We start from the raw sequence: 57,671 nt of genomic DNA on the forward strand, positions 1-57,671 counted from the left end.
GCTTCTCTATCTTGCGTGCTACATCGTGATACTGCAAGGTCGCTCCCTTGTAGTCGGTCAAGGCATCCATATCCCAATGGTCTATGATGCTCTGCTGGATAAGTGCGTTAAAGCTAGGAATTTCCATATTCTTATTATTTAACGATTTTTCTAAGTTCATATTTTTCTCGTACTTGAAGTCTCTATCTCTGGATTACGCTTTGTTTCGCGTATTATATCACGTCCTGGTAGAGGTAACGTTTGTTATATTACGTCCTGGTAGAGGTAACGCTTGATAGACTTCTTGGCTGTCTTTTCAAATTCGGTGTCGTGCAGCTGGATGCGTGATATCTTTGCAAAGCTAGGCATCTGCATATTCAGTTCCTTTCGGTTCTGCTCCATGATGTTGGCGAGGTCTTCGTCTGAGAATCCCAGTTCCTTGCTCTCTTCCATTTCAGGATGAACGAGTGCCACGAGCTTGTCGTCCTTCTGCAGTACGATGCTCTCGTTGACCATTGCCATGGAGTTGAGCTTATCCTCAATCTCTTCCGGATAGATGTTCTGTCCATTAGGACCGAGCAGCATGTTCTTGCTTCTACCTCTTACGAAGAAGTGACCGTCGGCATCCATCGTTGCCAGGTCGCCGGTATGGAACCATCCATCCTCGTCAATCACGGCATCGGTAGCCTCCTGGTTCTTGTAGTAGCCCTTCATCACATTGATGCCACGGCAAACCAGTTCGCCTGCCACGTTTTCAGGGTCATCGCTCAGTACCTTCACCTCCATATGCTTCACGGCAACACCGCAGCTACCTGCCACATAATTGTCCTGATGAGCAAAGGTGATGAGCGGAGCGGTTTCCGTAGTACCGTAACCCATGGCGATAGGGAAGCCGATGCTGATGAAGAAGTTCTCTATCTCCTTGTTGAGTGGAGCACCACCCACAACCACCTCGTATGGACGCTCGCCAAACTTGCGCAATACAAACTCGCGAACCTTCTCCTTGATGCGCTTGTTGATGACAGGCATGTTCATCAGCAGTCGGGCACGGTTGGTCTGGATATGTGGGAATACTTCTTTTCTCACGATCTTATCTACCACGAGTGGTACGGCAAAGATGATGTCTGGCTTGATTTCTGCCAGCGCCTCTGAGATGAGCGTAGGGCTCGGAAGGCGGGTGAGGAAGAAGATATGGTTACCCATCGCCATATTGTAGATGAACTCGGTCATGAGTCCATACATGTGAGCCATCGGAAGGGTAGAGAGGATGTTGCAGTTCTTGCCGATCTTGGGACTTACCGTATCCATCAGATAATCGAGATTACCCCAGAGGGCTCTGTATGGCAACATCACACCCTTGGAGAAACCTGTAGTTCCGCTGGTGTAGTTGATCATCGCCAGTTCTTCCGGATCATCCACGTGATATTTCACATGCTCAGGGCGGAAGTACTTGGGATATTTATGACCAAACATAGCATTGAGATGCTCGCGGGCGTAAGTCAGTTTCTCTGAACGGGAAATGACGAGTGAATTATCCGGCAGATAGATGATGCCTTCCAGTGTAGGCATTTCATCGGGAGTAATCTCCGTAGCCACCACATCACCCACAAACAGGAGCTTGCTCTCGCTATGGTTCACGATGTTGTGAATCTGCTCTGGTTTGAATTCGTTCTGTATAGGCACGACGATTGCACCATAGGTGATAATAGCCAGGAAAGCTACTGCCCACTGGCTACTATTTCTACCGCAGACGGCAATTTTGTCGCCCTTCTTCACATCGCTGTTTTCAAACAGGATGTGCAGTTTCTCTATCTTTCTGGCAACATCGTGGTACTGGAGTGTAGCGCCCTTGTAATCGGTGAGCGCATCCAAGTGCCAATTCTTGATGATGCTTCTCTCAATATACGAGTTAAAGCTTGGTATTGAATTCATTGCACAATTTACAAAATTTTGTGCAAAGGTACAGAAAATACTGCACATCGCAAAATAAAATGTGCATTATTTTATTGATTAGCGTAAAATATTTTAGGAACTAGGTAAAAATATATAGTTTTATCCCATTATTGCCATTTTCTAGTGGCAATAATGGGATAATTTTACACTTATTCATCTATCGTGAATCATTTATTCATCAGCCGTGAATCTTATTCGTATCTCATCGATTTGGCTGGATGAATATGAGAGATGAGGTAACTTGGCGCTACCAGCATGAAGATGCTGATGAGGAGGGTGGCTACGTTTAGTGCCACGATGAAGAGCCAGTTGAACTCCACCGGTACCGTACTTACGTAGTAAGTCTGGGCATCGAGCTTCACCATTCCCGTGAAATGCTGCAGGGCAAGAAGTCCCAGTCCGATGACATTGCCCAGTAACATTCCCTTGCCGATGATGAATACGGCAAACCAGAGGAAGGTGTGGCGGATGGTCTTGTTGCGGGCACCTAGGGCTTTCATCACTCCAATCATCGAAGTGCGCTCCAGGATGATGATGAGCAATCCGCTGATCATCGTTACGCCTGCCACGATGAGCATCAGTCCCAGGATAATCCATACATTCAGGTCCATCAGGCTGAGCCATTGGAAGATGTTCGGATTCAGTTCCTTGATGGTGGCGCTGCTGTAGGTTTCTCCGTAATGATCTACGGTACGGTTCACCTTATTGATAACATAGTCTTCCGTCTCGTTGAGCTTGTCGAAGTCCTTTACGGTCAGTTCGGCACCGCTTGCCTGGTCATCCTCCCATCCATTCAGCTTCACGGCTGTATAGAGGTCGGTATAGACCATCAGTTCATCATATTTCTTGAGATTGGTCTCGTAGATGCCCGCGATGGTGAACCGGCGCATTCTCACGCCCTGGTTGTCGATGAAGTAGGCGAAGATGCGCTCGCCGTTCTTCAGCTTCAACTTGTTTGCCATCAGCTTGGAAATCAGAATCTGGTTATGGCTGGCTTTGTCATTAAACTTCGGTATGCTTCCTTCCACCATGTTCTGATGGATGAAGGTAGAATCGAAATCCGGTCCCACACCCTTGAGCACTACGCCCAGGAAATCGTTGTCGGTCTTGAGGATTCCTTCTTTCATGGCAAAGCGCTGCACATGTTTCACGCCCGGAATCTTCTGGAGTACCTTCACCATCGAGTCGTTCATCACCACCGGATACTGGTTCTGCTGCTGCAGGGTCATGAAGTCGGCCACCTGGATATGGCTTCCGAAGCCAATCACTTTGTCGCGGATGGTGTGCTTGAATCCCAGCACCACGCATACCGACATAACCATGATGGCGAGTCCGATGGCAACACCGGCTGTGGCAATATGAATAGCAGGGCGAGAAACCTTACGTTTGTCGCCCTGATCACGATATAATCTCTTTGCTATAAACAGAGGAAAATTCATATTTACATTGAACATTGAACTTTGAACATTGAACTTTATGATTAGCTTAGACTATTGAATTCTTCACTCTTCATTCTTCGTTCTTCCTTATAGTCCTTCATCCTCCACTCTTCCCGGATAAGCCTCGAGTGCCTTGGCAAGAACAATCAATGCGCGGTTCAGATCGTCCTTCTTCAAGACGTAAGCCATACGCACCTGGTTTCTTCCTGCACCAGGAGTGGTGTAGAAACCGGAGGCTGGAGCCATCATCACGGTCTCGCCCTCATATTCAAACTCTTCCAGACACCAGCGGCAGAACTTGTCAGAGTCGTCGATAGGCAACTTGGCTACGGTATAGAAGGCACCCATTGGGATAGGAGAGTAAACGCCCGGAATACGGTTGAGACCGTCGATCAGACACTTGCGTCGTTCTACGTACTCATCATATACATCGCGATAGTACTCCTCGGGTGCATCGAGTGAAGCCTCGGCAACAATCTGACCAATCAGTGGAGGAGAGAGGCGAGCCTGACAGAACTTCATCACCGCCTTGCGGATCTCGGCATTCTTGGTAATCAGGGCACCCACACGGATACCACACTCGCTGTATCGCTTGGATACAGAGTCGATGAGCACGGTATTCTGCTCGATACCCTCCAGGTGCATCGCACTGATGTAAGGGCTGCCGGTATAGATATACTCGCGGTAAACCTCATCAGAGAAGAGGTAGAGATCGTACTTCTTCACCAGGTCGCGAATCTGGTTCATCTCTCTGCGGGTATAGAGATAGCCGGTAGGGTTGTTCGGGTTACAGATCAGGATGGCACGGGTGCGCTCATTGATGAGTTCCTCAAACTTCTCCACCTTAGGCAGGGAGAAACCTTCCTCGATGGTAGTGGCGATGGTACGGATCTTGGCACCCGCCGAGATGGCGAACGCCATATAGTTGGCATAGGCAGGTTCTGGCACGATGATCTCGTCTCCTGGGTTCAAGCAACTCATGAACGAGAAGAGCACAGCCTCAGAACCTCCCGATGTGATGATGATATCATCGGCAGTTACGTTGATATTGAATTTCTTGTAATAATCTACTAGCTTCTCACGATAACTGAGATAGCCCTGACTTGGAGAATACTCCAAGATGGTGCGGTCGATGTGTTTCAGCGCATCGAGACCACACTGTGGAGTAGGCAGGTCAGGCTGACCAATATTGAGGTGATATACCTTTACTCCACGTTTCTTTGCTGCGGCAGCCAGTGGAGCCAACTTTCTGATAGGTGACTCTGGCATTTCAAGACCGCGTACAGATATTTCTGGCATCTTTTCTAAATAATTCTTTCTGTTATTAACCCTAGCAAGCAGTTTCCTCTTCCAGGCACGGTACTTACCCAGCCTTATCAGATGAAACAATATCTCGCAAATCGACTGCAAAGATACGTAATTTCATTGAAAATACGTAATAGATTGGGTTAAAATTTGATTTTTTAGTAAAAAACTCTTTATTCTGTTGTTCTTCTCCATTCTTTTTTATAACTTTGCATCATCTTTCGGCGCTTTCACCCTGCCTATCATATAATAGGTGGAAAGGGAAGAGAGGGGCTGGAAAAGGATAATAAAACAAAGATTTTAAACATTAGTAAAAGGAAAAGAAATTATGAGAAGTAGAACAAGCACTTGGTTTGAGACAAAGGTTAAATATCAGAAGACAATGGAGGATGGTTCGGAAAAGGTGGTTTCTGAAGCATACGTGGTTGATGCCCTGAGTTTCACCGAGGCAGAGAGCGCTATTATCGACGAGATGTCTGTCTATGTAAGCGGCGAGTTGAAGGTCAGCGGTATCGGTAAGGCTTGCTATGGAGAGATCTTCTTCAGCGATATTGATGATGATGACAAGTGGTACAAGGCTAAGCTCCAGTTCATCACCATCGATGAAAAGTCTGAAAAGGAGAAGCGCTCTAATGTTACATATCTCGTACAGGCTAAGTCTCTGGCTCGTGCACTCCGCTATATCGACGAGGTAATGGGCAAGACTATGATCGACTATGATGTAGTAGGCTTGAACGAGACCAAGCTGATGGATGTTTTCGAGCACCACGCTCCTGGCGACAAGAAGGAGGAGAAGAACGACGTGCCTGAGTACGAGCAGCAGAATCAATAAAGAAAGGGAGGACGAACTATGTATGATGTAAAAGGAAATCTTCATGAAGTGTTGGGCAGCTTGCCTGCAGGGGTTAGCCTTGTAGCCATCAGCAAGTTTCATCCCAACGAGTTTATTGAGGCGGCGTATGCCGAGGGGCAGCGCATCTTTGGCGAGAGCCATGAGCAGGAACTCGCCAAGAAGGTGGCTTCCCTGCCTAAGGATATCCAGTGGCATTTCATCGGTCATCTGCAAAGTAATAAGGTGAAGTACATTGCTCCTTATATCTCCATGATTGAGTCGGTGGATAGCCTGAAGCTCCTGAAGGAGATTAACAGGCAGGCAGCCAAGCACGACCGCGTGGTGAAGGTGTTGCTGGAACTGCATATTGCCGAGGAAGATACCAAATCGGGGCTTTCGCTCAATGCCTGCCGTGAACTCCTGGAGGCTGGCGAGTGGCGAGAGATGCCTCATGTGCAGATATGCGGCTTGATGATGATGGCATCGAATACCGATGATGAACAGCAGATTGCCTCTGAATTTGATGAGGCTGCCAAGTTCTTCGATGAGGTAAAGGCAAAGTATTTTGCCGATGATGATGCCTTCTGCGAGCGCAGCTGGGGTATGAGTCACGACTATCATATCGCTGTCAAGCACGGCAGTACGATGGTGCGTGTGGGTACTACCATCTTCGGTCCTAGAATCTATTAAAAGGATATGAAAAATCCCTAGACGATAGCAGATATCGCCTAGGGATTTTTGTTTTGTTCCTAATGGGATTTGTTCTTGTCGTTAATGGGATTTGTTCTTATCCTTAATGATAATCTATGTTCAATAGTGTTGAACCTATGTTCAGCACTGCTGAACTTAAGTTCAACACTGCTGAACATACATTCAACGACGCTGAACATAACTTTCTATTCATAGTATAACCTTTTTCCTCCTAGTATATTACCTTCTTTCCCTTATTGGTGATGTAAAGATGTCCCTTGAGAGGGGTGGCAATCTTCCTGCCTTCCAGGTCGAAGTATTCGGTTGGGGTGGAGGTTGCATCCTTGTCAAGAAGGGTGTTCTCGATACCCGTAGCCTTGAAGTCCTTGAGGTAGTCGAAGCTGACGATGCCGGTAGCCTCATCCTTTGCGATGTTGTAGAGTGGGCGGGTAGTCATCGTGCTCCAGTTGAACTTCACTTCTGTCAGACTGTTGATGTCGCTTCCATCCTTTCCGATTCCATAGGCAGGGAATGGGTCGTTTGCGCAGTTCTCCCAGTATTCGTCTATAGTATATTTTTTGTTACCAACATTTGCCTGGTTGATGATCAGACCATCAGCTGGAACGATGGTTACTCTAGGAATACCGATGGTGTTGTTAGGGGTGTCCATGAGGTGTACCTGGTCGATATCGCTGTAATCGATGCGCCATACCAGCAGGCCATAGCCTAGAAGATGCTTGTACCAACCTTCGTTTCTGATGTTCTGGAGGAGAAGGAATTCACCCTTGGCCCTTTCCTTTAATTCCTTCTTTTTCTTATCACTAAGTTCGGTTGAAGAGTAATTCTCGTTGATGCGGAAATTATCTTTGTTCACATCAGCCTCTATCTTGTAAGCTTTTGATGCTAAGTCGTATGGTTCCAGGGTATATTGTCCTGCCTGTGTTCCATCGAGCGTGATAGGGGTAGCCCATCCCATCAGCATCTTTTGCCATGGTGTATAAGGGGTAGGACAGTAACCATCGTATGTATATTCGCCTGCATCCATCAGATCCCAGAACTCTGGCGACTGGTTGTCGGCATTCTTATACTCGGTATCATAATGATCAGGCAAGCCCATGGTATGAGAGAACTCGTGACAGAAGAGTCCGATGCCATTGATGGAAGGGGTTTTTGAATCAGGCGAACCGTTCAACTCGTTGTTGAGACCAAAGCGACAGACTCTGCATCCGTTGAAAATCAGGTACTTCAGTGGTGAAATCTCTTTGCCGTTCTCATCATATTTATAGAAATTATCGGTACCCGACTTAGGCCAGAGATAGTCGTCGGAATTGCCGCTGATACTCTGCGAATAGCCGGCATAGATGATGTAAACCAAATCTACAAACTTGTCGCCATCAGAATCATATTTAGAGAAATCAATCTTGTCGGCAACCTTGTTGCAGGCCTCACAGATCATCTGCTTGAAATTCTTATCTGTACCATTTTGAACATTTTTATCATCTGCTCCATAGTATGCAGATTTCTGACTGACAGTAACTGGACCTACGATGTCGAACTGTGGGGTGAATTGTCCCATGCTGCATTCCTTGAAATACTCCTTTACCGAACCGTAGTTGACATCTTCCTGGTTGAATACCGAAGCATCCTGGCTGGGTACTGGTGTGCCGAAATCAGCATTGAGGTAATGGTTGAAGGTGGCAACGGGGTCGCTGCTCTTGAACTTTACATCCTTGAAATCTACCAGGATAACCAGCGCCTTGGGCGATCCTGTATGAGGAAAATAGGCTGGGCGTATTGAGCCAATGCCACTTGCTCTTGTCTTGAGAGTATTGATAACTGTAGCTTTTCGGGCATTGAGCGTCTCGGTAGAGATGATTTCGTATTTTCCGTTATCACTCTTCTTTAGCGGAGTGCCGTCGAGAAGCGAGTAATACGAAAAATGCTCATCTCCATTGAGAGTTGCTGATACGATGGTACCATCCACCAGTTGTAATTGGGTGATACCTGGTTTCGCCTTGACTGCAAACATGGTAGTGGCAGACATCAAAGCGAGTGTTAGGCATAGGATAATCTTTTTCATCATTATTATGGATTAGTTACTGAATCATTATTATGGATAAGTTACAGAATCATTATTATGGATTGGTTCTGGATCCCGCTTCAGAAGGGGCAATTATCTGAAATAGTATTGTCCCTTCTTCTGAGTCTGGTTTCCAAACTCGATGGCGTGATGCGGACAATGGTGATAGCAGGTAAAGCAGGTGAGGCAATCCTTATGGTGCAGCCAGACTGGATATTCGCCATATCCGCCCTTGATATCACCTACCGGACATACGTTGGCACAGATGCCGCACTTCACGCAACGGTCTTTCTCTACGTGGAAACGCTTGTCGGTGATGAGCACATTCTCGAAGAAACCACCTACCACCTTGGTGAAGAACCATGGAATAGGGCCTTTGACCAATCGGCTGATGCCTTCCTTGCGGTCGAAGATTTCTTCACATACTACGGCAAGTTCCTGTGCCGCCGTTTCCTTCTTTCGGATTTCACGCTCCTTCGGATCTACATCCATGAACGGCAGACCGATGTACGATTCCGGCATGATGAGAGAGTAGGAGGATGAAACCTCCGTAATGCCCAGAGCCTGAAGCGAAGGATTCTGGGAAATCACCTCGTTGAGATTCTCGATGGTTAGTCCGATGCTGTCGCCTGCCGTGCAGACGCAATAGGTGAAGGGGCGATTCTTCAGACAGTCATCGGCTTTCGCCTTGTTTTCGGCAGAGGCATCAGATGGTTCTCTCTGAATCTTCATCTTGCAGATAAATTCCCTTACCAGTTTCGGCACACGCCATCCATGTACGGGGAAAACGAATCCGAGCCGTTCATTCTCTTTCAGAATAAACGGCTCGGCTAAGTTATGGCTTGAATCATCTGCCCTCATGTAAGGAGCGATGGATATCAAGTCTTCACGAGTAGCCGCCGCCAGTTTCGACGCCGCCCACTTGGTATTTCCTGTTCCAGAAAAATAAAATATCATATCAAGCTTACTTCTTCTCGTTCATCACGCCCTCTATATAGATGCGAGACATCTCTACATTGCCATTGGTACGAACGGTGATGCTCTTCTTGAAATGACCAGGGAACATACCCTTGCCATTGTAGGTAACACTAATCTGACCCTTCTGACCTGGAGCGATTGGCTGCTTGGTATAAGATGGCACGGTGCAACCGCAGCTAGCGATAGCCTGGTTGATGACGAGAGGCTTGTTACCCACATTGGTGAAGGTGAATACTGCCTTCTGCACAGGAGCAGTCTCTTCGAAAGTACCAAAGTTGTGCACTACCTTTTCAAACTTGATTTCTGCCTGAGCTGAGGCTGTTGCTACCATAGCTACGAGCATCGTCAAAGCCAATATGATTCTTTTCATCTTTATATCCTTTCTTTATTAAATTTACTTATTGATGTACCTTATTATATATAAATTATATGATAATTATATGCTAATTGGATGCAAAAGTACATATAAAGTTTATTATAGCGCTACTTTTTTACATTATTTTATATAATTCTTAAGAAATTTACCAGTTAAGCTCGTTTTGCATGCGACAACTTCCTCTGGAGTACCGGCTATCACGAGGTTACCGCCCTTGTCGCCACCCTCAGGTCCGAGGTCGATGATATGGTCGGCACACTTGATGACATCCAGGTTATGTTCGATAACTACCAAGGAATGACCACGTTCTATCAGCGCCTGAAAAGCATGGAGCAGTCGCTTGATATCATGGAAGTGCAGACCGGTGGTTGGCTCATCGAAGATGAAGAGCGTAGGCGACTGGTCTTCCTTGCCGATAAAGTAGGCGAGTTTCACACGCTGGTTCTCACCGCCGGAGAGGGTGCTGGAGTTCTGACCGAGCTTGATATAGCCCAATCCAACCTCCTGCAGAGGTTTGAGTTTGCTGACGATGATGCGGCAGGCATCGAAATCGCCTACATGGTGCTGGAGCTTTTCATCGCTGAAGAACTCTATCGCCTCGTTCACGGTCATGTTCAGCACATCATTGATATTCTTTCCTCCGTAGTGTACTTCCAGGATATCGTGCTTGAACCGCTTGCCCTTGCATGCCTCGCAGGTAAGGGTGAGGTCAGCCATAAACTGCATCTCGATGGTTACGTATCCTGCTCCCTTGCATTCCTCGCATCTTCCGCCCTCGGTATTGAAGGAGAAGAATTGTGGGGTGAATCCCATCTGCTTGGCGAGTGGCTGGTTGGCAAAGAGGGTGCGGATGGCATCGTATGCCTTCAGATAGGTGGCAGGGTTGCTGCGGGTACTCTTGCCGATAGGGTTCTGATCTACAAACTCCACGTGCTTGATGGCATCCACATCGCCTTCCAGCGAACTGTATTCGCCAGGTGCATCTGCCACCAGGTCTAGATGGCGGCGGAGGGCAGGGTAGAGGATTCCCTTGATGAGGGAACTCTTGCCCGAACCGGATACGCCGGTGATGACGGTGAAGATGTTGAGCGGAATCCTAACATCGATGCCGCGGAGATTGTTCATTCGGGCTCCCTTGATCTCGATGGCCCTGTTCCATGCACGATGACTGGTAGGAACGGCAATCTCCTCCTTGTGGGTGAGATACTGGATGGTATGGCTCTCCGGGAATTTCTCCAGAAGGGCTTTCTGCTGCTCTGGGTCGGTGGATGAGTATTCGGATGACGGACCGGCATATACCAGTCTTCCACCCAGTCTTCCTGCATCCGGACCGATATCGATGAGATAATCGGCAGCACGCATAATCTCTTCGTCATGCTCTACCACAACCACGGTGTTGCCCAGTTGCTGCAGCTCTCTCAGTACCTTGATGAGTCGGTCGGTATCTCGGCTATGGAGTCCGATACTTGGCTCATCGAGGATATACACGCTGCCTACCAGCGAAGAACCGAGGCTGGTGGTCAGGTTGATGCGCTGGCTCTCTCCTCCGGAAAGGGAGTTGGAGAGACGGTTGAGGGTGAGGTAGCCAAGTCCCACATCCAGAAGGAATTGCAGGCGGTTGGTAACCTCGGTCAAGAGTCGCTTGCCCACTTCTCGCTCATGCTCTGTCAGCTCCAGCTTCTGGAACCATGCGCTGAGATTGGTAATCGACATATCTACCAGCTCGGTGATGCTCTTTCCGCCAATCTTCACATAGTTGGCTTCCTTCTTGAGTCGGGTGCCATGGCAATCCGGACAGATGGTCTTGCCTCGGAATCGGCTCAGCATCACACGGTATTGTATCTTGTACTGGTTCTCCTTCACCATTCTGAAGAATTCGTCGATGCTCACCCGGTCGTGCGGGTCGCGCTTCTTGTCCGAAGGCAATCCATGCCAGAGCCAGTCTTTCTCCTTCTGGGTGAGTTCGTAGTAAGGCTTGAAGATCGGGAAGTTGTATGGCTCCGCACGTCGGATGAATTCCTTGAGCCACATGCCCATCTTCTCTCCACGCCAGCATACCACGCATCCATCGTAGAGGCTCATGGAAGTGTTTGGGATGACGAGTTTCTCGTCGATGCCGATCACGCTTCCGAATCCCTCGCAGGTAGGGCAGGCACCCAATGGGGAATTGAAGGCAAACATGTTGTCGGTTGGTTCCTCGAAGGTGATGCCGTCGGCTTCGAACCGGGTAGAGAAATCGTAGCTGATATTGCTCGGCAGGAAGAGGAGACGGCAGGCACCGTCGCCCTCATAGAAAGCAGTCTCGGCAGAATCGATGAGGCGGCTGATGTCGTCCTTCTCATCGCTTACCGAAGCACGGTCGATGACGAGGAAGATATCCTCCGGCTTGGCATCGCCCTGGAAATCGTCGATGCGGATGAATTCACCTTTCACCAGAATGCGTGCGTATCCCTCCTGAAGATACATCTCCAGTTGCTTTTCCAGGCTTCTGCCTTCTACGATATGTAGAGGGGCAAGGATTACAAACTTGGTGCCCTTGGAAAACTGTCGGGTGCAGGCAAGCACATCCTCGGTAGTATGGCGCTTCACTTCCTGTCCGCTGATAGGCGAATAGGTCTTGCCGATACGGGCGAAGAGCAGGCGCAGGTATTCGTAGATTTCCGTGCTGGTGCCCACGGTGGAACGTGGGTTTCGGGAAATCACCTTCTGCTCGATGGCGATGGCAGGAGGTAATCCCTTGATGAAATCACATTCCGGTTTGCTCATTCTGCCCAGAAACTGGCGGGCATACGAAGACAGCGACTCCACATACCGGCGCTGTCCCTCGGCATATAAGGTATCGAAAGCCAATGAAGACTTGCCCGACCCGGAGACTCCCGTAATGGCAACAAACTTGCCTTGCGGTATCTTCACGTCGATGTTCTTCAGGTTGTTGGCTCTCGCCCCCTTGATCTCTATATATTTCTCTTTTGACATTGAACTTTGAACTTTGAGCTTTGAACTTTATGATTAGTGATCCTCTTTTACTCGTGATGATAAGGCTCACCTTTTATAATAGTACATGCGCGATAGAGTGCCTCGGTAAAGATGAGGCGTACCATCTGATGCGAGAAGGTCATCTTGGAAAGGGAGATCTTCTCGTTGGCGCGGTCATATACAGCCTGCGAGAATCCGTAAGGACCCCCGATGATAAATACGAGTCTCCTGGCTGTAGCCTGCTTGCGCTCTATCCATTTGGCAAACTCTATGCTTCGGAACTCCTGTCCGTGCTCATCCATCAGCACCACGGTATCAGAAGGCTGAATCAGTTTCAGAATCAGATCACCCTCCCGTTCCTTCTGCTGCTGTTCGCTGAGACTCTTGGTGTTCTTGAGTTCTGGAATCGTTGTTATATTGAAGGGCATATAGTGGGTGATGCGCTCGGCATAATCCTTGATGCCCGCAATAAAATGCTTGTTTACGGTCTTGCCGACCAATATCAGTTCAGTTTTCATCTTCTAAATGGTAAGCTATAAACTATTAACTGTAAACGATTAACTTTTATAGTATCCTTTCTTTTCCAGCTTCGGGTTCTTAGGGAACCATCCCTTCTCGCAGCGTTCTTTCTGTTCGAAGAGTTCCCCGATGCTCCAGAGACAGGAAGCACCCAGCACACCGAGAAGGGCAGAGTAGAGAACATTCGCAACCAGGAAGGCTGCACCCACGCTGATAATACCCGCAACCAGGAACACCCACCAGTAGCGGGTGCCCGTATAATACTCAACCTTGATGACAATAGGGTGGAAGAGTCCTATTATTAAAAAGGTGGAAACGGCGATGATAACGCCCGTATAATATATTTCCATAAGCTTTTTTTTAATTACTTTTTTGTTTCAATGTGCAAAAATACAAAAAAAACTCCAATCTTGTTTGGTTTCTCGAATATTTTATATATCTTTGTACGCAAAAAGAGAAATATTGTGCTGTTTTCGGGCACAACCCTCTGATAGAATAATATTAATAACAAAATAGAATCAAACTATGGCTAATAACGCAGAATTGATTAAGCAGTGTGAAGAAAGAGCACAGCAGTGGCTCACACCTGCTTTTGACGAAGAAACTCGTAACGAAGTAAAGGCAATGCTCGAGGCTGAGGATAAGTCAGCACTCGTAGATGCTTTCTATCAGAACCTGGAGTTCGGTACTGGTGGTTTGCGCGGTATTATGGGCGCAGGTACCAACCGAATGAACAAATATATCGTTGGTATGGCTACACAGGGCTTTGCTAACTACATCCTCAAGGCTTTCCCAGGTGAGGAGAACCTTTCTGTTGTTGTAGGCCATGACTGCCGTAACAACTCTCGTCTCTTCGCAGAGACTGTTGCTGCCATCTTCTCAGCTAATGGTATCAAGGCTTATCTCTTCGAGAGCCTCCGCCCAACACCAGAGATTTCATTCGCTATCCGCGAGCTCGGTGCCAAGGCTGGTGTCAACGTTACTGCTTCTCACAACCCTAAGGAGTACAACGGTTACAAGGCTTACTGGAGTGATGGTGCTCAGGTTCTGGCTCCACACGATACCGGTATCATCGAGGAGGTGAACAAGGTTACTATCGACCAGGTGAAGTTCGAGGCTAACTGGGATAAGATTCAGATCATCGGTGGTGAGATGGATTACGACTACATGACAGCCGTTCATTCTGCTATGATTGACCAGGATGTCATCAACCGTCAGAAAGACCTCAATATCGTTTACTCTGCTATGCATGGTACAGGTCGTGTCATCGTACCTCTCTGCTTGCGTTCTTGGGGCTTCCAGAACATCAATGTAGTTCCTGAGCAGATGGTTGTAGATGGCAACTTCCCTACAGTGGTTTCTCCTAACCCAGAGAATGCTGAGGCTATGACTCTCGGTATGAAGCTCGGTACAAAGTTGAACGCTGACCTCGTAGTTGCTACCGACCCTGATGCTGACCGCCTCGCTATCGTTTGCCGCGATGACAAGGGCGAGTGGATGATCATCAACGGTAACCAGACAGCCATGATGTTCTGCTACTATATCATCGAGAACAAGAAGAAGTTGGGTAAGTTGAAGCCAACAGACTTCCTAGTAAAGACCATCGTTACAACAGAGGTGATTGCTGAGATTGCCAAGAAGAACAACGTAGAGTTGCGCGACTGCTACACAGGTTTCAAGTGGATTGCACGCGAGATTGCTATCTCTGAGGGCAAGCAGCAGTACATCGGTGGTGGTGAGGAAAGCTTCGGCTTCCTGCCATACGATAAGGTACGCGATAAGGATGCTCCAGCATCTATCTGCTTGATTTGCGAGATTGCTGCCTGGGCTAAGGATCAGGGCAAGACTCTCTACGATCTCCTGATGCAGATCTATGCAGAGTACGGCTTCAGCAAGGAGTTTACTGTAAACGTGGTTCGCCCAGGTAAGACAGGTGCTGACGAGATCAAGCAGATGATGGCAGACTTCCGTGCTAACCCTCCAAAGGAGTTGGGTGGCAGCAAGATTGTTACCTGGAAGGACTACCAGAGCTTGGAGGCTAAGCATGCTGACGGCAGTGTAGAGAAGCTCGATATGCCTACTACAAGCAATGTACTCCAGTGGTTCTGCGACGACAATACCAAGGTGAGCGTTCGCCCATCAGGTACAGAGCCTAAGATCAAGTTCTATATTGAGGTAAAGGATCCTTCATTCAAGTGCGCTGGCTGCTACAACCGTTGTACAGCTGCTGCCATGGATAAGATTGAGGCTATCAAGAAGAGCTTGAACCTGGATTAATAAAAGCAATTGAACTTTATAAGAATGTGTGGGGAGGAGAAATCTTCGCCTGCACATTCCTCTGAAAGATATTTTTTTTGATGCATTATTTAGCTCCAACTTTGAATAATGCAATTTCCCGGCGAGAAGTCATCCTGACTTCTCGCCATTTTGAATTTGATAGGTATATGGATAATAAGAGAAAGATCATAGCCCTTTTGATGGGACTTTCGCTAGGAGGTCAGTCTGTCTATGCCCAAGGGTATAGTTCTGGCAACGTGTCTCTGTTTTGCTCGCCCGATACACTCAGGGGTGCCCAGATAGGTGTCTTTTCCAGTGTGGTTCGCCAGCAGATGCGTGGTGTGAGCCTGGCTGGTATCATCAATTCGGTGGGCGATGATATGCGCGGTGTACAGATTTCGGGTGTTTCCAATGTGGTGAAGGGTGGCAATGGCGTGCAGTTGTCTTTATTTAATAATGTATCCAGTTCTCCGTTCCGCGGCGTGCAGCTGAGTGGCCTTTCCAATATTTCCATGGGTATGAAGAGAGGCTTGCAGATTGCAGCAGCCAATGTCAGCTCTTCCTATATGCGTGGCATGCAGTTGGGCGGCTACAATTATGCTGATACCCTGAATGGTTCTCAGATTGGTTTGTTTAATGTGTGCCTTAACCATCCTCGTGGTGTGCAGATTGGTGTCATCAACTATAGCCGGGATACTGTAGCCCATAAGATAGGACTGGTGAATGTGAACCCAAAGACGCGTATCGACTATATGTTTTATGGCGGTTCTGCTACCAAAGCCAATCTTGCCGTAAGATTCCGCAACCGGAGTACGTATAATATCCTCGGTATCGGAACCCATTATTTCGGATTGGATGAGAAGTTTTCGGGTGCCTTGTTCTATCGCATCGGTCAGTATTTCCAGTTATCACCTAAGTTCTCCCTGAGTGGTGATTTGGGTTTCTATCACGTAGAATCATTCCAGGAACATTCGCAGGATAAGCCGGAACGACTCTATTCGCTGCAGGCTCGCATCAATGCCGACTATCAGTTGGGCAGATACACCAGTGCCTTTGCCTCTGTGGGCTATGGGGATACCCATTATTATCATGGTGGCAGGTATCGCCGTCGTGCCATTGTGGAAGCAGGTTTGGCTGTGCGCCTCCAGCGCACTTCATCTTTTGGGAATGTGTCTGCCAGAAAGGAGAATGAATATGATATGGAGGCATGGAAGGAAGGAACCATTTTTGCCTTCGATGATCCGGAGCGACAGAAGAAGCATCCATGGAAGGCTGCCTTGGAAGCTTTTGCCATCAATGTGGGTGTGCAATGCTTCGACCAGTTTGTGATGAACGAGGAGTTTGCCAAGATTTCCTTCCATAGCATCAAGCACAATATAGAAACGGGTTTTGTTTGGGATAACGACCAGTTCTCTACCAATCTGTTTGCCCATCCATACCATGGCGGACTCTATTTCAATGCTGCAAGAAGTCATGGCATGAATTTCTGGGAATCGGTGCCATACTCTTTCTGTGGAAGCTTGATGTGGGAGACTACCTGCGAGATAGAACCGCCTGCCATCAACGACCTGATGGCTACTACTTTTGGTGGTATTGCCATCGGAGAGGTGACGCATCGTGTGAGCAATCTGGTATTTGATGACCGCCTGTCTGGTTTCCCTCGTTTCATGCGTGAGTTTCTGGGAACCCTCATCTGTCCGATCAAGGGGTTGAATCGAATCTTGAGTGGCGATGCCTGGCGGGTGAGAGGCAAATATTATAAATATCACGATTACCAACGCAGTCCTGTCAGTTTCTCTCTGTCGGCAGGTTACAGATACCTCGCAGACAACAATACACTGTTCCGTGGTGAGGGCAATCCATACGTCCGTTTCAACCTGGTTTATGGCAATCCGTTTGATGGTGAGACCACCAAGCCATACGACTATTTCACATTGGATGCCACTTTCGGCCTGAGCAGCAACCAGCCTCTGATTACCGGTCTGCATCTTCTGGGAAGATTGTGGAGCGTACCGGTGGAGGTGAGCAAGGGCACGGAGATGGAGTTCGGTATCTTCCAGCACTTCAACTATTACGATTCGCAGCCGGTGAAGGATGGTACCAGTCTGGTGCCATACCGCATATCCGAGGCAGCCTCTTTCGGTCCTGGCATCATCTACCGCTTCCCTCAGGTGGGCAATCTCACCAGGTTTGAGCAGCGTGTCTTCCTGGATGGTATCCTGCTGGGTGGAAGTCTGACCGATTATTATAATGTGATAGACCGCGACTACAACATGGGTAGCGGTTATAGCGTGAAGGCTATCAGTTTCATGGAGTTCGGCAAGGTAGCTACCTTCCAGATAGGTGCCGACTATTATCGCATCTTCACCTGGAAGGGATATGAGGGAAAGGATCTGGCAACGACCGATCCGCTCTATCTCAATGCCCAGGGCGACAAGGGAAATGCATCTCTGCTGGTGCTGAATGCCCGCTTCAGTCTGGCATTGTCCAATCGGCTGAACCTGGACTTCAATGTGTCCAACTATTGGCGTGATACCCATTACTCATATCATGACGATGTAACGTCTAAAACCTTTGATATGAGTCTGGGATTGCAATACAAGTTCTAGGAAGCAGTCATCTTATTAGTAGATATTTAGCCGATTTTTAGCAGAAATTAGGGGTGCAAAGGGAAACGATATACATAAAATTGTAGAAAAAACGCAAAAAGGTTTGCATATTTTCTGGATTTATATTACCTTTGCACCCATATTTCAAACATAAAACATAGAATTATACTCTTATGGGAGGCATTTTCGGAACTATTTCCAAGAAAAGCTGTGTCGCAGACCTTTTCTACGGCACCGACTACAACTCACATCTCGGTACACGCCGAGGCGGTTTGGCAACCTACAGTAGTGAGAAGGGCTTCGTGCGCTCTATCCACAACTTAGAAAGTTCTTATTTTAGAACGAAGTTTGAACCTACACTCGACAAATTCGAGGGTGCGACATCGGGTATCGGTGTGATTAGCGATACAGATGCGCAGCCATTGATCATGAATTCTCATCTTGGTCGCTTTGCCATTTGCACAGTAGCCAAGATATTAAATAAGGATGAACTTACTCAGCACCTGTTGGACAAGAACATGCACTTTGCAGAGATGTCTTCAGGAAGTACCAACCCAACCGAATTGGTGGCTCTTCTCATCATCCAGGGCAAGAATTTCCGCGAGGGTATCGAGAACGTGTTCCATCATATCAAGGGTTCCTGCACCATGATGATCCTTACAGAGGATGGTATCATCTGTGCCCGCGACAGTTGGGGACGTACACCTATTATTATAGGCAAGAAGGAGGGTGCTTATGCAGCTTCCAGTGAGACCACTTCATTTCCTAACCTTGACTTCGAGACAGCACACGAGGTAGGTCCTGGCGAAATCGTGAAGATTACTGCTGAGGGTATGGAGCAGATCCGTCCTGCCAACAAGAAGATGCAGGTTTGTTCTTTCCTCTGGGTATATTATGGATTCCCAACTTCTACCTACGAGGGCAAGAATGTAGAGGAAGCTCGCTTTACCAATGGCTTCAATCTTGCCAAGACAGATGATGTAGAGGTAGATTGCTGCAGTGGTATTCCTGATTCTGGTACAGGTATGGCGATGGGATATGCTGCAGGCAAGGGCGTGCCTTATCAGCGTTGTATTGCCAAATATACTCCTACCTGGCCTCGAAGCTTTACACCTAGCAACCAGAGCATGCGCTCTCTGGTAGCCAAGATGAAGCTGATTCCTAACAAGGCTATGTTGAAGGGTAAGCGTGTGTTGTTCTGCGATGACAGTATCGTGCGCGGTACCCAGCTTCGCGACAATGTGAAGGTGCTTTTCGATCAGGCTGGTCTGAAGGAATGCCACATGCGTATCGCTTGTCCTCCATTGGTCTATGGCTGTCCTTTCATCAACTTTACTTCTTCCAAGAGTGACATGGAGTTGATTACCCGCAGAATCATCGAGAAGTTTGAGGGCGATGCCAACAAGAATCTGGAGAAGTATGCTACCACAGGTTCTCCTGAATATCAGAGAATGGTGGATGAGATTGCCAACCAGCTTGGATTGACTACACTGAAGTTCAATACCATCGAGCAGCTCGTGGAAGCTATCGGTTTGCCTAAGTGCCAGGTATGTACTCACTGCTTCGATGGCAGTAGTGCTTATACCTTGAATGAATTTGCAGACGAAGATTAAAATATAAAATCCCGATTTCCTGAACTTTGCATCTAGTGAGCAAAGTCCCGGAAATCGGGATTCTTGTTTCTTATTCTTTAACTTCTGAACTTGTGAAACCTGACTGATTATTTCTTCTTCAGCAAGGGTGCCAGGAATTTGTAGGTATAGCCTATCTTGCTCTTTGCCATCTCTTCCGGTGTGCCGGCAAAGAGAAGCTGACCTCCACCTCGTCCACCTTCGGGACCCATATCAATGAGCCAGTCGGCGAGCTTGATGACATCCAGGTTGTGCTCGATGATAATCACCGTATTGCCTCTATCTACCAGTTTCTGAAGCACATCCATCAGAATGCGGATGTCTTCGAAATGAAGACCGGTGGTAGGCTCATCCAGGATATAGAGTGTCTTGCCGGTATCACGTTTGGATAGTTCGGTAGCAAGTTTCACTCGCTGGCTTTCTCCGCCCGAGAGGGTAGTGGAGCTCTGTCCCAACTTGATGTAACCCAATCCTACGCTCTGTAATGCCTTGATCTTGTTGAGAATCTGAGGCACGTTCTCGAAGAACTCTACTGCCTGGTTGATGGTCATGTCCAGTACATCGGCGATGCTCTTTCCCTTGTATCTTACCTCCAGCGTTTCACGGTTGTAGCGCTTGCCGTGGCATACCTCACAAGGTACATAGACATCTGGCAGGAAGTTCATCTCGATGGTCTTGTATCCATTTCCGCCACACGCTTCGCATCTGCCACCCTTCACGTTGAAGGAGAATCTACCTGGTTTGTAACCACGGATCTTGGCTTCTGGAAGACCCACAAACAGCGAGCGGATGTCGCTGAACACACCTGTGTAGGTGGCAGGATTACTGCGAGGGGTTCTGCCTATCGGACTTTGATCTACATTCACTACCTTGTCGATATTCTCAATGCCTTCGATGCTGTCGTATGGCATCGGCTTCTTCAGGGAACGGTAGAAGTGCTGGGAGAGGATAGGTTGCAGGGTTTCATTGATCAGCGTTGATTTGCCCGAACCGCTGACTCCCGTTACTACAATGAGCTTGCCGAGCGGAAACTCTACATCTACTCCCTTCAGGTTGTTGCCCCTGGCTCCACGGATGGTGATGCTCTTGCCGTTTCCTTCGCGGCGATGCTCAGGAATCTCTATTGCCATCTTGCCATTCAGATACTGGGCGGTGATGGTGTCGGTCTTCATCATCTCTTTCGGAGTACCCTGGAAAACCACTTCGCCTCCCTTTCTGCCTGCCTTCGGACCGATATCTACAATCCAGTCGGCAGCTCGCATCATATCCTCATCATGTTCTACTACGATGACGGTATTACCCAGGTCGCGCAATTCCTTCAGGCTGTTGATGAGTCGCTCGTTGTCTCGCTGGTGCAGACCGATACTTGGCTCATCGAGGATGTAGAGCACATTGACGAGCTGGCTGCCAATCTGGGTAGCAAGACGGATGCGCTGGCTTTCACCACCAGAGAGTGACGCCGACTGGCGATTGAGTGAGAGATAGTTCAGACCCACATCGAGGAGGAAGTTGACACGTGAGCGCAACTCCTTGATGATCTCGTGAGCCACCTTTGCCTTCATGGAAGGGAGGTGAGCTTCCACCTGTTCGAGCCAGTCGCGCAGTTCGTCGATGTCGAGGTTGGCAACTTCCGATATATTCTTGTCCCAGATGCGGAAGGCGAGCGATTCCTTCTTGAGTCGCTGTCCATGGCACTCCGGACATTCGATGGTAGATATAAACTGGTCAGCCCATTTCTTTCCTGCAGCACTCTCGTCATTCTCTATCACCTTCTGCAGATAGTCGATGATGCCATCGTATGCGCAGAAGTAATCCGAAGAGGTATGTACCTTCTCTTTAACGATCTTTACGTTTTCCAGTGATCCATAGAGGATTTCCTGCATGGCATCTCCCGGAATCTCTGCGATAGGAGTCTTGAGTTTCAGGTCATATTTCTCGAGCAAAGACTCAATCTGCCAGAAAATCATCTGGTTCTTGTATTTGCCGAGAGGGGCGATTCCACCTTCGTAGATGCTCAGGCTGTCATCCGGAATCACCTTCTTGATATCTATCTGGTTTACCTTTCCCAGACCCTTGCAGTGAGGGCAGGCGCCTTCCGGCGAATTGAACGAGAACATATTAGGTGCCGGATCCTGGTAGGCTATACCGGTAACTGGATCCATCAGGCGTTTTGAGAAGTTCTTACCCGTCTTTTCCCCTTTCTCTATCACCATCACCATGCCATCGCCCTGCTTCATGGCGGTAGCTACACTCTTGCGGATGCGTTCCTCATCGGCTTCCTTCACCACGAGCTTGTCGATGACAACTTCTATGTTGTGCATCTTGTAGCGGTCGAGCTTCATTCCGCTTACCACTTCCTGGATTTCTCCATCCACACGTACATAGAGATAACCTTTGCGGCGCATACTCTCGAAGAGTTCGCGATAATGTCCCTTGCGCTGGCGAATCAGAGGAGCCAGCAGGAAGATGGCCTTTCCGGCATATTCATCGAGAATCATATCGATGACCTGTTCTTCGGTGTATTTCACCATCTCTTCACCGCTGCGGTAGCTGTAGGCTGTACCGGCACGGGCAAAGAGCAGACGGAGATAATCGTAAATCTCTGTTGTGGTGCCTACGGTAGAACGAGGGTTCTTGTTGGTGGTCTTCTGTTCGATGCTGATGACCGGACTCAGACCGGTAATCTTATCTACATCCGGACGCTCCATATTGCCCAGGAAGTTGCGGGCATAGGCAGAGAACGTATCGATATAGCGGCGCTGCCCCTCTGCAAAGATGGTATCGAAAGCCAACGACGACTTGCCCGAACCCGAAAGTCCGGTTATCACGGTGAGGGAGTCGCGTGGAATCTCAACATCAATGTTCTTGAGGTTGTGTACTCTGGCGCCCCATACATTTATCTTTTCTTCTGAATTCATATTCTAATTTCCGCTCACTTAATTGTTACTGTATTGTTCTGTTGTATAGCCTCTGAGCAGGTTGACATCTCTTTTAATCTGATAGGTCTTGCCATCTGCTCCTTTTGCCTTGACCAGACAGAAATAGACCCCCTCCTTAACCGGCTTTCCCTTGTATGTTCCATCCCATCCCGTGGCAGGGTCGCTCCACTCAAAGAGTTTCTGTCCCCACCTATTATATATATAGGCATGAAACTCCTTGATGTTCTGGTAACCCTCCTTGGGCTTGTAGATGTCGTTGATGCCATCTCCGTTTGGCGAGAATGCGTTCGGCATCAGGAGGACACTGGTCTTTGTGTCTTCCTCATCTCCGATTTCTTCCTGTGCCATCATTGGAGGGGTAAAAAGTGCCAATAAGGCACCAAGTAATCCTATTTTTTGTCTCATTTTGCAAATTATTTGTGCAAAGATAATAAAAAGCTGAGAGATATTGCGCTAGATGCGAGATTTTTTGTATTTTTGCAGGAGAAAACTTTAAATCATGTCGGTTACGGCAAGATTTTAGGATCATATAAACATTAAAAACAGGAAGATATGAAAAGAAACATAAGATATTTCTTGATGATTGTGGGGCTCATGCTCAGTGTTGGTATCTTTGCTCAGACAACGAAATGGCGAGACATCTACACAGTGAAGAAAAAGGATACTATTTTTGGTATTGCCAATAAGTATGGATTGAGTCTGCCGGAACTGATGGAGGCAAACCCTGAGATGAAGCAGGAAGGTTACATGCTCCAGAAGGGAACTACCCTCTTTATTCCTTTTGCCAGCGACCAGCAGAATCCTAATGCGCCTAAAAAGGCACAGAAGGAGGATAAGAATGCTGTTGCTGCCAGCAAACCGGCTGTAGCTGGAACCGCTGCCGCTCAGCAGAAGGTTGCGGCTAGTGATGCGGTGAAGATTGGCGTGATGTTGCCTTTGCATGATGTGGATGGTGATGGCAAGCGTATGGTGGAGTATTATCGTGGACTCCTGATGGCTTGCAATTATCTGAAAAAGAAGGGCATCTCTACCGATGTGCATGCATGGAACGTGCCGATAGACGCTGATATCCGCGCCACCTTGTTGCAGGAGGGAGCCAATACGTGTGATATCATCTTTGGCCCGCTTTATACCAAGCAGGTGGCTCCGCTTGCCGGCTTCTGTAAGACCTATGGTATCAAGCTCGTGATTCCTTTCTCCATCAGCGGTGACGATGTGGAGCGCAACAAGGAAATCTTCCAGGTATATCAGAGTCCTGAAACATTGAACGAATGCACCATCAAGGCTTTCCTGAACAGATTTACCAATGTGCATCCAATCTTTATAGATTGCAATGATTCTACTTCTCGTAAGGGAGCTTTCACTTTCGGACTTCGCAAGGAGTTGGAGAAGAGAAACATCAACTATAGTATCACCAATGTGAGCTCAAGCATCGACCAGTTTGCCAAGGCATTCCAGCCAAGCAAGCAGAATGTGGTAATACTGAATACGGGCCGTTCGCCACAGTTGACAGCCGTGCTCAACAAATTGGATGAGTTTGACAGCAAGTATCCGGGTGCATCTATCTCTCTCTTCGGCTATACAGAGTGGTTGATGTACGCCAAGTACAATCTGGAGCGATTCTATAAGTACGATACTTATATCCCTTCTACCTTCTATTACAATCCGGTAGCTGAAAGAACGCAGAATCTGGAGAAGGCATACGAGGGATGGTTCCATCAGCCGATGATGATTGCGCAGCCACGCTTCGCCATCACGGGTTATGATCATGGTATGTTCTTCATCCAGGGTATCAAGAAGAAGGGCAAGGAGTTTACGGGTGAACGCCAGCAGGTGAACTATCAGCCAGTGCAGACTCCATTGCATTTCGTGAAAACGACAAAGGGTGGATACAAGAACAAGAACTTCCAGTTGATTCACTACACCTTCAATCACCAGATTGAATCTGTGAATTACTAGGACCGGTAGTTTTTTATAGTTAATCGTTTATAGTAAGAAAAGAAAGAATGAATAAAGTCAAGATAGGGGCGCTGTTGATGGGACTTCTCCTTTGGGGAGGTCTTTCGGCACAGGCCCAGATAGGTGAGCATCGCAACGATTTTTCCATCGGATTCAACGGTGGCTATGTGCTCAGCTCTGTAGGATTCGAACCGGAGGTTCAGCAGAAGCAGCATGGAGGAATGACTGCCGGACTCTCGATGAAATATACTTGCGAGAAGTACTTCAAGACCATCTGTTCCATCTATGCAGAGGTCAACTATGCCAAGGTGGGATGGAAAGAGGATATTCTCGACATCGACAACCAGCCTGTCATCATCACCGAAACCAAGCAGCCGATGGCTTACAGCCGTACCATCAATTATATCCAGGTACCTGTTTTCGCTCACTTGGCTTGGGGTAGGGAAGAGAGAGGCTTGAACATCTTCGTGAATGCCGGTCCGCAGTTCGGACTCTACCTTAACGATTCTCAGACTACCAACTTCGACGTGAAGAATATGCCTAAGACAGATAATGACCGGGTAAGTATGGTAGTGGCACAAGATACGATGGCAGTAGAGAATAAGCTGGATTATGGTATCGCCCTGGGTTTGGGTGCAGAGTACAGCATCCCGAAAGTGGGACACATTCTGGCTGAGGCTCGCTACTATTATGGACTGGGTAATATCTATGGTTCATCCAAACGAGATTATTTCGGAAAAAGTAACTACGGACAGATCGTGTTCAAGGTATCTTATCTCTTTGATATTTCAAGAACGAAGAATGTGAAGAGAAAGTAACTCCCGACGATGGTTATGGAAAAATAAGTAATAATATAAAATGAGTACAACAGAAAAAATTCAGATGAAATTGAGCGACTCGAAGTCAGCTCGCTGGACCGCCCTCTTCATCGTGAGCGTCACGATGATGTTCGGTTACTTTTTTACAGATGTAATGTCTCCATTGGAGCCTCTCTTGACAGCTGCCAAGGGGGCTGAGAATGGTCTCGGACTCGGATGGAGTTCGGATGAGTACGGCTTCTTCTCTGGAGCCTACGGATACTTTAACGTGTTCCTCCTGCTCCTCTTCTTCGGTGGTCTTATCCTTGATAAGTTCGGCATCCGTTTTACAGGTATCCTCTCAACCGTTTTGATGTTTGGTGGAGCCTTGGTGAAATGGTATGCCGTAGGTCATGAGTTTGGTGGATCGGTAGTAGTACCATTCTTCGGTACTTACAGTACACAGGTAGTGATAGCTGCACTTGGCTTTGCTATCTATGGCGTGGGCTGCGAGATATGCGGTATCACAGTAAGCAAGGTCATAGTGAAATGGTTTACGGGTCATGAGTTGGCTCTGGCAATGGGAGTGCAGGTGGCTACGGCTCGTTTGGGAACTGCCGCTGCCCTGGGCTATTCTCTTCCTTTTGCAAAGGATATGGGTGGTGTGTCTGCTTCTGTTGCTTTGGGTGCAGCTTTGCTTTGCGCTGGTGTACTGGTTTATCTGGTTTATTGCGTGATGGACAAGAAGGAGGATGCTTCTGCAGAAGCTGTGGCTACTGAGCCGGAAGAAGGTTTCAAGTTTTCAGACTTGGGTGGTCTGTTCAAGACAACTGGTTTCTGGTATGTGGCATTCCTTTGCCTGATGTTCTATGCCGGTGTATTCCCATTCCTGAAGTTTGCCACCAAGTTGATGATTTTCAAGTATGGTGTCGATGCCAATTTGGCAGGTCTGATTCCTGCGATGTTGCCATTCGGTACCATCTTCCTTACACCAATCTTCGGTAGCGTATATGACAAGTATGGCAAGGGTGCCACGCTGATGATTATCGGCAGTTGCCTCCTGACCCTGGTACACGTAGTATTTGCCCTGCCACTCAATTCATGGGTGCTTGCCATCGTAATGATGCTCATCCTTGGCGTAGCTTTTGGTTTGGTACCATCAGCAATGTGGCCTTCTGTACCAAAGATTATCCCAATGAAACTCTTAGGAACTGCATACGCCCTTATCTTCTATATTCAGAATATCGGACTGGCTCTTATTCCAGTATGGATTGGTAAGGTGAATCAGGCTAACACGGGTGCCGATGGTGTCATCGACTATACAGAGACGATGACCATATTTGCAGCCTTTGGTGTGATTGCTATTGTCATCTCCTTCCTCCTCTTGTTGGAAGATAAGAGAAAGGGCTATGGATTGCAGCAGCCTAACGTGAAGAAATAATACTAACAGGAGATTTCCCTTTCAAGTTCACAGGGGGAATCTCCATAAACAAAAAGAAAGGAAATAACCATGAACGCTACACCTGAATCATTGATTAAGGAATATGCTGACCCAATTGAGCAGCAGGAAATAGACAAGTTTATCTGTTCTGAAATGAGCAGGCAGATTCACCGATATATCAAGGGTATGTCGGGAACCAAACAGGCTATGCTCAAGTTTGAGGAAAAGCTGGCGAGCCTCTCTGTCACAGAGAAAGAGAAGGCGATTGCCAAGTATATTGATTTGAATCGCAAGGCTTTGGATGGACTGGATCTGAAGATGATTCTCGTCCGTTCGGTGGCTAACTACTGTGATACCTTCCAGTATATGCTCGACTTTGTGAACGACAAGCGTAAGATGGTGTTCTATTATCATCGCTTGAAGGAGAAGTATATCCGTTACCATGAGGTCTTCGAGGAAAACGGCAAATTTGGCATGAAAGATCATCAGGGCAACGTGATGCTTCAGCCTGTCTATGATTTCCTCCGCACTTGCTATATCTATAATGATGACCTGAGCATCATGCCGGTTATTGCAGAGAAGAATGGCAAGATGGGACTCGTGATGCCTGACGGAAAGGATACCATCGTGGCTGATTTCCTTTATGATGAAATCTGTCTGAGAGATGAGTATCCATATTTCGAGGCGGTGAGAGACGGAGTAAACGGATTGATTGATAAGTTCGGAAACTTCGTTAACAATTAATTGTGAATAAAGCTTTTGCCCTTTAAGGGCATGTGTGTGTAAAAGAGAAAGGGCAATCAGATTGGAATGAACCAACTGATTGCCCTCTTTACTTTCGTTGCTATGAGCAACTTAGTTTTATCTAATTTTCTCTCGTCTTCAAACCCTAGTGAAGAAAAGCAAAAGAATTCTTCGTTCTTCACTCTTCACTTAATTGCTTAAATTATCCCAAGTATTTCATCAAAATCTTGATCTTTCCGCTTTCACGGAGCTTGATGATACTCTTCTCGCGAATCTGGCGTACACGCTCACGGGTGAGGTTGAATTCGCTTCCGATTTCTTCCAATCCCTTCTCGTGGCAACCGATGCCATAGCAGTAGCAGAGAATCTTGCGCTCGCGTTCCTTCAATACTGTTGCCAATACGCGCTGGAGCTCGCTTGCCATAGACTCGAAGTCAACACCCTTGTCGGTACGGCTATCATCACCTGAAGCCATCACATCTACCATCGCATTGTCATCGTCATCACTGCCGAATGGAGCATCGATACTCATGTGGTGGTTGTCTGCCTTGATGGTCTGGTCAATCTTGCTTTCCTCCATCTTGGTAATCTGTGCCAACTCTGCAACAGAAGGCTTGCGCTGGTTTTCCTGCTCGAACTTGCTGATTTCGGCGCTGATCTTGCTCAATGCACCTACCTGGTTCAAAGGCAGGCGAACAATACGGCTCTGCTCAGCGATAGCCTGGAGGATACTTTGGCGAATCCACCATACTGCGTATGAGATGAACTTAAAACCACGAGTTTCATCAAATTTCTCTGCAGCCTTTACCAAACCGATGTTTCCCTCGTCGATGAGGTCTGTCAGACCCAAACCCTGATGCTGGTATTGTTTAGCAACAGATACAACGAATCGGAGGTTTGCCTTGACCAGTTTTTCCTTGGCACGCTCACCCTCACGACCGCCTTTGCGAATCTTCTGGGCCAGCTCAATCTCCTCATCAATAGAGACCATAGGTTCTCTACCAATCTCCACCAAGTACTTGTCGAGTGCTTCACTGGAACGATTGGTTATACTCTTGCTAATCTTAAGTTGTCTCATAAATATCCTTTTACCTTTCTTTTTTGTTTTAATCCAATATTTATACTGTCGGAATCCACCTTTACGGTTTCGGGCTGCAAAGGTACAAAAAAAAACGCAATCTTGTTGTAATAGAAATGGAAAACTTTTGCATTATTTGTCTGTTTTTTAGAAATTTAGACGTTTTTGAATATAAAAATGGTATTTGATATAACGATTTTTAGGCATTGAGTTTGAAATATGGAATAATTTGTGTATCTTTGCACAGAATTTGCGAGAAAAGAATAACTAAATAATAAAATTATAAATAAACAAAAAATTATGTTTGAAAATCAACCAAAAGGTCTATGGGCCTTAGCTTTGGCTAACACGGGTGAGCGTTTCGGTTACTATACCATGCTTGCTGTGTTCTTGCTCTATTTGCAGGCTAACTTCGGTTTTGAAACCGGATTGGCAAGTACAATTTACTCTACCTTCCTGATGATGGTTTATTTCCTCCCTATCATCGGCGGTATCGCAGCTGACAAGTTTGGCTTTGGACGTATGGTTACCACAGGTATCTTCATTATGTTCATCGGCTATCTTGTGCTTTCGCTTCCTCTTGGCAAAGACACCGTTGCCATTGCTGCCATGGGCATTTCGCTTATCCTCATCGCTTTGGGTACCGGCTTGTTCAAAGGTAACCTGCAGGTGATGGTAGGTCGTCTCTACGACGAGCCACAGTATGCCAGCAACCGTGATTCCGGTTTCTCTCTCTTCTATATGGCTATCAACATTGGCGCCATGTTCGCTCCTACAGCAGCCATCAAGATTATGAAGTGGGCGCAGGAGAGTCTGAGTGTATCTGTAGAGGATTCATACCATTTTGCATTCGCTGTAGCATGTGCTTCGCTTATCATTAGTATCGCCATCTACTATGCCTTCAGCTTTACATACAAGCACGTGCTTGCTTCTGAGACCAAGGGTAAGGACGACAAGACTCCGGTTAAGGAGACTAATGAGCTTTCCAAGGCTGAGACCAAGGAGCGCATCATCTGCCTCTGTCTGGTATTTGCTGTGGTTATCTTCTTCTGGATGGCTTTCCACCAGAATGGTAATACATTGACACTCTTCGCACGCGACTATACTCAGAAGACATCTGAGGGCTTGCAGTCAATGGCGTTCGACGTTACTAACCTCGTAGCCTGCATCTTCGTTGTTTACGGTAGCTTCGGTCTGGCACAGAGCAAGACTGGCAAGGGTAAGGGAATCTCGCTCGGCGTTATCGTTGCAGCTATTGCTTTCCTCTTCTACAAGTACAGCAACCTTGAAGGTGCCGTAGATGTTGAGGCTCCTATCTTCCAGCAGTTCAACCCATGCTATGTAGTGGCATTGACACCAGTGAGTGTTGCTTTGTTCTCTTGGCTCAACAAGATTGGTAAGGAGCCTACATCACCTGAGAAGATTGGTTTGGGTATGCTCGTTGCAGCTCTCGGTTTCGTATGGATGGCTGTAGGTTCTATGGGTCTGGAGCTTCCTTTGGTACAGGGCGATCCTGCTACAGAGGGTACACGTGTAAGCGCAAATCTTCTGATTTCTACCTATCTCATCCTCACCTTCGCAGAGCTTCTGCTTTCTCCAATCGGTATCTCATTCGTATCGAAGGTAGCTCCTCCAAAGTATGCAGGTTTGATGATGGGTCTCTGGTTCGGTGCAACAGCCATCGGTAACCAGTTGGTAATGGTTCCTGGTATCATGTGGGGTCAGAACTTCAACCTCGTAACTATCTGGGGTGTTCTTGCCGGCATCTGTCTGGTATCTGCAGCCTTCATCTTCTCAATCATCAAGAAGTTGAATCGCGTAAGCTAAATCTTAGAATTATAATATATAAAAAAGGCTTGCTTCATTTTCGAAGCAAGCCTTTTTTGTATATGTTATTTCTTCAACCACTTGTCCAACCATCCGAAGAAGGTGCGCTGCCAGAGCACGCCGTTCTGTGGCTTCAATACCCAGTGGTTCTCGTCAGGATAGATAAGAAGCTCGGCAGGGATGCCACGCATGCGGGCTGCATTGAAGGCGCCCATGCCCTGGTTGGCATTGATACGGTAATCCTTTTCGCCGTGGATGCAGAGAATTGGAGTATCCCACTTATCTACAAACTTGTGAGGACTGTTCTCGTAAGTCTTCTTGGCGTTGGCACTCTGATCCTTGTTCCAGTAAGCATCATCATACTCCCAGTTAGAGAACCAAGCCTCCTCGGTATCTGTGTACATGCTCTCAAGGTTGAATGCGCCATCGTGAGCGAGGAATGCCTTGAAACGCTTGTTGTGATGACCTGCAAGATAATAAACTGAGAAACCACCAAAGCTGGCACCTACACAGCCCAGGCGATCCTTATCTACGTATGGAAGATTGTTGGCTGCATCATCGATGGCAGAGAGATAGTCGTTCATGCACTGACCGGTCCAGTCTCCTGAAATCTCCTCGTTCCATGCACTTCCGAAACCTGGAAGACCACGGCGGTTAGGCAATACGATGACGTAACCGTTGGCTGCCATGATCTGAATGTTCCAGCGATAGCTCCAGAACTGGCTGACCGGACTCTGAGGACCGCCCTCGCAGAAGAGAAGGGTAGGGTACTTCTTGTTGGCATCGAAGTTAGCTGGCAACATGATCCATACCAGCATCTGCTTGCCGTCGGTAGTCTTTACCCAGCGCTGCTCGCACTTACCCATGTTCAACTGGCTCAGGATGTGGTCGTTCTCACGGGTAATCTGTTCTACCTTGGTACTCTTGGCATTCTTGCCTGGTGTTACGATGTAGATATCTGTAGGATGACTCATACTAGCCTTGGTAGCGAGAAGCTTGTTGCCGTTGTTGGCAAGAGCGATGCTTCCGTAGTCTGCCCACTCGTTGGTAATCTGCTTCACTTCGCCCTTGAAGTTAGCCTGATAGAGGTTCAGGGTTCCGTGCCATACTCCGATGAAAGTGAGGCTCTTGTTGTCCTTGTTCCATACGAAGCCCTCTACGTTAGAGTCGAACTTCTCTGATACATAGTTCTTCTTGCCGGTAGCGAGTTCGTAAACACAGAGGCGGTTGCGGTCGCTCTCGTAGCCATCGCGAGCCATGCTCTGCCAAGCGATGTACTTGCCGTCAGCAGAGAACTGAGGGTTTACGTCGTAACCCGGATTGTTCTTCAGATTCTCAGGAGCATTTACAGCCTGGTTCTTCATGCTCTTGGTAGCATCAATCTTAGGCTCTACATAGCCAGCCTCCTTGCAGAGGTTCTTGGTCTCGCGCGTACCTATATTATATAGGTAGATATCAGAGTCGGTAGAGATGGCATATTGCAAGCCCTCCTTCTTGCGACAGGTATAGGCGATGGTCTTGGAATCCGGACTCCAAGCCAACTGCTCGATGCCACCGAATGGAGCCATAGGACACTCGAAAGGCTCATCCTTCAGGATATCCTCGCCAGCGTTGACGGTGCCATCCTCTGCAACATCAGCCACGAAAGGATGAAGGATACTCTCTACGTAGTGATCCCAGTGGCGATAGTTCATGTCGGTAACGAGACGACCTGTAGCCAGAGGAAGATCAGAAGGATTCTTCTTGATGGTTCCGTGATAAGGCAACTCCTTGATGAGGATTACCTTCTTGCCATCTGGAGAGAAGCGGAATCCCTGGATGCCCAATTCATCATTGGTGAGCTGTTTTCTGTCAGTACCATCAGGGTTCATACTCCAGAGCTGTCCGCCACGGATGAAGGCAATCTTCTGTCCGCCCTGAATCCAGGCAGCATCAGTCTCGCTCTTGGCATCAGTGGTCAGTGCCTTCTGGTTCTTGCCATTGGCATCCATGATGAAGAGCATCTGATGGCCCTTGTTCTCCTTTACACTGTAGTAACCTACCTGGTAAACCACCTGCTTGCCGTTAGGCGAAGCTTCAGCGGCACCGATTCTACCCATCGCCCAAAGAGCTTCTGGGGTCATCAGGTGGTTCTCCACCTTGATGTTGTTCTTTTCAATCATAGTCTGTGCATCGGCTGTATTTGCTCCCATGGTGAGAGCAGCAGCAGCCAAAATCATTGCTTTAATCATATTTTTAAGATATTATTAATAATTTGTTGCAATCTTCTAAATATTCCGTGCAAAGTTACAGAAAATTAATGAGATAACAAAATTTATCTTCTTTCTTTACTAGAGTCTGCGTTTTTTTTCGTAAATTTGCATCTCAAATGATACAGTTTAGCTTTAAATGCTAAATTTTCAGGAATATAAGTAAAGATATAAATATTTAGTAAATGAATACATTGTTTCTTGTGCAGTTTGCTTGCTGCATTATAGTGTCGATGTTGGGCTTGATATTGGTTTTGTCTAGGTTTCAGATTCGCTGGTCTAATCGTCGTTACGAGGTGTCTCGTTGGCTCCTTGCTTTTTCCATGTTTGTACTTGCTGGGCATTATGTCTTGCAAATGGCTTATGGTTTCCGTGCTAAAGGCGATGAGATTGGAGCTGTTGTCAATGTTCTCTTCTATACTCCTGTCTCTTTCTTTATTTCCTATGCCACTTATAACTTAATTTGTTATCGTGGCGGGCGGAAAAAGTTTGCCTTGCTGGGATGTGTGAGTTATGCATTGATATTGATTTGTTTCTTTTTCGGATACAATGATACTCCTAGGGGGATGCATATGGGCGAATGGCTTTATGTGATGCTCGCATTATTTGCTGTTACCATCATGTATAGCACTTATACCACGGTTATTGAGATGCGTTATCATCGAAAGATTATCGAAGAAAACACCACGGAAGACTTCCTTCCTTTTGATAGATATACCTATACCACTTACGGATTGGCGGGTATAATGGTTTTGGCGATGGTAGGCGCTATCTGCTATCGTCCGCTTCTTTATTGTGTGGGACCCCTGATGCTTTTTTCCTTGATTTCCTTTACCATCAGTTTCCTGGGATATGGCTATAATATGATTCCTGCGGAGGTGAGACTGGAGCTGGATACAGCCGATGAACCTCTTGAAGTGATGGAAGAGAGTGAGGAAGTGGGATTGGGTTCTGAGAAAATCTCTATCATAGAATCGATGCTTACCAGCTGGTGTGACAAGGGTGGCTACAGAGACAGTACGGTAAATATGCCGATGCTTTCTGTTAAGTTGGGCATTCCTCGCAATGAATTGAGCCTGTATTTCGAGAACTATCTGAAGAGCAGTTTCAGAATCTGGCTCAGCGATATCCGTTTCAAGGAGGCGCAGCGTATGCTGCTGGAAGAATGTAGGTACAGCAATGATACCATTTCTTCAGAATGCGGCTTCTCATCCCACGCCCATCTCTGTAAGATTTTCAAGGCTAAGACGGGATTTACACCAGGACAATGGAGAGACTCTGTTCGGAAAAACCGGTAGAATGCTGCGAAAAACAGTTTCATTTCTACCAATGAAACACCTATTTGATAGGAATGAAACTATTTTCTTGAGCAATGAAACAGTCAAGTTATAAGATTTTCATTATCTTTGCGACACTTTTTAGTAGATGATAATGATTCTTATTAACTTTTAAATGAATAGCGAAATGACAGGCTTTTCTTTATTTCAATCGACTGGTCTAGCCGATGTAGTAGGTGTATGTATTATATTATCCATTGCATTGGGGGCTTTTTCCCTAATGTGGATGGATTATAAAAACTATCTTGAGGAGTATGACAACAAGCATTTTCATGTCTTGGATTTTGTCCTCAAGGAGCAGTTGTATATATTTATCTTTCTTGTCTTTGCCTTTCTGGTAGGGGCTGAGATGTTGCTGGATGCCTATATGTAGCAGTTCTCTTTTATTTTTTCGGATAAAAGATTTGTTAGTACGATACTTTTTTTGTAATTTTGCACCGCAAAATATATAAAACACAATGAAAATAGGATTTGACAACGAGAAGTATCTGAAGATTCAGTCCGAACATATCAAGGAGAGAATCTCACAGTTTGATGGAAAGCTTTATCTCGAATTGGGAGGTAAGCTTTTCGATGACCATCACGCCAGCCGCGTTTTGCCAGGTTTCCAGCCTGATAGTAAGCTGCGCATGTTTCAGAAGATTAGCGATAGCATCGAGATTGTTATCGTGATCAGTGCTGCCGATATTGAGAAGAACAAGAAGCGTGCCGATCTGGGTATCACTTACGATGAGGATGTGCTTCGCCTGCGTGGTGAATTCCAAAACCGTGGTTTTATGGTGGGTTCTGTTGTTATTACTCATTTTAATGGTCAGCCTGCAGCCATCGCCTTCAAGCAGCGCTTGGAGCGTGAGGGCATCAAGACTTACTGCCATTATCTCATCGAGGGTTATCCTCACGATGTAGATCTCATTGCTTCTGATGAGGGTTTTGGCAAGAATGATTATGTAGAGACTGAGCGTCCGCTGGTGATTGTTACTGCTCCGGGTCCTGGTAGCGGTAAGATGGCTGTCTGCCTGAGCCAGCTTTATAACGAGAACAAGCGTGGTGTGCGTGCAGGCTATGCTAAGTTCGAGACATTCCCTGTATGGAATCTCCCATTGAAGCATCCGGTGAACATCGCTTACGAGGCAGCTACTGCCGATCTCAACGATGTGAACATGATCGACCCATTCCATCTGGAAGCTTACAATAAGATTGCCATCAATTACAACCGTGACGTAGAGATTTATCCTGTGCTCAACGCTTTGTTTGAGGGAATTTACGGAAGCAATCCATACAAGTCGCCTACGGATATGGGTGTGAACATGGTAGGTTTCTGCATTTCGGATGATGAGGCTTGCTGCGAGGCTTCGAAGGATGAGATTATCCGCCGTTATTATGCGGCTACCAACAAATTGGCTGCCGGTGCGTGCAACGAGGCGGAGATCAGCAAGATTCAGATGCTTTTCAAGCAGGCTAATATTACCACGGCTTATCGCAAGGTGACTGTAGCGGCTAAGGAACATAAGAAGGAGACGGGTCATACTTCTGCTGCGATTGAGTTGGAGGATGGCACGATTATCTGCGGTCACAGCAGTGAGTTGCTGGGTTGCAGTGCGGCATTGCTGCTGAATGTAACCAAGCATCTGGCGGGCATCGACCATGAATTGAAGTTGATTCCTCAGTCGATGATTGAGCCTATCCAGCATACGAAGGTGAACTATCTGGGCGGTCATAATCCTCGTCTTCATACGGATGAGGTTTTGGTAGCCCTCTCTGTTCTCTCAGAGAATGATGATAACTGCAAGAAAGCTTTGGAGCAATTGCCAAAGCTCCGTGGCTGCCAGGCTCATTGCACCGTGATGCTGAGTGATGTAGATCAGAAGATTTTCAAGAAGCTTGGTGTCAGCATCACCTGCGAGCCGGTATTGAAGAAGTAAATTTGGATTGGATTCTGTTGAAGAAATAGATTCGGATAAAATAAAATACCCCCGAAGGGGTATAGTTAATCGTAAAGTTTGATTAATTATACCTTTTCGGGGGTAATTTTTATCTTTCCACTGGCATTCCGAGCTTGGTCCAGTTGAGGATTCCGCCTTCCATATCATATATCTTGAAGCCTTGCTGCTGCATTTTCAGGCAGGCACCATGGCTTCTCTTTCCGCTTCTGCAATAGATGTAATAGGTGCGGGACTTATCCAGCTGCTTGATGCCGGCATCGAAAGCCTCGGGGTTGAGGTAATCCAATTGGTGGGCGCCAGCCAGATGACCTTCTGCGTATTCTTTGGAAGTGCGGACATCGAGAAGGAAGCTGGTGGTATCTGCCTTTGCCTGGTTGATAAAGGCCTGTGGAGCCAATACGATGATGCCATCCGATGGGGCTGTTTTTGCTGATGAGGCCGATTTGCCTGCCTGTGCTGAGCAGCCCGTAGTTGATAAGCCGATGGCTGCTAAAAGGGATAAGAGTATTTTCTTCATTGTATCTTGTTTTTTTATTCTTTTCTGATGGGAACGGGACCGATTTCCTGGCCGAACAAGAGGAGGACTTGGTTTACTTTGTCGAGTCGCAGTGTTTTCTTTCCCTGTTCCAGTTCTCTTACGAATCTGAGGCCTACGCCCGATTTCGCCGCCAGATCTACCTGGGTCAATCCGAATTGCTTGCGCATCTTCTTGACGTATGATGATAATGTATTGTTATGCGTTTGTGACTGGAGTAACTCCTGTAACATTAGCTAGTGTGTCACGAATAAAACCATTGATGGTTGTTCCTGCTTGCATCGCCATCATTGCAATACGGCTATGAATTTCAGGAGTAATGCGGATATTCAAGTTGCCACTATAAGGTGCACGAGGTGCCTTGCCATTGGCTTTACATAAGGCTAGATAGTCATCTATTGCGCCTTCAAAATCCCTTCGTAGTTCATTGACATCTTGACCTTCGTAGGTAATCATATCCTTGCTCATTCCGAGAACTTTGCCATATAAGCAATTGTCCTCCTCACTATAATCTACGCTACCCGTATAACCTTTATATTTTAATAATCCCATATTATGTTCCTCCTATTTGTTAATATATCCATTAGCTTTTAGAAATGTGAATACTTGTTTCATAATATATCCTTTGATTATGTTTGAAGGATGAGGCTTATGCATGATGTAGCTATTAAAAAAGCGTAACGAATACCTTTACCGGTAATCATTACGCTTTCATTATTATCTAGAAAACTTTATTTTCCGAGATTATTCTTTTTCTCGTTCAGTTCTGCCTGCTTACGCTGCATCTCTTCCTGCTGCTGGCGCTGCAATTCCTGGAGGGCCTGCATTCTTGCCATGAGGCCGCTTGCCTTCTTAGGGTTGTTCTTGTTCTCTTGATAGCGCTTCTCCAGAATGGCGAGGAGCTTCTCGTCGTTGGTGGTCTTGCGCAAGGTCCACATGATTGCGGCACTGAAGAACAATGAGATGAAGTAGTAGAAGTTCAAACCTGCTGAGTAGTCATTGAACATGAAGAAGAACATCAATGGCATGAGATACATCATCCACTGCATCATCTTCATCTGCTCTGCCTGCTGACCTACCATCTGGTCACGCTGCTGGCGCATCGTCATCCATGAGTACAACAGGTTGGCTACGCAGAAGAGAATACAGGTCAAACTCAAGTGGTCGCCAATCAACCAGATGTTGGTGTTCCACTCGAAGATTGGGTCGAAGGTGCTCAAGTCGTTCATCCACAAGAACTTCTCACCACGAAGCTGGATGGCATTAGGCACGAAATTGAACATCGCAACCCAAACCGGCATCTGAATCAGCATTGGCAAGCAACCTGACAGTGGACTAACACCATACTTGGCATACTCTGCCATCATCGCCTGCTGCTTCTGCATCTGGTCCTCAGGCTTGTTGAACTGAGCGGTAGCTGCCTCGAGCTTTGGCTTCAGCACACGCATCTTGGCAGAACTCATATAGCTCTTCTTTACCATAGGGTAGGTGATGAGCTTGAGGAGCAATGTGATGAGAATCAATACGATACCCATTGGGAATACATTGCTCAACCAGTCAAACACGTAGAGTGTGAAGAAACGGTTGATCCAGCGGATGATAGGCCATCCCAGATAAACGAGCTTCTGGAACTCCAGGTCCTTGCCGAAGGTGCTCTCCTTCTCTGTATTCTTCAGAATCTGGAAGTCGTTAGGACCGAAGTAGAACTCAAACTCAGACGCCTTCTTGCCGGTTGGGTCGAAGGCTGTCTTCATCTTAGCCTGGAACTGCTTCAGGTAGCCCGAACCCTTCTCCTGAGGAATAGAGGTCATGAAGGCATCCTTGTCGAAGTTGTCCTTAGCTACCATAATAGCTGAGAAGAACTGGTTCTTGAAAGATACCCAGTCGATAGTCTCTTCAATCTTCTCGTCGATTTTCTCGCTGCCCTCGTTCAGGTGGTCAGTGCCGCCCTCTGCCTCATGATAGGTGAGAGTAGTGTAGCGGTTCTCGAACATGAAGCCACGCTCCTGCTGGCGCGCCTTGTCGCTCCAGTCGATACTCATCTTGTTGCAGTTAGGTGAGAACAGACCAGCCATTCCCTCAGCCTGCAGGCTCATGTGGAGCATGTAGTCGTCGCCGAGGGTATAGGTCATGCTGAGGGTCTTGCCTGGGGCAGCCACTGCAGTCATGGTGACAGACTTGTCGGTCACGTTGGATGGAGTGAAGTAGAGATCGCTGGTGATGATGTTGGCCTCCTTTGCCTCGAGCATGAACTTGAGGCTCTGGTCGTTGCCGTCGAAGAGGGTAACGTCCTTCTGGTCGGCAGAACCGTCTTTCACCTGGAGGTTGTGACCCACGTATCCCTTGATGACTGCCTTCTCGACAGTACCACCCTTGGTATTGAGCGTCAACTCAACCTTCTCATTCTTCAAAACTACTTTCTGAGCCTGACCCTTCAAAGCCGAATAGAATAGGGCGGTAGAGTCTGCCTCAATCTGAGCCTTCGCATCAGCCTGGCGCTTAACAGCGGCAGCCTTGCTGGCCTTTTCCATCTCGGCATGTTTAGCCTTGGCGATGGAGTCCTGAACGAATGCCGCTCTCTGTTCTTCGGCTGAAGGCTGGTTGTACCAGCTAAAGCCTATCAGCACTACGGCAATCAGGAGGAAACCGATAATGTTGTTCTTATTCATTATTATTTTTTATTGTTTTATTTTCTCTGAAGCGACAGCAAAGGCCGTGCCATTTTGCTGCCGGAAGCCAGCCTGCCGCTATTTCTTGTTAGCGATGGCTGTCTTTACAAAGTCAACAAACAATGGGTGTGGCTTCAATACCGTGCTCTGGTACTCTGGATGATACTGTGTTCCGATGTACCACTTCAAGCCCGGGATTTCAACTACCTCTACCAGGTCGCTTTCCGGATTGCGGCCTACGCACATCATGCCGTGCTTCTCGAATTCCTTCTGGAATTCGTTGTTGAACTCATAGCGATGGCGATGGCGCTCCTGGATATGCTCCTTCTTATAGATGTTGAACGCGCGACTGCCTTGTCTCAGTACGCACTCGTAGGCGCCGAGTCGCATGGTTCCACCCATGTTTGATATGTTTTTCTGCTCCTCCATGATGTCAATGACATTGTGTGGAGTCTTCTCATCCATCTCACGCGAGTTGGCATCCTTGTAGCCCAATACGTTGCGGGCGAACTCGATGACGATCATCTGCATACCCAGGCAGATGCCGAAGGTAGGGATGTCGTGGGTGCGGGTATAGTGGGCAGCGATGATCTTGCCCTCGATGCCGCGCTGGCCGAATCCTGGACAGATGACGATGCCGTCCTGACCCTTCAGCTGTTCAGCCACGTTCTCTTCTGTGAGATATTCTGAGTTGATGAATGTAATGTTCACCTTGTGGTCGTTGTAGGTGCCGGCATGCGAGAGACTTTCGCGGATGCTCTTGTAGGCATCCTGCAGGTCGTATTTTCCTACGAGACCGATGTTTACCACCTCTGTAGCCTTGTTTCTGCGGTCGAGGAAAGCTCTCCAAGGACCCAGTGCAGGCTTCTCGCCGATAGGCTCGCCCATCTTGCGGAGGATGGCGGTATCGAGGCCCTGGTTCTGCATGTTTACAGGCACCTCGTAGATGCTAGGAAGGTCTTCGCTCTGGATTACGCAGTCTAAATCCACGTTGCAGAAGCTTGCCACCTTCTTCAGGATTCCCTCTTCGAGATGCTTCTCGGTGCGGAGAATCAGAACATCTGGCTGAATACCTACGCTCTGCAGTTCCTTCACGGAGTGCTGGGTAGGCTTTGTCTTCAACTCGCCTGCTGCCTTGAGATAAGGCACATAGGTGAGGTGCACATTGACTGCGTTCTTGCCCAGCTCCCATTTCAGCTGTCGGATAGCTTCCATATATGGGGCACTCTCGATGTCGCCGATGGTTCCGCCAATTTCGGTAATAACGAAGTCATAGTGATACTTCTTGCCGAGCAGCTTCACGTTGCGCTTGATCTCGTCGGTGATGTGAGGCACCACCTGGATGGTCTTGCCGAGATAATCGCCGCGACGTTCCTTGTCAATGACTGCCTTGTAGATACGACCTGTGGTGAGAGAATTCGCTTTCGTAGTCTGAATGCCGGTGAATCGCTCGTAGTGTCCGAGGTCCAGGTCGGTCTCCATACCATCTACCGTTACATAGCACTCACCATGCTCGTACGGGTTCAGTGTACCCGGGTCGATGTTGATGTATGGGTCAAACTTTTGGATAGTAATGTTGTAGCCTCTTGCTTGAAGAAGTTTACCGATGGATGAAGATATGATTCCTTTACCCAAAGAAGAAACCACACCACCGGTAACGAAGATGTACTTTGTATCAGCCACGATGTTTATAATTTAAATTAGAATTATTTGGGTGCAAAGTTACTATAAAATTATGAATTAGCCAAAATATTTGTAAAGAATGGCGTTGAATTTAGAATTATTTTGTTACCTTTGTGCCCAAATTAGTATATGAAGGAATGAAAATAAGATTTGGATTACTCATTTTAGCTTTGCTTGCGGGTGCTGTGACGGCAGATGCCCAACGTTCCCGCAGGCATAATGTGGTGGTGAAAACTCCATCGATCGTGGAAAGTTATGTGGACTCGCTGGCTCACATCAGGGAACGTATCGACTCTACTGAGATGTCTTCGGATGATTCCCGATATGCCATGCTCTTCACTCCACTCACGTATTATCGTTCACCTGCCAATCATTTCCTGCGCCTCCGTCCTGATGGAGGGGTAGGCGATTCGCTTGGCGTGATGCTCGATAAGTCCTTGATGGATGTTTATCTCAGCCGACCAGACCTGGTGAAGACTACGCAGCAACACCTGGAAGAGGTGGGCGCTCCGATTGTGGCGGATTCTAAAGCCAAAAAGCCGAAGCGCGACATCATAGAAGAGGTGGCGCCTAAGGTCTTCGAACCGGAAACTGCGCCATCGGATATCGTGATCTTCAAGCCTAACTTCTGGACTTTCGGAGGTGATTACTATCTGCAGTTCCTGCAAAACTATGTGTCTGACAACTGGTATAAGGGTGGTGAGAGCAACTACTCTCTGTTGGGACGTGTAACGATGATGGCTAACTACAACAACAAGCAGAAGGTGAAGTGGGAGAACAAGCTGGAGATGCGATTGGGCTACCAGACTTCCAAGGGAGACTCGGTGCATTCGCTCAAGACATCCGACGACTTGATCCGATACACCAGCAAGTTGGGTCTTCAGGCATCCAGAAAATGGTATTATACCATCCAGATGGTGGCGCAGACGCAGTTTGCCCATGGTTACAAGAGTAATGACAAGAAGGTTTATTCCGATTTCTTCTCACCATTCAATCTGAACCTCTCAGTCGGTATGGATTATACGGTAGATTGGTTGAATCACAAGCTGAAGGGTAGTGCCCATCTGGCTCCTCTGGCGTTCAACTGGAAGTATGTGGGCCGTGAGGATCTTGCCACAAGATATGGTTTGAAAGAGGGACAGCATGGCATGACCGATTACGGTTCTGAGTGTACCTTCGATCTGTCTTGGCAGGTGATGGAGAACCTGAAGTGGAAGACCCGTCTCTGGGCATATACTACTTACAAGCGTGCTGAGATAGAGTGGGAAAATACGATTACCTTCCAGTTCAATCGTTATATTTCATCGAATATCTTCCTCTATCCTCGTTTCGATGATGGAGCAAAGCGTAAGGATGATCAGAGCTATTGGCAGTTCAAGGAGTTCATGTCTATCGGATTCTCTTATTCTTTCTAGAGAGAGCGCCCCACACGCCCTGAAATGGTTTGCCTCACACGCCCTGAAATGGTTTGCCTCACACGCCCTGAAAGGGCAGAAGCTCCCAGCCCAGGGCAACACCCTGGGTTAAAAGCCGCAATCAACAATGCCGCCCTGTAAGGGCAAAAGCTTTAAAAATATTAAGAAAGCTTTTGCCCTTACAGGGCGGTATTGTATATATCCATAATACCCAGGGTGTTACCCTGGGCTGGGAGCTTCTGCCCTTTCAGGGCGTGTGGAGTATTTTCCGATTAGAAGCGGAAGCAGACTTCTGCATCTGCCATGGAGTAATTGTGCTTAGCCAGCGTCTTGTCGTTGACCAGCGCATACTCGGTGAGGATGGTGATTAGCTTGCCGATGTGGAAGTTCAAACCTGCCTCATACTGGGTTCTCTGCATGTTGTTCTTGCCGTTAGGCTGATACATGTCGTAACGTGCCTTGATGTCGATTCGGCTGTTCTTTGGCAGCTGAGCCAATGGGGCGATAACCAATCCATATACACCCTGTGCCTTGTCGCCGATTTTTGCATTCAGATTGCAGTCCTTGGCGTTGGCATCGTTGAAGTTGGTGATGCTCTTGTCAAAAGCCTTGCCGGTAGAGTGGATATACTCAGAACGTACGGTCCAGCCGTCTTTCTTGTATTCGAAGGAGAAGGCATAGCGGTTTTGGCTGAGCTTGCGAACGCCAGAGCGTTCCTGAATGTCGGCTGTATAGGTGGCATCATGCTCGTCGGTCCATGTTCCCTTTCTTGCATAAGAACCGGTCCATCCGAAGGCTCCGATGCGCATGCCGCTTACTGGCATTACCCATACGCCACCAATCACATTCTTCTGATTGTCAACGTCCTTGGTATTGGTTCCCTGTCCGTTGAATACACCAATCTGATAGTGCAGCAGGTTTCTGCCGTTGGCATTCTTGAGGAAATCACCCTGGAGCTGCAGACCGATGTCACGACCATTGGAAGCGTGCTCGCCGGCACGGTCGCTGAAACCCGCCAACTTGCTCACGTTCTGTGAATAACCCATAAAGCCCTGGTCGATAGGATGCATAGGATTCTCGAAGGTAAATGGGTTCTTGAACTGACCAATCTTCACCTTGAAATATTCATATTTCTGCCATTCGGCAAACAGATCCACCATTCTTGGGCTTGAACCTAGGTTGGAGGTGTTGCCGTTAAACTGAATCTGAGTCTTCCAGTAGAAGTCTTCTGTAATGCGACCCTCCAAGGCGATACGGCCCATTCGGATGTTGAACGAGTTGGATTCCGCATTCTTCTGTCCGCTATACTGGTACTGGATCATGCCATATCCCGACAATTTCACATTGCTCAACCATGAAGGCAATTCGATGGTCTGCTTCTTTTGGGCGCTGGCAGAGACCGTGGTCAAAGCCATGAGCGCCAGGATGATACCTTTTTTCATCTTATTTCTATTTTGTTTTTAGGTTTATTTCTTTGCCGCAAGTTCCTCTGCTGTGAGGTCTTCTGCCTTAGCAGCGAGCTCCTCTGCAGTCAAGTCTTCCGCTTTAGCAGCTTCCAATGCAAGCTTTTCAGCCTCCTTGGCAGCCTTGGCTTCAGCTATCGCCTTTTCTCGCTCTCTGCGCTCCTTCTTCTTCTGCTTGATTTCAGCATAGCTGCGCTTCTCGAGCAAAACGACGTTCTCTACGTGAGGAGTATGAGGGAACATATCTACCGGCTGAACGGCAGCTACCTTGTAGTGGTCGTCCATCAGCTGCAGGTCGCGAGCTTGGGTAGCTGGGTTGCAGCTTACATATACGATGCGGTTAGGTGCTGCGTTCAGAATCACGTTCACTACATCAGGGTGCATGCCGGCACGTGGAGGGTCGGTGATGATGACGTCTGGACGACCATGCTGAGCGATGAAGTCATTGGTCAGGATATCCTTCATATCGCCAGCATAGAAGAGGGTGTTCTCGATGTTGTTCACCTGGGAATTCACCTTGGCATCCTCGATAGCCTCTGGCACGTATTCGATACCGATTACCTTCTTTGCCTTGTGAGCCACGAAGTTGGCGATGGTTCCGGTACCGGTGTAGAGGTCGTAAACCAACTCGTTTCCGGTGAGGTTGGCAAACTCGCGAGCCACGCAATAAAGGTGGTAAGCCTGCTCGGTGTTGGTCTGATAGAAACTCTTTGGACCCACCTTGAATTTCAGGTCCTCCATCAGCTCGAAGATGTGGTCGTTGCCCTTGAAGAGGCTGAGCTCCAGGTCGTTGATGGTATCGTTGCCCTTCTGGTTGTCCACGTACATGAGTGACGTAATCTGAGGGAACTTGTCTGCCACCTGCTGCATCAGTTCCAAGGCTCTCTGCTCATCTCCCTCCTCATCGTAGTGGAACTGGAATACGAGCATCCACTCGCCTGTGTTCGAATTGCGGATCATCATGTCGCGGAGCAATCCGTGCTGCTCACGAAGATCGTAGAAGGTATAGTTGTGAGAATCTGCGTATTCGAAAACGAAGTTGCGGATTTCGTTGCAGAGGTCATCCATCAGCCAGCACTTCTTGATAGGATAAATCTTGTCGAAGGCACCGGTAATATGGAAGCCGATGGCGTTCTGGGCGTGACGCTCCTTGAGTGAAGTTGTGGTATCATCCTCTTTCTGAGGAAGTTGAGCCAACTCTTCTGAAGTAAACCAGCGCTTGTTGCTGCATCCGAACTCAATCTTGTTACGGTACTCCTGGGTCTTCACGCTGCCCATGATAGGGCGGAACTCAGGGAGTTCGATCTTGCCGATGCGGGTGAGCTGGTCTTCCACCTGCTTCTGCTTCGCCTTGATCTGCTCCTCGTAAGGAAGGTTCTGCCATTTGCAACCGCCACAGATGCCGAAGTGCTCGCACATAGGCTCCTGTCTTACGTCGCTCTTCTTGATGAAGCGAACTACCTTCGCCTCGCAATACTTATGTTTTTTCTTAACTACCTGCAAATCTACAACATCGCCAGGCACGCAGAAAGGCACGAAGATGACCTGGTCATCTACGCGAGTGATGCACTTACCCTCGGCTGCTACGGCCTCGATGGTGATGTTCTCCAAGAGAGGTAATGGTTTACGTTTTCTTGCCATAATTCAAATTTGTTTTTTTATGGCTGCAAAGTTAATACATTTTTGCGAGAAATGAAAGAGTTGTCCCGTTTTTTTTCAGTCTTTGTCCCGGATGTTGTGAGGTAGAGAGGAATGAATGGTGAAGGAGATTGGAGGGGAAAGGGAAAGGAAAAGAAGAGAAAATGGAGAGAAAAAGGTGAAAAAGTGAAAGTGAAAAAGTGAATAGTGAACGAGGTGAATGGTGAACGAGGTGAATTTGATGAATATGATGTATGCAGCGAATGGCAAAAAGGTCAAAAGGTCAAAAGTGACTTTACATAAAAAGACGATGGGTTGCTGACTGGTTCTTGAATATTGTTGCTGACTGGTTCTTGAATATTCAGGTAGCAGATTTCTTCTATATATAAGTAGCAGATTTCTTCTATATATAAAAGGTAGTACTTACGCGCGTACATTATTATATGGATTTTTAATCCTTATTATAAGAATTCATTTTGCATTCATATTTACACTTTCAACAGATTCACCCAATTCACCATTCACCACATTCACCTTTTCACTTTCACTTTTTCACTTTTGTCAAATGTGACTTTTGACCTTTTGACCTTTTGCTCTTTTTGAATCTTCACCCATGCTTTCTCCCGCTGTCCCCTCTGAGCCCCAGTTCCAGGCGATTCCATCGCCTGTCCCTTTCCTCTCCCGGTGCCCATTTTCCTACGTCGCGACGTAGCAATTCCTGCGTCCCGAAGTAATAATTCCCGCGTCGCGACGTAGGAAAAAGGGGGCCTGAGGGGGTATTCTGCCCCTCAGAGTGTCAGAATCTCTTTCTTTGTCAACTTATAAATTCCTCTCAATCGTTGCATATTGATAGTAGATTGTTAAAAATAGTCCCGTGTGTGCGACAACAGTGTGAAATGTAATCTCGAGATAGCAAAAAAGAGTATAAAAGTTTGGTAGTTTCAGAGAAATGTTGTATATTTGCATCATCAACAAAAAATTGATAATAACTAGAATTATATAATATTTTTGAACCTATAACAAAATGAACGAAAAAAGAGTTTATACGTTCGGCAATGGACAAGCCGAAGGAAATGCGAAGATGCGCGAAGTTCTTGGCGGTAAGGGTGCAAACCTCGCTGAGATGAATCTTATCGGTGTACCTGTTCCTCCAGGTTTCACTATCACAACTGACACTTGTAATGAGTATTATGAGGTAGGTGAGGAAAAAATCAAGGAACTTCTTCAGGATGAAGTAATGGCTGCTGTAGCTCATACAGAGGCTTTGATGAACAGCAAGTTCGGTTCCGTAGAGAATCCTCTCCTCGTTTCAGTACGTTCAGGTGCTCGCGCATCTATGCCAGGTATGATGGATACCATCCTCAACCTTGGTTTGAATGATGAGGTGGCTGAGGGTATGGTCAAGAAGACCGGTAATCCTCATTTCGTTTACGATTCATATCGTCGTTTCGTACAGATGTACGGTGATGTTGTTATGGGTCTTAAGCCAGTTAACAAGGAAGACATCGATCCATTCGAGGCTATCATCGAAAAGGTGAAGGAAGAGCAGGGGGTTACTCTCGACAAGGACCTCTCTGTAGAGTCTCTCAAGAAGCTCGTTGAGCTCTTCAAGGCTGCTATCAAGGAGCAGACTGGTCAGGATTTCCCTACTAACCCAATCGATCAGCTTTGGGGTGCTATCTGCGCCGTGTTCCGTTCATGGATGAACGAGCGCGCTATCCTCTACCGTAAGATGGAAGGTATTCCTGATGAGTGGGGTACTGCCGTTTCTGTCATGGCGATGGTATTCGGTAACATGGGTGAAACTTCTGCTACTGGTGTTTGCTTCTCTCGTGATGCAGGTAATGGTGAGAACCTCTTCAATGGTGAGTATCTTATCAATGCACAGGGTGAGGACGTAGTAGCTGGTATCCGTACACCACAGCAGATTACAAAGATCGGTTCTCAGCGCTGGGCTGAGCGTGCTGGCATCTCTGAGGAGGAGCGCGTGGCTAAGTATCCTTCTATGGAAGAGGCTATGCCTGAACTTTACAAGGAGCTCGACGCTCTCCAGGATAAGCTGGAGCACCACTATCACGATATGCAGGACATGGAGTTCACCGTACAGGAAGGCAAGCTCTGGTTCCTCCAGACACGTAACGGTAAGCGTACAGGTACCGCTATGGTGAAGATTGCTATGGACCTCCTCCACGAAGGTATGATCGACGAGAAGACTGCTATCCTCCGCTGTGAGCCTCAGAAGCTCGATGAGCTTTTGCACCCAGTATTCGATAAGCTGGCTCTCTCTAAGGCTAAGGTCATCACTCAGGGTCTCCCTGCTTCTCCAGGTGCTGCCTGCGGCCAGATCGTATTCCACGCTGACGATGCTCAGGAGTGGCACGAGGATGGCAAGAAGGTCATCATGGTTCGTATCGAGACTTCTCCTGAAGACTTCGCTGGTATGTCGGCTGCCGAGGGTATCCTTACCGCTCGTGGTGGTATGACTTCTCACGCTGCCGTTGTAGCTCGTGGTATGGGTAAGTGCTGCGTATCAGGTGCTGGCTCTATCAACGTTGACTACAAGTCTAAGACTGTAGAAATCGAGGGTGTTGTTTACAAGGAGGGTGATTACATCTCTCTGAACGGTACAACAGGTCAGGTTTACGCAGGACAGATTGAGACAAAGGCTGCAGAGCTTTCAGGCGACTTCAAGGAGCTGATGGACCTCTGCGACAAATATACAAAGATGGAGATCCGTACCAATGCAGATACTCCACACGATGCTGAGGTAGCTCGTGCATTCGGTGCAAAGGGTATCGGTTTGACACGTACAGAGCACATGTTCTTCGATGATCAGAAGATCGTTGCTATGCGTGAGATGATTCTGGCAGGTACTGTAGAGGGTCGCGAGAAGGCTCTTGCCAAGCTCCTCCCATATCAGAAGGCTGACTTCTATGGAATCTTGAAGGCTATGGATGGCTGCCACGTGAACATCCGCTTGCTCGACCCACCTCTCCACGAGTTCGTACCACACGATTTGGCTGGTCAGCAGACTATGGCCAAGGAGATGGGCGTAAGCGTTGAGGAAATCAAGAAGCGCGTGAACTCTCTGGCAGAGAACAACCCAATGCTCGGTCATCGTGGTTGCCGTCTCGGTATCACATTCCCAGAGATTACAGCTATGCAGACTCGTGCCATCCTCGGTGCAGCTTGCGAGTTGAAGAAGGAAGGTTACAACCCATGTCCAGAAATCATGGTTCCTCTTATCGGTACTGTTCAGGAGCTCAAGCAGCAGAAGACTATCATCCTCGCTACTTCTAAGGAAGTATTCATCGAGTACGGCGTAGAGGTTGAGTTCGAGATCGGTACAATGATTGAGATTCCACGTGCTGCCCTTACTGCAGGTCAGATTGCAGAGGAGGCTCAGTACTTCTCATTCGGTACTAACGACTTGACACAGATGACCTTCGGTTACTCTCGTGATGACATCGCTTCATTCCTCCCTGCATACATGGAGAAGAAGATCTTGAAGGTTGACCCATTCCAGGTTCTCGACCAGGAGGGTGTTGGTCAGCTCATCAAGATGGCAGTAGAGAATGGTCGTGCTACCCGTCCTAACCTCCGCACAGGTATCTGCGGTGAGCACGGTGGTGAGCCTTCATCAGTTAAGTTCTGCGCTAAGGTTGGTATGAACTATGCTTCATGCTCTCCATTCCGTGTGCCTATCGCACGTTTGGCTGCGGCGCAGGCTGCTGTTGAGGAGTAAATCTTTTCTGAAGAAGATAAGTACGATTAATAGATTAGACAATTTGAGAGGAAAGTGTTTCGTCAGAAACACTTTCCTCTTTTTCGTTTTTTTAGCGATTGTTGGATAGAAAAACACGAAAAAACTTGCAGATTACAATTATTTTCTGTACTTTTGTCGGAAAATAGAGAAATATGGAAGGATTGGTTATGATTTATGCGACGATTACGGTCGTTGCAGGTGCTATAGCACTTTGGCTTCATACAAAATGGGGCAAGAAATTCTTGGAGAATCTCTAAATGATTTAAAGGCTTCAAAAATGAATACATTGGCTTTAACTTTTGCCGTGTGCTCAATAGTAGCATTGGCCTTTCTTGCATGGCTCTTTACTCCTTGGGGAAAGAAGTGGTCTAAGGAATTGTAGTGATGAAGAAGATAAAATATATATTATGCGCTTGCCTGATGACAGCAAGCCTGAGCATGGAAGCCAAGTCGATGAAAGACCTGCTGGTTTCGATGCCTGATGAAGTAATGCCTTGTCTCAACAAGAACATGCGACTCGAATTTGCTGAGTTGCAGGAGATGGGAGTGAAGGCTGAAGTGAAGAATCTCCTGGAAGAGGTGAGCGTGATGGATACGCTGACCCAGGACTTCGTGCAGATCCGTATGACCAAGGCTTCTACCTTGCAGATGAAGAAGCTGCCTGTGGAAAACGGAGATTCTTTGCTCTGTGTAGTCAAGACTTTCGCTGGTCCCGAGAAGGAGAGTGAACTCTATTTCTATAATCAGGATTGGAAGAAGATGGATGCCACTCGTCTCCTGGATGGTAAGCGAATGGAGGATTTGGCAGAAAGCCTTATCCAGAAACCGGATACGATGAGCGAAACTCGTTTTGCAGAACTGAAGGCGATGATAGAACCTAGAATGGTGAGTGCCTTGCTTTTGCAGAACGAAAACTCGCTGGTTGTACGCCTGTCTTTGCCATTGCTCTCTGCTGATGATAAAAAGGCAGTAAATGCAATAAAATTGCAAAGAAGTTTTAAATGGAATGGGAAATTCTTTAAAGAGAGTTAAATCTCTGTAGGTTTTTGCAATAAAATATGGAAAGTTGCAGGATTATTTGTAATTTTGCAACGTGTTTTTCATGGTATTAGATTATTAAGGTTAATAAAAGATTGGTTGTCGGGAGACAATCAATTTTTTTTTGCCCTTTTCTGAAGGCTTTAGCCCTTTACTTTTCTCTTCGTCCGATGACCGCTGGCTCTGGACGTATGGGATGTTTTAGAAGGGTGGGTTGTTTAGAAGATAAACAACCCGATGATTCCACAGATGAAAAGCAGCAATATCGGGTTTGCCTTTTTGGCCTTGGTGAAATAGAAGGCACCCAGGAACAATGCTACGCTGGCACCGAAAGCAAATGGATCTTCTGTTGGCGATCCAAAATTCTCCTTATTCATCAAGAGCACAGCTGCTGCAGCAATCAATCCGATGATGGCAGGGCGAAGACCGGCGAAGATGTCCTTCACAATCTTGGAATCCTTATGGGTTATCAGATAACGGCTGATGAGAATCATGATGATGAATGGCAGCCACATGATGGAGAGGGATGCCAGGAAGGAACCCGCCCAGGCTGCCCAGGTAGGATAACCGGCATGAAGACAAGCGGTATAACCCACATAAGTGGCGCAGTTGATGCCGATAGGACCCGGAGTAGATTGGCTGATAGCCACGATATCCGTAAACTCGGCATTGGTGAGCCAATGGTTCTTTACTACGGTTTCGTTGTGGATGAGCGACAACATCGCATATCCACCACCAAAATTAAATGTACCAATCTTGGTAAATATGATAAATAACTTTAGGAATAGCATTTTTTTACTTTGAACTTTGAACTTTGAGCTTTGAACTTTATGATTAGCTTTGCTTCTTGTACTTGCCGTAAAGCCAGCCAAGCACGCCGGCAGCAATGATGATGTAGATAGGCGAGATACCGAATGCAGCAATCAGCGCACAGCATACAAACGGAATCCAGATGTTGTAGCGGTTGATGTTCGCCGTCTTTGCCATCTTGAAGCAAGGAGCCGCAATCAGCGCCACCACAGCCGGACGAACACCCGCAAAGAACTTGCCCACCCAGTAATTATCCTTAAACTGCTGGAAGAACATGGCGATGATGAGAATGGCGATGATAGAAGGCAGGGCGATGCCGACAGCTCCCACTATGCCGCCCCATACACCCTTCGTCTTGTAGCCGATATGGCTCGCCATATCAATGGCGAAGATGCCCGGGGTAGTTTGAGCCACCACCATGATGTCCATAAATTCCTGTTTGTCCATCCATCTGTTCTTATCCACGAATTCTCTCTCCATGATAGGTATCATGGCATAGCCTCCACCTAGCGTAAAGGCACCAATCTTATTACACGTTAGGAAAAACTTTAATAACATTTTATCTTTTGTTTTAATTTCGGCTGCAAAATTACATATTATTTGTTAAATAAACTAGCTTTTTGGCGGATATTCTTAAAAAATCTGCGTTCTTTAAGAGATTTTGTGTATCTTTGCAAGATATAATCTGCAATGGCGTATCCCTTGAGAAAGAGGATGCCGCAGACAGAAAAAGAATATTAAAACCATAAGGAAATATAATAATAAGAAAATGAATCTAAAAGTTCGCTTGGCGCTGATGAACTTTCTGGAGTTCGCAGTTTGGGGAGCCTATCTCACATCTATGGGCAACTATCTCGGCAAGGCCGGAATGGGTGCTGAAATCTCCTGGTTCTATACCATCCAGGGTATAGTTTCTATCTTCATGCCTACATTGATGGGTATTGTTGCTGACAAGTATGTGCAGCCGCAACGCCTCTTGGGCTATTGCCATCTCCTGGCCGGCTTGTCGATGATAGCTCTTTTCCTGATGGGAGAGGCGAGTGCTACTCCTAACGAGACTGTCTTCATGGCGATCTATACCTTCAGCGTAGCTTTCTATATGCCTACGCTGGCGCTGTCAAATACTTCGGCGTTCACCATTCTGAAGAATCATGGACTTGATACCGTGAAGGATTTCCCTCCAATCCGCGTCTTCGGTACCGTAGGATTCATCCTTACCATGTGGATTGTTAACTGTGCTACCTGGGATAACGGTTCGTTTATGTTCCTCTTTACCGAAAATGCACATAAGTTCCAATATACCCACTTCCAGTTCCTGGTATCTGGAGTATTGGGCATCGTCCTCTTCCTCTACTGCTTCAGCCTGCCACAGTGCCCGTTGGTGAAGAAAGAGGCACGCAGCTGGATGGAGACCTGGGGCTTCGATTCCTTCAAGCTCTTCAAGAGCCGCGAGATGGCGATGTTCTTCATCTTCTCGGGTCTGCTGGGTATGAGCCTGCAGGTAACCAATGGTTATGCTACTCCGTTCATCACCAGTTTCAAGGGCGATCCTTCGATGCTGGATACATTTGCAGCCAATAATGCCACTCTCCTGGTTTCTATCTCCCAGGTGGCAGAGGCACTCTGCATTCTCCTGATTCCATACTTCCTCAAGCGCTATGGCATCAAGGTAGTGATGCTCATTGCGATGTTTGCATGGGTATTCCGCTTCGGATTCTTCGGATTGGGTAACCCTGCTTTCCCAGGCGTAACCCTCTTTATACTCTCATGTATCGTCTATGGTGTGGCATTCGATTTCTTCAATGTATCGGGTGGACTGTTCGTAGATCAGAAGTGCGAGCCTAAGGTGCGTGCTTCTGCCCAGGGACTTTTCATGCTGATGACCAATGGTTTGGGAGCCTCTGTTGGCACAATTCTTGCGGGACAGGTGATCAACCATTATTGTCATTGGGAGAATGGATATTTGATGGGCGATTGGCAGACTTGCTGGTTTATCTTCGCAGGTTATGCACTCGTGGTCGGTGTAGCCTTTGCCGTATTGTTTAGACCAAAGAAAGGATAATGAAAATGGAAAAAATAAAATTAGTTTATCAGGGAGCTTTTGCAATTCCTGATGCAGAGGAGGCTTGTGTTGTCACTCTTACTGATGCCGAGGAGGAACGTGCACTCTCCATTGTAACAGATAAGCCGATGGCTAATGAAATCAAGTTTCGTCAGCTTGATAAGGATGTCAAGCATCCGCATCTGGTAGATGTGTTGGCTAGAATGATTTGTGAACAGGGTCCTCAAGCCTATCACGTTGTTTTCGAGGCTAATGGAAACATAGGGCCTAAGGCAAAACTGGTGAATGCTACTTCTGGATCAGCGTATTCTCTTCCTCAGGATGAGGCTGTCCTGCTGGCGTTGGCCGCCGGTCTGGAGATCTTTACCAATATGGAGGTGCTTCAGAAATTCACTACACCTTTCCGCAAGGATGTGATGAGTGTGGCACTTCCTATCGTGGGGTTACCGGATTCACTTCTCAAGAAAGCACTGGAGAAAGCGGTAGAAGAAGAAAACTACGAGGGAGCTTCCTTTATCCGTGATGAGATGAAGCGCCGCCAGGAAGAAAAGGATGAAAAGAACTTGACTGATTGATCATTGATGACAGATAATTGATAACGAATGAAAGAGGTTAGATATTTCTATGTGCCGGATGCGGCAAACCAGGTAGAATTGCCCGCAGAGGAGGCTACCCATGCGCTGAGAGTGTTGCGACTGAAGGGTGGTGATGAGATTTTCCTCATGGATGGGGATGGATCTTTCTACCGTGCAGAGGTGACAGCAGCCTCCAGCAAGCGCTGTCTTTATGAAATCAAGGAGAATATGCCTCAGGAACGTGCATGGAAGGGGCATATCCATCTTGCCATTGCACCTACCAAGATGATGGAGCGCATAGAGTGGATGGCTGAGAAAGCTACGGAGATTGGATTCGATGAACTCTCTTTCCTTAATTGTCAATTTTCTGAACGAAAGGTTGTGAAGACTCCTAGGATAGATAAGATTGTCATCTCTGCCGTGAAGCAGAGTCACAAGGCATGGAAACCGGTCGTGAATGAGCTGGAGAGTTTCAAGGAGTTTATCCAGACTCCTCGTCCGGGTCGCAAGTTTATCTGTCATTGCTACGAAGAAGTAGAGAAGAAGGATTTCTTCACGGAAATCAATTCGTGCAGTATGGATTCTGATGCATCTCAGGATTCATCTGCATCCCAGGAATCCGGTGCAGCTGATATCACGGTATTGGTAGGCCCAGAAGGCGATTTCTCTATAGATGAAGTTCGTCTTGCCTTGGAGAATGGTTACGAAAGCGTATCGCTGGGAACCAGCCGACTTCGCACGGAAACGGCGGGACTTGTAGCTGTTCACATGGCGCATATTGCGAGAAGAATATAAGAAGATTATATAAGTGTTAGTTTTTGTGATGAAAAGATTGTATAAGAATTTGGTTTTGATGAGCTTAGCACTTCTCGTTGTAGTGTTAGGCTCATGCTCTGGCAGCGATTATCTCAATGCCATTCCTAAGAAAAGTACAGCTCTTATCTCGGTGGATTTGCAGCAGATGGCTTCCGATAAGAATGCGGAAGACAAGGCGGGTATGCTCAAGTCTCTGCTCCACGTGGATGATGTAGATAAGTGTGGCATCGATATCTCTGAAAAACTTTATCTCTTCGAGAGTGCCGATGGCAACCTCGGTCTCTGTGCCAAGGTGAGCGATGAGGGGGATGTGGAAGACTGGCTTGCCTCGCTTGCCAAGAAGCGCATTGCTTCGGAAGTGAAGGAGCGCAAAGGCTTTCATTTCGCAGTATTGAAGGATTCGTGGCTTGTGGGCTTCTCCGGTCAGGCGCTCCTCGTGATGGGTCCTGTGGTGGCTGATGCCCAGGCTCAGCTCCAGCAGCAGATGGTAAAGTATCTGAAAGCAGAAGAGGAGGATGGCATCACCGTTTCTCCTATGTACGAGCGTCTGCAGACCCTCTCTTCTCCTATGGCTATGGTGGCTCAGGCACAGGCTTTGCCTGAGAAGTTCGTAGCTCCATTTACCCTGGGTGCTCCTAAGGATACCGATCCTTCGCAGGTGGTCATCGCTGCCGATATGAAGGTGAAGGATGGTATCCTGCAGATTCAGGGTGAGACTTTCTCCTTTAATGAAACCATCGACAAGGCGCTGCAGAAGGCGGCACAAAACTATCGTCCTATCAAGGGCAGTTATGTGAAATCGATGCCGGATGATGCCCTGGCAGGTATCTTCATGAATGTAAATGGTGAACAGTTCCTGCCGATGATGCAGAGCAACCGCAGCCTTCAGACTCTCCTGATGGGTATCAACCAAGCTGTGGATATGGATAACATCATGCGAAGCGTAGATGGCGATATGGCCATCGTCTTGCCTACACTGGGCGATGCAGACCTGAAGATGATGATGGCTGCTAAGTTGGCGCATAGCAAGTGGTTGGGTGATGTAGATTACTGGAAGACTTCATGTCCTGCTGGTGCCAAGATAGCCAACTGGGGTAAGAATTCCTATTTCTATACCGATGGCAAGACTTCCTTCTATTTCGGCGTAACCGATGACAAGCAGTTCTTCAGCGGCAGCGATGAGCTGACAGCTCAGTATGCGGTGAAGCCAAGCAATCATCCGATAGATGCCAAGATTCAGAAGCTTATCGTGGGACAGAAGCTGGCGATGGTCATCAATCTCGCCAAGAGTTCTGATGGCAGCGGCACAGGCAAGGATGATGCCATCTCAACTGTTACTGGTCTGCTTGCTCCAGTCTTCGGAAATCTTACTTCTGTGGTTTATACTTTAAAGTAAAAAGAAAAAACATTAAACAATAAAACAAAGTGGAAAAGATTCAGCTTCATTCCGTTCTTCCTCAGGTTTTCGCCCAGCGTGAAGACCTGCATTCGGAGATATGGAAGCAGGATGTTACCTTCGAGAAAGGTCATCTCTATCTGGTTGAGGCTGAGAGTGGTAGCGGAAAGAGTACTTTCTGCAGCTACGTGCTCGGCTATCGTCACGACTACAGCGGAAGCGTGATGTTTGATAATGATGTTACCGCCAATTATAAGGTTTCCGATTGGGTAGAGATGCGAAAGCGTCATATCAGTCATCTCTTTCAGGAACTCCGTCTCTTTCCAGAGCTTACGGCGATGGAGAATGTAGAGATCAAGAACAAGATTACCGGTTTCAAGAGCCGCGAACAGATTCTGCAGTGGTTTGATATGCTTGGTATCGCCGATAAGGTGGATGCCAAGGTAGGGAAGATGTCGTTCGGTCAGCAGCAGCGTGTAGCGATGATGCGTGCCCTCTGCCAGCCTTTCGATTTCATTCTTGCAGATGAACCGATCAGTCACCTCGACGACAACAATTCCCGCATCATGGGCGAAATCATGATGAAGGAGGCGAAGGAGCAGGGGGCTGGCGTCATCGTGACCAGTATCGGTAAGCACATGGACTTAAACTATGAACATATATTTAGATTATGAATCTCGTTTGGAAGTTACTCCGTCAGCATATCAGCATACCTCAGTTTGCAGGCTTTGCCTTTGCTAATCTCTTCGGTATGCTCATCGTACTTTTCGGTTTTCAGTTTTATCAGGATGTGCTGCCTGTCTTCACCCAGCAAGACAGTTTTATGAAAGCCGACTATCTCATCATGAGCAAGAAAATAGGTATGGGCAATACCATCAGCGGTCGCTCCAATACCTTTTCGGGAGCAGAGATGGATGATGTCAGCGACCAGAAGTTCGTGAAGAAGATAGGCAAGTTTACCTCTACCGAGTACAAGGTAGATGCGCAGATGGGCGTAAATGGTGTGAATGTATTGAACAGTGAGCTTTTCTTCGAAAGTGTTCCTGATGGTTTCGTGGATGTTCCGCTCAAGGATTGGAAATACACACCTGGCGAGAAGGTGGTTCCAATTATCCTCCCGCGTACCTATATTAATATGTATAACTTCGGATTCGCCCAGAGCCATTCGCTTCCTAAGATCAGTGATGGTCTGATGGGAATGATTGATTTCAATATCTGCATTCAGGCTGGTGGCAAGAAAGAACTGTTCAAGGGAAAGGTCATTGGATTCTCCTCCCGTCTCAACACGATTCTCGTGCCACAGGCGTTTATGGATTGGAGCAACCAGGAGTTTGCGCCTAACCAGAAGAGCGATCCTACCCGTCTGATCGTAGAGGTAGGCAATCCGGGCGACGAAAATATCACCAAATATCTAGATGACAACGGTTATGAGGTAGAGACAGATAAGCTCGATGCCGAGAAGACCACCTATTTCCTCCGTATGATGGTATCGATGGTGATGATTATCGGTCTTGTGATTTCCGTTCTGAGTTTCTATATCTTGATGCTCAGCATCTATCTTCTGGTGCAGAAGAACTCTTCCAAGTTGGAGAATCTGCTCTTGATAGGTTACAGTCCGGGCAATGTGGCGAAGCCATATCAGGTGCTCACCATCTCTCTGAACATCGTGGTTCTGGTCATCGCCTGGGTCATCCTCTTCTTCCTGCGAGGATACTACATGGATTTCATCGAGGCACTCTTCCCGGACATCGAAGAGGGAACGATGCTTCCAGCCATAGCCTTAGGCTTTGCTCTCTTCCTGGTAGTTTCGGTTTTGAATATAGTAGCCATCCGTCGCAAGGTAATGA

General features: G+C 47.3%; 43 protein-coding genes and 2 pseudogenes (2 of these 45 running past the window's edge). 22 read left to right on the forward strand and 23 right to left on the reverse strand.

What is annotated here, in order from left to right; genetic code table 11:
• The 4 genes from DXD25_RS02175 to DXD25_RS02190 all read right to left on the reverse strand — a co-directional run.
• Window positions 1-127, reverse strand: the 5' portion of a protein-coding gene (locus tag DXD25_RS02175) for an AMP-binding protein (RefSeq protein ID WP_117661592.1). The gene continues 1,538 nt to the left of window position 1, outside the view; the window shows 127 of its 1,665 coding nt (coding positions 1-127); it begins with the start codon at window positions 125-127; the stop codon falls past the left edge of the window.
• Window positions 128-243: 116 nt separating this feature from the next.
• The gene (locus DXD25_RS02180) at window positions 244-1,911 is read right to left on the reverse strand and encodes an AMP-binding protein (RefSeq protein WP_117661593.1); all 1,668 of its coding nucleotides are present in this window, start codon (window positions 1,909-1,911) and stop codon (window positions 244-246) included.
• 212 nt (window positions 1,912-2,123) lie between these two features.
• Window positions 2,124-3,371, reverse strand: a complete 1,248-nt coding sequence (locus tag DXD25_RS02185; RefSeq protein ID WP_117661664.1) for an FtsX-like permease family protein — start codon at window positions 3,369-3,371, stop codon at window positions 2,124-2,126.
• Between the two features lie 87 nt (window positions 3,372-3,458).
• Complete coding sequence (locus DXD25_RS02190; RefSeq protein ID WP_089542970.1) at window positions 3,459-4,670, reverse strand: pyridoxal phosphate-dependent aminotransferase; 1,212 nt, start codon at window positions 4,668-4,670, stop codon at window positions 3,459-3,461.
• A gap of 334 nt (window positions 4,671-5,004) precedes the next feature.
• Between DXD25_RS02190 and DXD25_RS02195 the strand changes: the two genes are divergently transcribed.
• On the forward strand, window positions 5,005-5,508 hold the full coding sequence (locus DXD25_RS02195; protein WP_089542843.1) for a DUF4494 domain-containing protein: 504 nt from the start codon (window positions 5,005-5,007) through the stop codon (window positions 5,506-5,508).
• A gap of 18 nt (window positions 5,509-5,526) precedes the next feature.
• Window positions 5,527-6,198 (forward strand): YggS family pyridoxal phosphate-dependent enzyme, encoded by a 672-nt coding sequence (locus DXD25_RS02200; protein WP_117661594.1) that lies wholly within the window; start codon window positions 5,527-5,529, stop codon window positions 6,196-6,198.
• Between the two features lie 232 nt (window positions 6,199-6,430).
• Here the strand turns inward: DXD25_RS02200 and DXD25_RS02205 are convergent, their stop codons facing one another.
• From DXD25_RS02205 to DXD25_RS02230, 6 genes are all read right to left on the reverse strand, one after another.
• The gene (locus DXD25_RS02205) at window positions 6,431-8,278 is read right to left on the reverse strand and encodes a M6 family metalloprotease domain-containing protein (RefSeq protein WP_187360415.1); all 1,848 of its coding nucleotides are present in this window, start codon (window positions 8,276-8,278) and stop codon (window positions 6,431-6,433) included.
• 93 nt (window positions 8,279-8,371) lie between these two features.
• Window positions 8,372-9,235 (reverse strand): EFR1 family ferrodoxin, encoded by an 864-nt coding sequence (locus DXD25_RS02210; RefSeq protein WP_117661596.1) that lies wholly within the window; start codon window positions 9,233-9,235, stop codon window positions 8,372-8,374.
• A gap of 7 nt (window positions 9,236-9,242) precedes the next feature.
• A complete protein-coding gene (locus DXD25_RS02215; protein ID WP_089542839.1) occupies window positions 9,243-9,626 on the reverse strand; it encodes a DUF1573 domain-containing protein in 384 nt (127 codons plus the stop codon).
• Window positions 9,627-9,752: 126 nt separating this feature from the next.
• Window positions 9,753-12,608, reverse strand: a complete 2,856-nt coding sequence (gene uvrA, locus DXD25_RS02220) for an excinuclease ABC subunit UvrA (protein ID WP_117661597.1) — start codon at window positions 12,606-12,608, stop codon at window positions 9,753-9,755.
• 47 nt (window positions 12,609-12,655) lie between these two features.
• Entirely contained in the window at window positions 12,656-13,126 is a 471-nt protein-coding gene (rlmH, locus tag DXD25_RS02225; protein WP_117661598.1) for a 23S rRNA (pseudouridine(1915)-N(3))-methyltransferase RlmH, read from the reverse strand.
• Between the two features lie 39 nt (window positions 13,127-13,165).
• Complete coding sequence (locus DXD25_RS02230) at window positions 13,166-13,477, reverse strand: DUF4491 family protein (protein ID WP_117661599.1); 312 nt, start codon at window positions 13,475-13,477, stop codon at window positions 13,166-13,168.
• Window positions 13,478-13,652: 175 nt separating this feature from the next.
• On the opposite strand from DXD25_RS02230, the gene DXD25_RS02235 reads away from it, so the two are divergent.
• From DXD25_RS02235 to DXD25_RS02245, 3 genes are all read left to right on the forward strand, one after another.
• On the forward strand, window positions 13,653-15,404 hold the full coding sequence (locus tag DXD25_RS02235) for a phospho-sugar mutase (protein ID WP_089542835.1): 1,752 nt from the start codon (window positions 13,653-13,655) through the stop codon (window positions 15,402-15,404).
• Window positions 15,405-15,571: 167 nt separating this feature from the next.
• Window positions 15,572-18,013 carry a DUF3943 domain-containing protein gene (locus DXD25_RS02240; protein WP_117661600.1) on the forward strand — a complete coding sequence of 814 codons (2,442 nt, stop codon included), beginning with the start codon at window positions 15,572-15,574 and terminating at the stop codon, window positions 18,011-18,013.
• 173 nt (window positions 18,014-18,186) lie between these two features.
• Window positions 18,187-19,626: an amidophosphoribosyltransferase gene (locus DXD25_RS02245; protein WP_117661601.1), complete on the forward strand. Its 1,440-nt coding sequence runs from the start codon at window positions 18,187-18,189 to the stop codon at window positions 19,624-19,626.
• Between the two features lie 107 nt (window positions 19,627-19,733).
• Here DXD25_RS02245 and uvrA (DXD25_RS02250) read toward each other — a convergent pair whose 3' ends face one another.
• Window positions 19,734-22,562, reverse strand: coding sequence for an excinuclease ABC subunit UvrA (gene uvrA, locus DXD25_RS02250; RefSeq protein WP_117661602.1), 2,829 nt, complete (start codon window positions 22,560-22,562; stop codon window positions 19,734-19,736).
• Between the two features lie 18 nt (window positions 22,563-22,580).
• A pseudogene (locus DXD25_RS02255) lies at window positions 22,581-22,889 on the reverse strand (gliding motility-associated C-terminal domain-containing protein); the annotation flags it as partial.
• Between the two features lie 246 nt (window positions 22,890-23,135).
• Here DXD25_RS02255 and DXD25_RS02260 point away from each other — a divergent pair.
• From DXD25_RS02260 to DXD25_RS02275, 4 genes are all read left to right on the forward strand, one after another.
• Window positions 23,136-24,542 carry a LysM domain-containing protein gene (locus DXD25_RS02260; RefSeq protein ID WP_117661604.1) on the forward strand — a complete coding sequence of 469 codons (1,407 nt, stop codon included), beginning with the start codon at window positions 23,136-23,138 and terminating at the stop codon, window positions 24,540-24,542.
• Between the two features lie 47 nt (window positions 24,543-24,589).
• Window positions 24,590-25,360, forward strand: a complete 771-nt coding sequence (locus DXD25_RS02265; protein ID WP_117661605.1) for a porin family protein — start codon at window positions 24,590-24,592, stop codon at window positions 25,358-25,360.
• Window positions 25,361-25,400: 40 nt separating this feature from the next.
• A complete protein-coding gene (locus DXD25_RS02270; RefSeq protein ID WP_117661606.1) occupies window positions 25,401-26,780 on the forward strand; it encodes a nitrate/nitrite transporter in 1,380 nt (459 codons plus the stop codon).
• A 69-nt stretch (window positions 26,781-26,849) separates the two neighbouring features.
• Window positions 26,850-27,524: a hypothetical protein gene (locus DXD25_RS02275; protein WP_089542827.1), complete on the forward strand. Its 675-nt coding sequence runs from the start codon at window positions 26,850-26,852 to the stop codon at window positions 27,522-27,524.
• A 202-nt stretch (window positions 27,525-27,726) separates the two neighbouring features.
• Here DXD25_RS02275 and DXD25_RS02280 read toward each other — a convergent pair whose 3' ends face one another.
• Entirely contained in the window at window positions 27,727-28,602 is an 876-nt protein-coding gene (locus tag DXD25_RS02280) for an RNA polymerase sigma factor RpoD/SigA (protein WP_089542826.1), read from the reverse strand.
• Between the two features lie 300 nt (window positions 28,603-28,902).
• On the opposite strand from DXD25_RS02280, the gene DXD25_RS02285 reads away from it, so the two are divergent.
• Window positions 28,903-30,429, forward strand: coding sequence for a peptide MFS transporter (locus DXD25_RS02285; protein WP_117661607.1), 1,527 nt, complete (start codon window positions 28,903-28,905; stop codon window positions 30,427-30,429).
• Window positions 30,430-30,494: 65 nt separating this feature from the next.
• Here DXD25_RS02285 and DXD25_RS02290 read toward each other — a convergent pair whose 3' ends face one another.
• Window positions 30,495-32,660 carry a S9 family peptidase gene (locus tag DXD25_RS02290; protein ID WP_117661608.1) on the reverse strand — a complete coding sequence of 722 codons (2,166 nt, stop codon included), beginning with the start codon at window positions 32,658-32,660 and terminating at the stop codon, window positions 30,495-30,497.
• Between the two features lie 203 nt (window positions 32,661-32,863).
• Between DXD25_RS02290 and DXD25_RS17080 the strand changes: the two genes are divergently transcribed.
• From DXD25_RS17080 to DXD25_RS02310, 3 genes are all read left to right on the forward strand, one after another.
• Entirely contained in the window at window positions 32,864-33,976 is a 1,113-nt protein-coding gene (locus DXD25_RS17080) for an AraC family transcriptional regulator (protein WP_233522165.1), read from the forward strand.
• A 154-nt stretch (window positions 33,977-34,130) separates the two neighbouring features.
• Window positions 34,131-34,388 (forward strand): hypothetical protein, encoded by a 258-nt coding sequence (locus DXD25_RS16895; protein WP_117661610.1) that lies wholly within the window; start codon window positions 34,131-34,133, stop codon window positions 34,386-34,388.
• A gap of 85 nt (window positions 34,389-34,473) precedes the next feature.
• Window positions 34,474-35,937, forward strand: coding sequence for a DUF1846 domain-containing protein (locus DXD25_RS02310; RefSeq protein ID WP_117661611.1), 1,464 nt, complete (start codon window positions 34,474-34,476; stop codon window positions 35,935-35,937).
• Window positions 35,938-36,046: 109 nt separating this feature from the next.
• On the opposite strand, the gene DXD25_RS02315 is transcribed toward DXD25_RS02310, so the two are convergent.
• The 5 genes from DXD25_RS02315 to DXD25_RS02340 all read right to left on the reverse strand — a co-directional run bounded on the left by DXD25_RS02315 (window position 36,047) and on the right by DXD25_RS02340 (window position 40,845).
• Window positions 36,047-36,475 (reverse strand): rhodanese-like domain-containing protein, encoded by a 429-nt coding sequence (locus tag DXD25_RS02315; protein WP_117661612.1) that lies wholly within the window; start codon window positions 36,473-36,475, stop codon window positions 36,047-36,049.
• Between the two features lie 14 nt (window positions 36,476-36,489).
• Window positions 36,490-36,726, reverse strand: a complete 237-nt coding sequence (locus DXD25_RS02320; protein WP_117661613.1) for a helix-turn-helix transcriptional regulator — start codon at window positions 36,724-36,726, stop codon at window positions 36,490-36,492.
• A complete protein-coding gene (locus DXD25_RS02325; RefSeq protein ID WP_117661614.1) occupies window positions 36,692-37,045 on the reverse strand; it encodes a type II toxin-antitoxin system HicB family antitoxin in 354 nt (117 codons plus the stop codon). The genes DXD25_RS02320 and DXD25_RS02325 overlap by 35 nt, the downstream gene beginning before the upstream one ends.
• Window positions 37,046-37,224: 179 nt before the next feature.
• Window positions 37,225-39,162: a membrane protein insertase YidC gene (gene yidC / locus DXD25_RS02335; protein ID WP_117661615.1), complete on the reverse strand. Its 1,938-nt coding sequence runs from the start codon at window positions 39,160-39,162 to the stop codon at window positions 37,225-37,227.
• A gap of 78 nt (window positions 39,163-39,240) precedes the next feature.
• Window positions 39,241-40,845, reverse strand: a complete 1,605-nt coding sequence (locus DXD25_RS02340) for a CTP synthase (RefSeq protein WP_117661616.1) — start codon at window positions 40,843-40,845, stop codon at window positions 39,241-39,243.
• A 137-nt stretch (window positions 40,846-40,982) separates the two neighbouring features.
• On the opposite strand from DXD25_RS02340, the gene DXD25_RS02345 reads away from it, so the two are divergent.
• Window positions 40,983-42,260, forward strand: a complete 1,278-nt coding sequence (locus DXD25_RS02345) for a DUF3078 domain-containing protein (protein WP_117661617.1) — start codon at window positions 40,983-40,985, stop codon at window positions 42,258-42,260.
• 272 nt (window positions 42,261-42,532) lie between these two features.
• On the opposite strand, the gene DXD25_RS02350 is transcribed toward DXD25_RS02345, so the two are convergent.
• Both DXD25_RS02350 and rlmD read right to left on the reverse strand, forming a co-directional pair.
• Window positions 42,533-43,702, reverse strand: coding sequence for a porin (locus DXD25_RS02350; protein WP_117661618.1), 1,170 nt, complete (start codon window positions 43,700-43,702; stop codon window positions 42,533-42,535).
• Window positions 43,703-43,915: 213 nt separating this feature from the next.
• Window positions 43,916-45,364: pseudogene (rlmD, locus tag DXD25_RS02355) on the reverse strand (23S rRNA (uracil(1939)-C(5))-methyltransferase RlmD); the annotation flags it as partial.
• Between the two features lie 1,021 nt (window positions 45,365-46,385).
• Between rlmD and ppdK the strand changes: the two are divergent.
• A complete protein-coding gene (ppdK, locus tag DXD25_RS02360; protein ID WP_117661619.1) occupies window positions 46,386-49,106 on the forward strand; it encodes a pyruvate, phosphate dikinase in 2,721 nt (906 codons plus the stop codon).
• A 405-nt stretch (window positions 49,107-49,511) separates the two neighbouring features.
• Complete coding sequence (locus DXD25_RS02365; RefSeq protein ID WP_233522167.1) at window positions 49,512-50,159, forward strand: DUF3256 family protein; 648 nt, start codon at window positions 49,512-49,514, stop codon at window positions 50,157-50,159.
• Window positions 50,160-50,383: 224 nt separating this feature from the next.
• Here DXD25_RS02365 and DXD25_RS02370 read toward each other — a convergent pair whose 3' ends face one another.
• The gene (locus DXD25_RS02370; RefSeq protein ID WP_117661621.1) at window positions 50,384-50,956 is read right to left on the reverse strand and encodes a chromate transporter; all 573 of its coding nucleotides are present in this window, start codon (window positions 50,954-50,956) and stop codon (window positions 50,384-50,386) included.
• 43 nt (window positions 50,957-50,999) lie between these two features.
• Complete coding sequence (locus tag DXD25_RS02375; RefSeq protein ID WP_117661622.1) at window positions 51,000-51,533, reverse strand: chromate transporter; 534 nt, start codon at window positions 51,531-51,533, stop codon at window positions 51,000-51,002.
• Between the two features lie 211 nt (window positions 51,534-51,744).
• Between DXD25_RS02375 and DXD25_RS02380 the strand changes: the two genes are divergently transcribed.
• The 6 genes in view from DXD25_RS02380 to DXD25_RS02405 are tightly spaced (at most 58 nt apart) and all read left to right on the forward strand, a layout consistent with a single transcriptional unit that may run on beyond the window.
• Window positions 51,745-53,037 (forward strand): MFS transporter, encoded by a 1,293-nt coding sequence (locus DXD25_RS02380; RefSeq protein WP_117661623.1) that lies wholly within the window; start codon window positions 51,745-51,747, stop codon window positions 53,035-53,037.
• A 5-nt stretch (window positions 53,038-53,042) separates the two neighbouring features.
• Window positions 53,043-53,612: a UvrB/UvrC motif-containing protein gene (locus DXD25_RS02385; protein WP_158556275.1), complete on the forward strand. Its 570-nt coding sequence runs from the start codon at window positions 53,043-53,045 to the stop codon at window positions 53,610-53,612.
• Window positions 53,613-53,639: 27 nt separating this feature from the next.
• A complete protein-coding gene (locus DXD25_RS02390) occupies window positions 53,640-54,407 on the forward strand; it encodes a 16S rRNA (uracil(1498)-N(3))-methyltransferase (protein WP_117661624.1) in 768 nt (255 codons plus the stop codon).
• Window positions 54,408-54,465: 58 nt separating this feature from the next.
• Entirely contained in the window at window positions 54,466-55,824 is a 1,359-nt protein-coding gene (locus DXD25_RS02395; RefSeq protein WP_233522168.1) for a DUF4836 family protein, read from the forward strand.
• Between the two features lie 29 nt (window positions 55,825-55,853).
• Window positions 55,854-56,498 (forward strand): ATP-binding cassette domain-containing protein, encoded by a 645-nt coding sequence (locus DXD25_RS02400; RefSeq protein ID WP_089545097.1) that lies wholly within the window; start codon window positions 55,854-55,856, stop codon window positions 56,496-56,498.
• On the forward strand, window positions 56,495-57,671 hold the 5' portion of the coding sequence (locus tag DXD25_RS02405; RefSeq protein ID WP_117661626.1) for an ABC transporter permease. Its footprint extends 23 nt past the window's final position; only the first 1,177 of its 1,200 coding nucleotides appear in the window; its start codon is at window positions 56,495-56,497; its stop codon lies off the right edge, out of view. Before DXD25_RS02400 ends, DXD25_RS02405 begins: the two co-directional genes overlap by 4 nt.

This window comes from Prevotella sp. TF12-30 (genome assembly GCF_003436715.1).
In the GTDB taxonomy this organism is placed as follows: Bacteria; Bacteroidota; Bacteroidia; order Bacteroidales; family Bacteroidaceae; genus Prevotella; species Prevotella copri_A.

Excerpts from the sequence above, each read along its gene's own strand:
- DXD25_RS02215 (WP_089542839.1), bottom strand. The coding sequence starts at position 9,626 with ATGAAAAGAATCATATTGGCTTTGACGATGCTCGTAGCTATGGTAGCA.
- DXD25_RS02385 (WP_158556275.1), top strand. The coding sequence starts at position 53,043 with ATGGAAAAAATAAAATTAGTTTATCAGGGAGCTTTTGCAATTCCTGAT.
- DXD25_RS02180 (WP_117661593.1), bottom strand. The coding sequence starts at position 1,911 with ATGAATTCAATACCAAGCTTTAACTCGTATATTGAGAGAAGCATCATC.
- DXD25_RS02310 (WP_117661611.1), top strand. The coding sequence starts at position 34,474 with ATGAAAATAGGATTTGACAACGAGAAGTATCTGAAGATTCAGTCCGAA.
- DXD25_RS02205 (WP_187360415.1), bottom strand. The coding sequence starts at position 8,278 with ATGAAAAAGATTATCCTATGCCTAACACTCGCTTTGATGTCTGCCACT.
- DXD25_RS02195 (WP_089542843.1), top strand. The coding sequence starts at position 5,005 with ATGAGAAGTAGAACAAGCACTTGGTTTGAGACAAAGGTTAAATATCAG.
- DXD25_RS02210 (WP_117661596.1), bottom strand. The coding sequence starts at position 9,235 with ATGATATTTTATTTTTCTGGAACAGGAAATACCAAGTGGGCGGCGTCG.
- DXD25_RS02390 (WP_117661624.1), top strand. The coding sequence starts at position 53,640 with ATGAAAGAGGTTAGATATTTCTATGTGCCGGATGCGGCAAACCAGGTA.
- DXD25_RS02325 (WP_117661614.1), bottom strand. The coding sequence starts at position 37,045 with ATGGGATTATTAAAATATAAAGGTTATACGGGTAGCGTAGATTATAGT.
- DXD25_RS02200 (WP_117661594.1), top strand. The coding sequence starts at position 5,527 with ATGTATGATGTAAAAGGAAATCTTCATGAAGTGTTGGGCAGCTTGCCT.
- DXD25_RS02395 (WP_233522168.1), top strand. The coding sequence starts at position 54,466 with ATGAGCTTAGCACTTCTCGTTGTAGTGTTAGGCTCATGCTCTGGCAGC.
- DXD25_RS02245 (WP_117661601.1), top strand. The coding sequence starts at position 18,187 with ATGGGAGGCATTTTCGGAACTATTTCCAAGAAAAGCTGTGTCGCAGAC.
- DXD25_RS17080 (WP_233522165.1), top strand. The coding sequence starts at position 32,864 with ATGAATACATTGTTTCTTGTGCAGTTTGCTTGCTGCATTATAGTGTCG.
- DXD25_RS02290 (WP_117661608.1), bottom strand. The coding sequence starts at position 32,660 with ATGATTAAAGCAATGATTTTGGCTGCTGCTGCTCTCACCATGGGAGCA.
- DXD25_RS02285 (WP_117661607.1), top strand. The coding sequence starts at position 28,903 with ATGTTTGAAAATCAACCAAAAGGTCTATGGGCCTTAGCTTTGGCTAAC.
- DXD25_RS02185 (WP_117661664.1), bottom strand. The coding sequence starts at position 3,371 with ATGAATTTTCCTCTGTTTATAGCAAAGAGATTATATCGTGATCAGGGC.
- DXD25_RS02265 (WP_117661605.1), top strand. The coding sequence starts at position 24,590 with ATGAATAAAGTCAAGATAGGGGCGCTGTTGATGGGACTTCTCCTTTGG.
- DXD25_RS02190 (WP_089542970.1), bottom strand. The coding sequence starts at position 4,670 with ATGCCAGAAATATCTGTACGCGGTCTTGAAATGCCAGAGTCACCTATC.
- DXD25_RS02260 (WP_117661604.1), top strand. The coding sequence starts at position 23,136 with ATGAAAAGAAACATAAGATATTTCTTGATGATTGTGGGGCTCATGCTC.
- DXD25_RS02380 (WP_117661623.1), top strand. The coding sequence starts at position 51,745 with ATGAATCTAAAAGTTCGCTTGGCGCTGATGAACTTTCTGGAGTTCGCA.
- DXD25_RS02270 (WP_117661606.1), top strand. The coding sequence starts at position 25,401 with ATGAGTACAACAGAAAAAATTCAGATGAAATTGAGCGACTCGAAGTCA.
- DXD25_RS02275 (WP_089542827.1), top strand. The coding sequence starts at position 26,850 with ATGAACGCTACACCTGAATCATTGATTAAGGAATATGCTGACCCAATT.
- DXD25_RS02370 (WP_117661621.1), bottom strand. The coding sequence starts at position 50,956 with ATGCTATTCCTAAAGTTATTTATCATATTTACCAAGATTGGTACATTT.
- DXD25_RS02345 (WP_117661617.1), top strand. The coding sequence starts at position 40,983 with ATGAAAATAAGATTTGGATTACTCATTTTAGCTTTGCTTGCGGGTGCT.
- uvrA (WP_117661597.1), bottom strand. The coding sequence starts at position 12,608 with ATGTCAAAAGAGAAATATATAGAGATCAAGGGGGCGAGAGCCAACAAC.
- ppdK (WP_117661619.1), top strand. The coding sequence starts at position 46,386 with ATGAACGAAAAAAGAGTTTATACGTTCGGCAATGGACAAGCCGAAGGA.
- rlmH (WP_117661598.1), bottom strand. The coding sequence starts at position 13,126 with ATGAAAACTGAACTGATATTGGTCGGCAAGACCGTAAACAAGCATTTT.
- DXD25_RS02280 (WP_089542826.1), bottom strand. The coding sequence starts at position 28,602 with ATGAGACAACTTAAGATTAGCAAGAGTATAACCAATCGTTCCAGTGAA.
- DXD25_RS02235 (WP_089542835.1), top strand. The coding sequence starts at position 13,653 with ATGGCTAATAACGCAGAATTGATTAAGCAGTGTGAAGAAAGAGCACAG.
- DXD25_RS02350 (WP_117661618.1), bottom strand. The coding sequence starts at position 43,702 with ATGAAAAAAGGTATCATCCTGGCGCTCATGGCTTTGACCACGGTCTCT.
- DXD25_RS02315 (WP_117661612.1), bottom strand. The coding sequence starts at position 36,475 with ATGAAGAAAATACTCTTATCCCTTTTAGCAGCCATCGGCTTATCAACT.
- yidC (WP_117661615.1), bottom strand. The coding sequence starts at position 39,162 with ATGAATAAGAACAACATTATCGGTTTCCTCCTGATTGCCGTAGTGCTG.
- DXD25_RS02365 (WP_233522167.1), top strand. The coding sequence starts at position 49,512 with ATGAAGAAGATAAAATATATATTATGCGCTTGCCTGATGACAGCAAGC.
- DXD25_RS02375 (WP_117661622.1), bottom strand. The coding sequence starts at position 51,533 with ATGTTATTAAAGTTTTTCCTAACGTGTAATAAGATTGGTGCCTTTACG.
- DXD25_RS02320 (WP_117661613.1), bottom strand. The coding sequence starts at position 36,726 with ATGTTACAGGAGTTACTCCAGTCACAAACGCATAACAATACATTATCA.
- uvrA (WP_117661602.1), bottom strand. The coding sequence starts at position 22,562 with ATGAATTCAGAAGAAAAGATAAATGTATGGGGCGCCAGAGTACACAAC.
- DXD25_RS16895 (WP_117661610.1), top strand. The coding sequence starts at position 34,131 with ATGAATAGCGAAATGACAGGCTTTTCTTTATTTCAATCGACTGGTCTA.
- DXD25_RS02230 (WP_117661599.1), bottom strand. The coding sequence starts at position 13,477 with ATGGAAATATATTATACGGGCGTTATCATCGCCGTTTCCACCTTTTTA.
- DXD25_RS02240 (WP_117661600.1), top strand. The coding sequence starts at position 15,572 with ATGGATAATAAGAGAAAGATCATAGCCCTTTTGATGGGACTTTCGCTA.